Here is a 56,846-nt window from a genome sequence, read left to right on the forward strand (position 1 = left end):
CAAGATCGCCACGTACACCGCGCATGTACGGGCCATCGCCGACCGCTACGACTGCCCGGTGCTCGACCTCTGGTCGCTCAAGTCCGTCCAGGACAGGCGGGCCTGGGACGGCGACCGGCTGCATCTGTCACCCGAGGGGCACACCCGCGTCGCACTGCGCGCCGCGCAGGTGCTCGGCCTCGATGTGCCCGCCGACCCGGACCAGCCGTGGCCGCCGCAGCCGCCGCGCGGGACGCTGGAGGTACGGCGCGACGACATCCACTGGGCGCGCGAATATCTCGTGCCGTGGATCGGACGACGGCTGCGCGGGGAGTCGTCCGGCGACCACGTCGAGGCGAAGCGACCCGACCTCCTGCCCCTCAAGCACTGACCACGGGGGCGGATCCGGCGCCGGTCATACCCCCGCCGGGACCCGTTCCAGGACCCCTCCGGCGAACACGTCGTACAACGGCAGCGTCTCCAGATGCACATAGCCGATATGGCAGTCGCACACCGCCAGCGGACACGCTCGCGGAGCGAGCGCCCGCCGGTAGGACCCGTCGTAGAGATTGCCCAGCTCGGCGCGGACGAAGTGGCAGCGCCGGACCGTACCCTCGCCGTCCACCGAGATCACCGACTCGCCCGTCCGGCAGGGCAGACCGGCCGAGCGGTGCGGGCTGCGGCTGTAGGGGAAGAGCGGATCGAGGGCCGTCCAGCCGTCGGCCTCCTCGTCCGTATAACTGTGTCCCTCGGCCGCGTTGATCCAGAGATACACCTGCTCGGGCAGGTCGGCGCGCAGCCGGCGGGCGTGCTCCAGATGGTCCGGCAGACCGACGACCCCCACACTGAACCGGATCGACCGGTCCGCCAGCTCATGGGTCTTCGCGAGGAAGCGGTCGTACGGCGTCTGGCCCGGGTGGTACGTGCACCACAGGGCGAGCTTCGCGGGATCGGCGTCCGCCAGCCAGTCGGTGCGGCAGCTGAGATTCGTCTGGATCGCCACGCGGCCGATATGCGGCAGCAGCGACAGCTCGGTGAGGGCGCGCCGGTACCAGGAACGCACCAGCCCTTCGCCCCACGGGGTGAACAGCACCGACAGCCTGTCCTCCCGCTGCTCCGACGCCCAAGCGGTGAAACGCTCCAGGGCGGCCCGGTCGGCGCGCAGTTGGTCCCGGCTGTCGCGGCGCTTGGCGAACGGGCAGTAGGGACAGTCGTAGTCGCAGGAGGCGAGCGGGCCACGGTAGAGGATCGTCAGGTCCACGGGGTCTCACTTCCTCTCGTACGCGGCCATCGAGGCCCGTACGGCGGGGGAGAAGAGCGCGGGACCCAGCGCGTCCGAGTACGCGAGCCCCTCGGGGGAGAGGCGCAGCAGGCCGGTCGGCGCGCTCTCGTCGAGCCAGCCGAGGGCCGCGAACCGGGCCAGCTCGGCAGGGAAGTCCTCGGCGGGGCCGGAGCCGAACCGCTCGCGGTAGTCCGCCTCCGCCATCCCCTCGGCCTGGAGAAGCGACTGGAGGAGATGGCGGCGGCGCGCCTCGTCACCGTCGATCCGGCGGCCGACCTCCGCGCGCGAGAAGTCCTCCGTCACCGTGTAGGTGTCGATGAGGGTGCGTATCTCACGCATGTCGACCGCGTAGTCGAAGGAGTAGTGGAGCGCGGACGTGTACGAGCGGGCGCCGCAGCCCAGACCGATCATCCCGTCGGTCTGGCACGCGTAGTCGTCGGGGCCGGCGTCCTCGAACGGGATGTCCGGGCGGCGGAACATGCGCATGGACAGCTGTTCGTAGCCCTGGGCCAGCAGATGGTCGCGACCCTGCCGGTAGAGCCGCAGCCGCTGGTCGTCCCAGGCGGCGTCACCGCCGGCGCCGAGCCGGCCGAGGCCCGTGAGCGGCCGTACGTACAGGGGGTAGAGATACAGCTCCTCGGGCCGCCAGGCGAGCGCGGCATCCAGGGAGTGGCGCCAGCTCGCCTCCGTCTGGCCGTCGATGCCGTAGATCAGATCGATGTTCAGGACGGGGATCCGGGCGTCCCGTATGCGGCCGAGCGCGGCCTCGACCTCGGCGCGGCGCTGTGGGCGTACGGCCGCCTTCGCCTCGGCGTCGACAAAGCTCTGGACGCCGATGCTCAGGCGCGTGGCACCCCGCTCGGCGAGCACCGCCAGCCGGTCGGCGGTGGCCGTCGCCGGGGAGGTCTCCACGGAGAGCGGGACGGCCCGCAGATCGGCCCCCATCCGCTTCTCGGCGATATCGCACAGCCGGTCCAGCTCGTCGGCGTCCAGATAGGTGGGCGTCCCGCCGCCGAAGGCCGCCGCGGCGAACCGTACGGTGTCCGCGGCGGCTTCCGCGTCTGCCAGGGCGTCGCGCACGGCGGTCGCCTGCCGGTCGAGCGCGTCGAGATAGCGCGTCGTCAGTTCGTCGGGGGCGCCGATCCGGGTGAAGAGGTTGCAGAAGCCGCAGCGGACCTCGCAGAACGGTATGTGCAGATAGAGGGAGAGCGCGTCCTTGCGTTCACCGGCCCACAGCCCACGCAGGGCCGGGCGGTCCTCCAGCGGGCGGTAGGCGGTCTTGTGCGGATAGGCGTAGACATAACTCTCGTACGGACGAGGCGCGGGGGTGGTGCTCATCGGGCTGTCCCGTTCTCCAGGAAGAAGTGGGCGTACGGCACGGTCCAGACCACCTCGTGGCCCAGGCGGTGGCCGGTCCAGCCGTCGTCGCCGTAGGCGGTGCCATGGTCGGAGCAGACGATCGTGAAGCAGCGCCGGCGGCTGCTCGCGGCGGCGAAGAGCCGGCCGATATGGCGGTCGACATACTCCAGCGCGGCGGCGTGAGTGGCCCGCGAGTCGCCCGCGTCCCGGGTGGCGCCGGGCAGATGGAACCAGTTGGGCTGGTGCAGCGCCGCCACATTGACGAACAGGAACAGCCGCTGGTCGGGCTCCAGACCGGCGACGACCTTCTCCGCGCGCTCGACCTGCGCCTCGAAGGAGGTGGCGGAGGCCACGCCGAACTCCGGCTCCCAGTGGCTCTCCTGGAACAGTCCGGGCAGTACGGAGCCGAGCGCGCCCCGCCGGTTGAAGAAGCCGACCCCGCCCAGACACACCGTGCGATAGCCGGCCGCCGCGAGGCCCGAGACCAGATCCGGCGTGTCATAGACAAAGGTCCGGTCGGCCGTGGTCTCGCTGCCTCCGAAGCGCGCGGCGAACAGCCGTGGATGCGGACCCGGCACGGCGGGGGTGGGCAGGAACCCGGCGAAGATCGCCTGATGCGAGGCGTAGGTGAAGCTGCCCGGGGCGTGCCGCTTCTCCCAGCGGCCGTCCGGGAGATGCCGGGCGAGATGCGGGATACGGCCCGCGGCGGCCAGTTCCTCCGCGACATCGAAGCGCAGCGTGTCGAGCGTGACGAGCAGGAGATCGTCCCGCCCGACGACCTCGTTCATGTCAGGTGTCTGCACACCGGCTCCTCGGTCGTCCGGCGGGTGGCACGCCTCGGCAGGGCGGCGAGTTGCGCCGCGTACGTGTCCAGGCCCTCGGCGCCGCGGCCCGGCAGCCCTGTGAGACCGGGCAGCAGATCGCCGAAGGCGTTGACCTCTGCGATGGCGTACCGCCGCCAGCTCGGGGCGGGCAGCAGATCGACACCCACGCAGTGGGTTCCGGGGAAGCAGTCGGCCGCCCATTCACTGAGGGTGAGAGCCGTGGAGAAGCTGCCGCCGGACGCCTTGATCACGGCACGGGCCGCGTCGAGGTCCCCGCGCTTCCCGCCCAGATGGAGATTGGTCATGGGCGACCGGCTGGTCCGTACGACCACGTGCGTGGCGCGGCCCGCGACGACCACCACCCGCAGATCCGCCGACCTGCCGTCCAGGACCCCCTTCGGCACCCACTGCTCGATATGCAGTCCGTCGGGCGCGAGGGTGTCGATGATCGCGGCCACGTCGCGCTCGCTGGTGTAGTCGCGGATCCGCAGCGAGTTGAAGAGGCGGCCCGCGTCGTCCCGTTCGACGGAGGTGAGGGCGCGCACCCGGCCGGGGCCCGCTCTCTCGACGGCGAGGACACCGGAGGCCGACGAGCCGTGGGCGATCTTGACGAACGCGCGGCGGAGCCCGGCCCCGGCCATCAGGGCGCGTACGTCGTCCCAGCCGGACACCGCCGGCCGGTCGGCGCCCGAGGTGGGGGATACGGGAACGCGGACCCCCGCCGCGTCCAGCACGCCATGGCAGAGCCGCTTGTCGAAGAGGACCGCCAGCTCCCCGGGATCGTCGAGCAGTTCGGCTCCGGCTCCGGCGGCGGCCCGGCCGAGGCCCCGGGCTGCCGCCGTGAATCGTTCGTACCAGCGGCCCGTGCCCTCGACGCGGGTCGGATCGTCCATGTCGCGCAGCAGCCGGTCCACCTCCGGGTCCTCGCCCGGGGAGTCGATCCGTACCGTCTCACCGGCCGCGAACTCCGCCCGGCCGTCGAGCACATCGCGCCAGGACACCTCGCGGGCGGGGGACAGCCCGGCGGCCCGCACGGCGTCCTGGAACAGGGACACGCGGCGGTTGCCGGGGATCCCGACCACGACCAGCTTCGGATCCCTCGGGGTTGTCGTGCTCGGGGACGTGTCGCTCCGTGCCGGTGCGCTCGGGGGCGGGGCGCTCGGGTCCGGGGTCATCCGTTACTCCGCCACCGCGGTGTAGCGGTGCTCGACGCCGTCGTCCTCACGGTCCGGCTCCGTGCTCTCCGAGAGGTCGATCTCGACACCGGCCGCGCCCAGTGTGTCGAGGAGACGCTTCCGCATCGCCTCGCCGAGGTAGTTGTGGTGCAGATCGAGCTTCTTGAGATGGGTGAGCGGCTGGCCGCCGAGAAGAGCTTCCGCGCCTTCGTCGCCGAGCGTGCCCATCGAGAGATCGAGCGTCTCCAGCCCGGCCACGACCGGGGCGCCCGCCAGCGCCATGGCGATCTCGTCCTGCATCTCGCTGTTGCGCAGCGCCAGCGACCGCAGCCGGGGCAGCCGCGACCCGGCCAGGATCGGCGCCAGATCGGCCACTTGCGCGTTCGCGCCGTACCACGACGTACCGAGCCAGAGATCGAGATGCTCCAGCTCGGGGAAGTCGCTCGCCGCGACGGACCGCACCACTTCGGCGTCCAGGCCGCCCGTCTCGATGGTGAGCGAGCGCAGCCGCGCGTGCCGGACAGCGGGGAAACGCAGCTCCTGGCCGCCGCGGACCCCGAATGCGCGCAGCTCGGGGAAGGCGTCGAGCAGCGGGGTCACCAGCCCCTGGTTGATCCAGGAGATCTCGCACTCCATGAACGTGATGTCACCGAGGAACAGCGCACGCAGCGCGGGCAGCCGGTCGCGGGCGGCGACGAGCGCCGAGATCACCTCGTCGGGGCCGGAGTCGTAGGCATCGCTCCAGGCACCGACGATCAGCGCCCGGACCTCGGTGGTGTCCACGGACTCGGCGAAGCGCGCGAACGCCGCCTCCCACGCCTCCTCGGACTCGTACGAGTCGACCGAGATACGCCAGGCCACGGAGGCCGCGTCGGGGAGCTCCGCCTTCGCTTCCGCCGCGGGGAAGTCGAACGCGGGCAGGCCGTGGAACTCCCGCATTTTTTCCGAAATGGCCATGACGAACGCTCCAGACACCGGTGACATGTGATCGGCTGATGTGCAGCAGTTCTACCAGCGGCCACTGACACTGCCCCGCTCCGGGGCCGATTGTCAGACCCTCCCCCTAGCGTCGTTCACAGGTCGGCGCACTCGGCGCCGCCGGTCGAGGGGAGAGCCATGTTCCGGCAGGGAGACGTCCTTATCGTGCCCGTCGCGGAAGAGACGGTGCCAGCGCGTGTGGGGGACGCCGAGCGCGCCCCCGGCGAGCCGAGGGACGCGCGGGGGCGGCTGGTCCTGGCCCTCGGCGAGGTCACCGGCCACGCCCACGCGGTGACCGGACCCGGCCGGCTGGTCCGTGAGCCGGGTGACGAACTCGGACCGATGTTCCTCCATCTCCCGGAGGGCGGACGGGTGGTGCACGAGGAGCACGCGGCGATACCGCTGCCCAAGGGGTGGTTCCGGGTGGTGCGCCAGCGCGAGTACCTGCCGGGCGCGGTGCGCATGGTCGCGGACTGAGCGTGGCCGCGCGGGCCGGCCCGGGGGCGGGCCTCGGGGCGACAGCGGTACGGAAACGGCGGACAGGAATGGGGGACGGGCATGACAGGGGACGGGAATGACGTGGGATGGGGCTTCGGGAATGAGTGACGTGGACAGGTGGCGGGCGGTCGCGGCGGCGACGGGGGAGAAGGGGGAAAAGGGGGAGACGGACCGGGCCGCCGCCGAGCGCGGGGTGCGGCTCGCCTACCGCAGGGCGGGCCTCGCCGAGCCGGAGCGGATCATCTGGGCCGGCTCGCCGCTGGCCGGGGCACGGGCCGCGCGGTCGCTCGGCGACGCGGGACGGTCCGTGCGGGACGAGGTGCGTACGTACCCCTGGGCCGAGGAACGGCGCAGAATGCACGACGCGTTGGGGCCGGCGGGCTGGGCCGACCACTGGAACGCCACCGGCGCCCGGCTCTGGGACACCACCCGGGCGCTCGCCGAGCGGATACGCACCGGAATCGCGGACGCTCTGGCCGACCGGCCCGCCGAGGCGGCCGGGATCCGTGCGGTGCTGCTCGACGCGGTCCTCGGCCAGCACGACGCGGCCTGGCTCGCCGCGTTCGACGGCCGCAGCGAACGCCTCGAAGGGCTCGCCGAGGTGGCGCGGCACGCCGGCTGGTGGTGGCCGTACGAACGCGCCGTGGTGATCTGCGAGCGTCCCGTCGCGCTGTACCGCGACGAGGCGGGGCGGCTGGACCGCGGGGACGGCCCCGCGCTCGCCTATCCGGACGGCTTCGCCCTGTACGCGTGGCGCGGGATGCCCGTCCCCGCCGAGTTCCTCGCCGGGCTGCCGACGCTGACCCCCGAGCGCATCCGCACCGAGGCCAATGCGGAGCTGCGGCGCGTGATGCTGGAGTACTACGGCTACGACCGCTATCTGAACGAGTCGGGAGCGCGGCCCGTCCACCGCGACGAGACCGGTGTGCTGTGGCGGATCGCGCTGGACGGCGACGAGGATGTCGCGATGGTCGAGGTCGTCAACTCGACACCGGAGCCGGACGGTACGCACCGGACGTACTGGCTGCGTGTGCCGCCGACGGTGTCTACGGCCAAGGCGGGGGTCGCGTGGACGTTCGGAGTGGAGGAGGAGGTGTACGCGCCGGTGCGGCAGACGTGACGGGGGGCGTTGTCCGGGTGCGTTTCGGCCGGGGGCGGTGGTCCGGTGCGGGTTGTCGCCGGGTGGCGCTCCGGGGCTCGCGCCCGGGACGGCATACTGTGTTTTCCCGGGGGACACCCCCGGACCCCTGTACGGCGCACAGTTGCCTAACGTCCGGACCTGGATTTCGCGCGCCACAAATCACGCTTTGGTGTCCCGGACACGACCCCTGCGCGCCCCCTTCGCTGCCCGTCACCCACCACGCGTCCGGGCGCACCGTTTAGGCCGCGAGCAGTTCGTCCGGGCCGATCAGCGCTTCGTTGCCCTTGCCCGTACAGGCGTGGGCGCCCGCCACGGCGCCCAGCCGGGCGCACTCCTCCAAGTCCCGTCCGGCCAGCCGCCCGTACAGGAAGCCGCAGACGTACGCGTCACCCGCACCGTTGGAGTCCACCACCGGCGCGGGCGGGACGGTCGCCCTGACCGGGCGCGGCGTACGGCTTCCCTCGCGGCTCATCACGTACGAGCCGCCCGCGCCCGCCGTCGCGACGACCGCCTCGGCCCGGCCCTCGCGCAGGATCTCCCGCATCACCGAGGCGATCCGCTCGCTCGCCCCGGCGGCGCTGAGGAACACCAGGTCGGAGCGGAGGGCGAAGTCCTTGTGGTAGTCGGCGAGACCGTCCCAGTCGTGCAGGTCGGTCGAGACCGGGACGCCCAGCGCCTCGATGTCGTCATAGAGGAACCGGGCGAAGTTGGTGATCGACAGATGGACATGGCGGGTGCGTTCGAGATGGGGGAGATAGAAGTCGCGCGGCATTCGCAGATCGGCCGGGTCCCTGCCGTCGTGGAAGGACATCCGGCGGCCGGTCTTCTCCACGAGATTGACCGCGCGCCGGGTGCCCGCCGGGGAGATCAGGGCCTCGAAGTCCACACCGCCCCGCGCGAGCCGCTCGCGGACGCGTTCGCCGGTCCAGTCGTCTCCCAGGTAGTCGAGGAACTTGACGTTCAGGCCGAGATTCCGGCAGCCGAGCGCCACATTGCCGCCGGTGTGCCCCGGCCATTCGAGGATCGGTCCCACCGAGACCGAGTCGGCGAGTGGCACCGGCAGCGAGTCGACCCGGACGACGGTATCCACCCCGCTGCCCCCGACGACCAGCACATCATGATGGAGCTGGTCGGTCTGCTGCTGCGCCACGATCTCCCTTTCCGCTGTCTGAGGTCTGTCCGTGTTTCCGTACGAAGGCCGTGCTGTCCAGGCCCAGTTCGCGGGCAAGGGCCTCGTCGGCCCACTCCAGCATGGTGGCGCGGGGCAGTGAACCCTCGTACGACGTCATCTGAACCGCGAGGCCGTCCAGCATGGCGGTCAGCCGCCAGGCCGCCGACACCGGGTCCGCGCAGTGGAATTCGCCGGCCGCCGAGCCCTCCGCGATGACCTCGGCGAGCGCCGCCTTCCACTGCTGGTCGAGAGCGCCCGCCACCTCGCGCAGGGCGGGGTCGCGCAGCGCCGCCGCCCAGCTCTCGATCCACAGCCGCCACCCCTTGGCCTCCCCGGTAGGCGCGTACCAGCGGACCGCGCCGTGCAGCCGGGCCAGCGCGCTGTCGCGCCGGCCGAGCAGCGCGCGCAACTGGTCGAGATCGTCCCGTGCGGCATGGGCGAAGGCGGCGGCGACCAGCTTCTCCTTCGTGGAGAAGTGGTAGAGGACCAGCGCGTTGCTGACGCCGAGCACGGCGGCGACATCGGAGATCCGCACGGCGACCACGCCCCGCGCCTCGATCTGCCCGACGGCGGCGCGCAGCAGGTCCTCGCGTCGTTCCGCCACATTCAGCCGCACTCTCACCACGACGCCACCCTACCGAGACTGACAGGCCTCACCGGTACCAGCCGTACCGCTGTGCGATGACGGGCAGGCGGTCGGCGGCCATGGCGTGGGCGGCGGCGCGTGGAGTCGTACCGTCGGCCTCGGCGCGTTCCAGCATGCTGCCCACCAGGGCGCGCATCGCCCGGCGGGTATGGGCGAACGCCTCGTCCGCGTCGGGGCCGATGTCACCGAAGAGGGTCCACCACCACCAGGCGTTCGTACCGGAGTTGACCACGACGTCGGGCAGTACCGCGATGCCGCGCGACGACAGCAGTTCCTCGGCCTCGGGCAGCACCGGCATGTTCGCCGCCTCGACGATCCAGCGCGCCGTGATCCCGGCCTGGTTGGCGGCGGTCACGGAGTACGAGACGGCCGCGGGCACCAGCACGTCCGCGTCGGCGGAGAGCCAGGCGTCGCCCGGCAGTTCCCGGTCGCCGGGCCGGAGCGCGGCGCGGTCGACGGTGCCGTACGCGTCGCGGGCGGCGAGCAGCGCCTCGACGTCCAGGCCGTCCGGGTGGGCGATGGTCCCCTTGATGTCGGCCACGGCGACGATCCTCAGTCCGGCCCGGGAGAGGAAACGCGCCGTCGCGCCGCCCATCGTGCCGAGGCCCTGGAGGGAGACGCGGGTCCCCTCGTACCCCACGCCCGCCCGGTCGAGCGCGGTGAGCACCGACTCGGCGACCCCGCAGCCACCGGCCAGCGCGTCCAGGCCGATGCCGTCGACCTCGACGGCGAACGCGTCGGCGAGGCGCTGCCTGGCCTCCCGCTCGTCGTCCAGCAGCGGGTGGACCGCCTGGACGGTCGAGACGAGACCGGCCTCGGCGGCGGCCCGGTCCACCGTGTCCTGGGTCAGGCCCAGGTCCTCGCCGGTGGTCCAGCACTGCTCGATGTACGGGCGCATGGCGCGCAGATAGCGGACCAGCACTCCGTACGCCGAGGGGTCGCGCGGATCGCAGTCGATACCGCCCTTGGCGCCGCCGAGGGGGACATAACGGGCCGTCGCATCGTCCGCGTCGAAGTGCAGGGCCTCCTTCATGGTCATTCCGCGCGCCAGACCGGTCACTTCGTCGAGGGTGCAGCCGGGACGCATCCGCAGACCGCCGCTGGCGACCCCGCGGACCAGCCGGTCCACGACCAGGAAGCCCTGCCGGCCGGTGACATGGTCCGTCCACGTGAGCGAGATCAGCGGGTTGGACGGACGTGATGGGGTCATCGGGCGGGCTCCTCGGGAACGGTGATGACGGTGGGTACGGGGGCGGCCAGCGCCCGTGTGAGAGCGTCCGCGAGCGCCGCGGGGGTGTCCGCGCGTTCGCCCCGGCCGCCATAGGCGCGGGCGAGCGCGGGCAGATCGACGGGGGAGAGACCGACGGCCGTCGGGGTGTCCCCGCGCGCCGTCATCTCGTCGCGGATCTCGCCGTACCCGCCGTTGTCGAACACCACGACCGGCAGCGTGAGCCGCTCCTGCACGGCGGTGGCCAACTCCTGGACGGAGAACTGGAATCCGCCGTCCCCGCTCAGCGCGACCACTTCGCGGCCCGGCGCCGCGGTCTTCGCGCCGATGGCCGCGGGCAGGGCGTAGCCGAGCGTGCCGAAGCCGGTGGGGTGCAGATAGCGGCCTTCCGGACCGAGCGGAAGATGCGGGAGGGCGCCGTAGTAGCAGCACTGCGCGCTGTCGGAGGTGAGGATCGCGTCCGGGGCGAGTACGGACCGTACGGCACGCAGGAACGGCAGCCAGCGGGCGTCCCGTTCGGCCGTCTCCGCGTCCCGCAGCCCACGCAGCCGTACGACCTCGGCTCGGGCCGCGTCGGCGCGCGTCGTCCGGGGCGTGGTGTCCGGACCCGGGTGACGGCAGGAGCCGAGCAGCGCGCGCACAGCGAGCGCGGCGTCCCCGAGCAGCGGATGCGCGGTCCTGAGCCCTCCGTACAACTGCGCCGGATCGAGATCGACCCGCAGCAGCGTGCCGTTCAGCGCCGGCGGGCCGGCCGACCACAGGTCGGATTCGGCGAGTTCGGTGCCGACGGCGAGGACGGCGTCGCGATCCGCCAGCCATTCCTGTACGGCCGGACTGTGCAGGGAGACGCCGAGCGCGAGCGGATGGGTCTCGGCGACGATGCCCTTGCCGTTCGCCGTGGTGACCACGGGCGCGGCCAACTCCTCGGCGAGCGCCAGACATTCGGCCGCCGCTCCGCGCGCGCCGCCGCCCAGGACCAGCGCGGGCCGCCGCGCCGCGCGCAGGACGTCGGCGGCGTCCCGCACCGAGGCTTCGTGCGGCGCCGTGGGCACGGCCGGCGGTGCGAGCCGTACGTCGCCCACCGGCTCCGCCGTCTCCATCAGATCGACCGGGATCTCGATATGCGCGGGCCGGGGCCGCTCGGTACCGAAGAGCGTGAACGCACGTGCCACCGCGACGCCGACCTCTTCGACCGAGGAGACCCGGTGGCTGAACGCGGCGACGCCCCGCATGGCCTCGGTCTGGCTGCGCATCTCGTGCAGCAGACCGGTCGGCAGCCGTGGATGGCGCAGTGGCACCCCGGGGGAGACCACGAGCAGCGGCACGCTGTCCGAGTACGCCTGGCCCACGGCGGCGGCGATGTTCAGCAGGGCCGGGCCCGTCGTGGTGAGCGCGATGCCGGGGCGGCCGCTGACCCGGGCGTAGGCGTCGGCGGCGTATCCGGCCCCCTGCTCATGGCGTGGCGTCACATGAGCGATTCCGTGGCGGTCGAGATGGCGGTAGATCGCCAGATTGTGCGTCCCCGGTATGCCGAACGCGGTGCGTACGCCGTGGAGGGCGAGAGCGCGGACGAGTGCCTCACCGCCGGTCATCTCGGACATGGGAGCCTCCAGGGAGCCGTTCGGGAGCATGTACTGAACCGTCGGTCAGTATCGCAGCCGGTGGCGCGAGCGGCTTCGGGAGGGGGCCGCCCACTTGTTGAGGAGATCCCTGGACTCGGGGGCGTACGCGGGAATCCCGGGGGCAGTGACGACGTTGGACGTGCGTACGCCGGCCCGGCTGGAGCCCCGATCGATTCCGATCGACTCGACCCGCACCGATGTACGCACCCGGACATAATGGGACGACACCGAACCTCCAGGAGGTGCTGTGACAGGCGCTGGTTCCCCCCTTTCGTTGCGCTCCCGGCTGCGCTCGCTGCGACCCGCGGCCTTCGGGGCCGATTCGGCGGGCGAGCGGCTGGAGCGGATCCACCGCTCGCCGAACTTCGTCGACGGGGTGTTCCAGAACCCGGTGGGTGCCAGGACCAGACCGTCCGGCGCCTCGGGGCTGGAGTTCGCGAAGATCTACTTCCAGAAGGAGGCGCGCGCCCGGCGGTCGCCGATCGGCACCATTCCCGTGCACCCGACCACCCTCGCGGATCTCGCCGCGCCCCCGGCCTCCGGCCTCCGCCTCACCTGGATGGGGCATTCGAGTGTGCTCGCCGAGATCGACGGCCGGCGCGTGCTCTTCGACCCCGTCTGGGGCGAGCGATGTTCACCGTTCGCCTTCGCGGGGCCGAAGCGGCTGCACCCCGTACCCGTCCCGCTCGCCTCCCTCGGGCCGGTCGATGTCGTCGTGATCTCCCACGACCACTACGACCACCTGGATCTGCCCACGATCCGGGCCCTCGCCTCCACGGACACGGTCTTCGCCGTACCGCTCGGTGTCGGCGCCCATCTGGAGAGGTGGGGCGTGCCCGCGTCCCGGCTGCGTGAACTGGACTGGAACGAGTCCACCGAGGTCGCCGGAATCCGGCTGACCGCCACCCCCGCGCGGCACTTCTGCGGTCGCGGTCTGCGCAACCAGCAGCACACCCTCTGGGCGTCCTGGGCCGTGGCCGGTCCCGAGCACCGGATCTACCACAGCGGGGACACCGGCTACTTCCCCGGATTCCGTGACATCGGCGCCGAGCACGGCCCGTTCGACGCCACCATGATCCAGATCGGGGCGTACAGCGAGTACTGGCCCGACATCCATATGACCCCAGCCGAGGGCATGCGCGCCCATCTCGATCTCCAGGGCGGCCGTCCGTCCGGCGTGATGCTGCCGATCCACTGGGGTACGTTCAACCTCGCCCCGCACCCGTGGGCCGAGCCCGGCGAGTGGACCAAGGATGCCGCCGAGGAAGCCGAGCAGCCAGCCGCAGTTCCCCGGCCGGGCGAGCCCTTCGAACCCGCGGGAACGCTTCCCCTCGATCCCTGGTGGCGGGCGGTGGCTGCCCCGATTGCACACCCCTGGCGCCGCAGCGAGGCAACGGACGTTGCTCAGGGTCGGGACAATCGCGATCTTGATCTCGCAGGTGAGCGGTGACTCGGGGCAGGGATGAAAGCCTGAACGCAATGACGCAGGCGTTCGCCAAGTTGACGGAGGCCGCATAAAAGCAGGCGATCCAGGCGCTCGGCGGTCCCCCTCGACGGGGGAGCTGATGCGGCACCTGTTACCCGGGCCGAAGACCTCGGTGCCCAATCCGTGCAGTGTCACTCTGCTCATCGTGGTCAGTGATCCTTGGCCAGCACCGGAGACTCGTCACGACCGTCGCCGGCCGCCGAAGGCGTGCGCTCGCTCAGCTCGGCGAGCCCTTCGGTCGCGGGCAGCGGGTTATAGATGAGACTGAGGTGGAGTCCGTACACCCAGTGCCAGACGAACACGGTGAGGATGTACGTCCCGCCGAGTTCGAGGCTGAGGAAGCCCGGGTCGGTGCCCCGTGCGGGACCGTAGACCTGGGGGGTCATGAACGCGACGCTGATGACGGCGAGCAGGGTGCCGAAGACCAGCCCCTTGGTCAGGTTGCCGGCCGGCGAGTTCCGCCATGGCAGCACGGGGTGAAGGGCACATGCGTAGACGACGGCGAACAGGATGCCGTCGAGATAGTGGAACACGCCGCCGGTGACGAACTTGGCGAGGGGGGAGGCGAAGGGCACGTAGACCCAGCCGTTCGCGGTGTTCCAGTCGAGCCTCGTCAGCCCGACACCGGGGAACCAGTAACCGAATATGGTCGCCACGTGCGTCGCGACGACGCCGGCGAGTACAGCCGCGGCGACCCGGTGCCCGGTGGCCCAGGTGCGCCACCAGCGGATGCTCTCGTTGTTCGTGCGTGGTGTGCGGCTCTGCGACATTGAAGTGCCGATCCGTGAGAGGTGAGTCCCTCATTCCGCGCAGGTGAAGAACGAGGGCGTGGGCGTCAAGGCTGCCGTGGCGATGCGCAGGGTGACCGGAGCTGACGGCGCCTGGGCAGTGCTGAGGTCTCGTCAAGAGGTGGCGGTGAACAAGGCCCCAGCGCTGTTGTTCCGATTATCGGTACTGCTGTATTGTTTATCGGTGATGACAGTGTGGAGTGGTGAGCCGACCGCGTCAACAGCTTCGGGCCATTCCTCATCGACACGGCAGCGAGGAGGTCGCGGTCGCGGCCTTCGACTGCCACCGCCGTGCCGCGGCACGGCGAACCGAGGAGTCGCATTGCCCGAGATCTCCAAAACTGCTGATCAAGCACTCATGCTGCTGCTGAACATCGGTGAGGAGGGGCGTGGTACCGCCGCGGCCCTCGCCGACCGGCTGGGCATGCACCGCACCGTCGCCCACCGGCTCCTGGCCACGCTGGAACAGCGCGGCTTCGTACGGCGGCAGCCCGGCGGATACGAACTGGGCATGGTTCTTCGGCATCTTGCGGCGAGCGTGGAACCGGAACTGCTGCACATCTCGCGGCCCATCATGGAAGAACTGAGCGCGGCCACCGGGGAGGCCACCGTCCTCAGCATGCGCGAGGGCGATGACCTCGTCACGGCCGACATCGTGCATGGCTCCCGCCACTTGGTCCGCGTGGCGCTGGACCCGGGCTTCAGGCATCCCCTGCACGTGGGTGCGGCCGGCCGTGCGATTCTCGCCTTCCTTCCGGACCGTGCCCGGCGGCCGGTCGTCGGCTCCAGTCACAGGCCGGACGCACTGGAAGCGCGGTTGGACGAGATCCGCAAGGCCGGATATGCGTACTCGCGGGATGAGTTGCAGCAGGGCGTCAGCGGCATCGCGGTCCCGGTCTTCTCCGCGGGCGCCGTCACCGCGAGCCTGAGCGTGGTCGTCCCGGTCAGCCGACACGCCGTTTTGCAGGACTGGCTCGCCGATACGCTGGCGGCGGCCGCGCGGATGAGCCGCGAGCTGGACGCGGCACACCAGCAGGCGGAACAAGACCGCTGACGACGATTTTGGAACGGGCTCCACCACCCGGTCGACACCCGGAGCGGTCGGCGGCCGCCCCGGGTCCACCTGCGCGGCACCGGTCGGACCGACGTGGTTCCGTACCCTCTGACGATCGAGCGGTCGGCTGTCATGCGCGCCGCCACGAGGGCGGCGGGGTGTCACCGCGGAGCACCCGCGTTCCCGCCGACCGGAATCCGATGCCTTCCGGGACGCTTTGAGGTCTCGCTCGCCATTATTCGGCTACAGGTCTCGGCGTTCCCGGAGTACCGGACCGCGTTCTCGTCCCACTCGGAGTGGTTGAGCAGACGTTGTACACCGTCCGGGCGGAGCTGGCCGAGCTGCTCGGCCAGCGTCCAACCGTTCTTCTTCTCCAGCGGCGCAAGCAGGCCCGTCATGTAGTCCAGAGCCCGATCGCGTGGCTCCGACCTGCCAAAACGATGCCCGAACCGGGCATAACTCCGCTGTGCCATCGGACGACGACTCGATCTGCTCAACCTCCAGCGATTCATTGCACAGCCCGGCCAACGAGCAACCTCACCGACCGTCACACCACATGCGGCCGCAGTGCAAAGCCGCTCGGTCGGCGTGCTCTTGAGACGGGCTCCGCCTCGCTCCCCGTACCCCATACCGCAGTTGGTGGCGGGTGCTTCCGGCTGGTCATCGGGACAAGACCCCGCAGCCGTGCGATCCGGTGAGCGGGAGAACGGGGCGGCGACCCGCTCCGGGGGTGCCGCGGCCGCGCATGCGCACCGCCGGCCCGGACCGGCCGGACCGGGATGTGCCCGTCGGCAGGCGCGTGTTGTGCCTCGGCATCGCGTAACCCGATTATCGGTACGAGTTGTTCTATAAACGGGATGCGTTTAGTGTCTTGGCAGGTCAGGGGCCGCACGGCCTCCTCGGCGGCGCCCCGGCCCTGGCCTCTTCTTGCCCAAAGGAGTCAGACATGGCGTTCTGCCGCCGCACCGGCGACATCCCGCCCAAGCGGCACACCCTTCATCCGCGTCCGGGTGGGGGTACGTACAACGAGGAGCTGGCCGGAGAAGAGGGATTCTCCACCGCCCGCGCACCACGCACACCGCGGCTTCTGCGCGGTGACGGCAACCATCGCGCCGGCCTCCTTCTGAGCTGACCTCGGCCCGTCCGGTGTCACCATCGGGCCCGGCCGGGCCCGACCCCTGCCGGCCACTCGGCCAGCGCCGTTCCCACCATCACGCCCGTGCCATCCGCCGTGGCTCGCCCTGATCAACGCCGCCGCGACCACCTTCGGCGCCCACCAGCCGATCAGTCTCCACCAGGCCGCACGCACAGCCGTACATGGCCTTCCCGCATGACACGGAACCCGTCCGCGGCCTTCCCCCACCCCCGACCGGTTCTTCACCAGCCGGGGGACAGCGCACTACAGCAAGGAGCACCATGAAAGCCATACGAGTCGCCGCAATCGCCGTCTCACTCAGTCTGGGCACCCTGGCCACCACCGTCAGCGCGTCCGCCGTGACGGCCAACGAGCAGGTGAAGGCGCTTGAAACGTCACTGACCGAGCTGCAGGACTCCCTGACCTGGCAGGGGTCGGCGGGCGCCACCTACCCGGCCGTCGACACCGCCGTCGACCAGACCCTGGAAGACCTCGGCCGCGTCCAGCGGGAGCACCCCGCCGCGGTGCCCCGGGCCGACACCTTCCAGAGCCAGCTGGCACGACTCGCCTCGGAGGCCGACTACTGGGTGCGGGTGACCGCGGAGAGCGGCTACGCACCGGGTGTCCTCGACACCGTGTCCAATGTGCAGGCGGGGCTCAAGGAGTGGTGGACCGAGACGGGAGAGATCCGGGAGAACCTGCGCAAGCCCGTTACCCTCCGGCCCGCTCGCCCTGCCGCACCCAGCCTCACCACCGTCGACGAGACCACCCGACCGGGAACCGTCTTCAGCGATGTCCGGGAGAAGAACGCCCTGAAGATGGTCGTCGTGCCGCCCGGCGGCTACACCGCGGGCGCCACCGAGGAGGAGCAGGAGGTCTTCGGCGTGCCGGCGGCGCGCCGCCACTTCGAACGCCCCCAGAAGCAGGTGACCGTCGGCAAGCCGGTCGCCGTCGGGCGTACCGAGGTCACCGTCGGCCAGTTCAAGCGGTTCGTCAAGGAGACCGGTTACCAGCCCGCCCGGGGAATGCGCACCTGGGTGGCCAACGAGGACTCGCTGCTGCAGTTCCGGCCGGACCTGAACTACCTGAACCCGGGGTTCCCGCAGACCGACGACGACCCGGTGGTCGGCATCACGAAGAACGATGCCGAGGCCTTCGCCGCCTGGATGTCCAAGCGCACCGGCGAGAAGTACCGGCTGCCCACCGAGGGCGAGTGGGAGTACGCCGCGCGTGGTGGCACCCAGACGCCGTTCTTCTGGGGAGAAGACGTCGAAGACGCCGGTCGTTACGCCAACACCTACGACGAGGACGCGTACGCGGCGAACCGCTTCTCCGTCCTCGGCAGCGGCGAATGGGACCACATGGAGAACGTCCACGACGGCTTCGAGTACACCGCCCCGGTCGGCTCTTTCAAGCCCAACGCCTTCGGCCTGTACGACATGACCGGCAACGCCCGCGAGTTCGTGGCCGACACCTGGATCGACAGCCAGGCCGGAGCCACGCCCGACGCATCCGTACGACACGGCGAGGCGCCGTTCGTCGTACTGCGCGGCGGCGCCTGGGCCTACCAGCCGCAGAACCTGCGCATCGCCTACCGCAGCGGCTACCTCTCCTCCGAGACCCGGACCAACATGTTCGGATTCCGGCTCGTCCGCAGCCTCTGAGCCGGCCGCTCCCGGCAGCGCCGGGTGATGCCGCGGGGCGGCGCCCTGCCCATCACCGCCCCCGCCAGGCCGGGCGGTCCGCCCGGCCTGGCGGCGATGCCTCCCGGTGCGGGCCTTGCCCGCACGGCGACCACGCAGCGACCCCGGCAGGCGCTGCGGTGCGGAGGCGGACGCGGCCCGGTACGGATCAGTCTGTCGGCTGCATACAGGGCTGCCTGAACGGCTCGGGTCACATCATTGGGCACCGATTATCGGTTCTATTTGTCCTATAAACGGGATGTGGCTACGCTCTATACACCCGGAGATCCACCGCGTCCCGCGAGCTGCGGTCCGCAAGCCACACCAAGGCTCCATGGGTGCCCGTAAGGGCATTTGTTCCTGGCGCGCCGCAGAACCGACGCGGCCACGCTGAGCGGCGCCGGTCGCAGAGCCCGAGAGCCGCTTGCGCGCGGGCCGTTCCTGTCCCGCTGCCATCGTCACGAAGGAACCAGTTATGGCGTTCTACCGTCGAGTGGGCGATGTCCCGCCCAAACGGCACACCCAGCACCGCCGCCCGGACGGCGGCCTGTATTACGAGGAACTGGTGGGAGAGGAAGGCTTTGCCGCCGACTCCTCGCTGCTCTACCACAGCCAAATCCCGTCGGCCATCACCGACAGCCGGCCCTGGGAGCCGCCGGATGCGGCCACGGTCCCCAACCATCCCCTCAAGCCGCGCCACCTGCGCCTGCACGATCTCTTCCCGGGCCAGGAGTGGAAGGCGTCGGATGTGGTGACCGCCCGGCGGTTGCTGTTGGCAAACGGGGATGTGCGCATCTCCTACGTGGTGGCCGGCAGCCCTTCGCCGCTGTACCGCAACGCCATCGGCGACGAGTGCGTCTATGTGGAGAGCGGCAGCGCCCAGGTGGAGACGATTTTCGGAACCCTGGAAGTCGGCCGTGGTGATTACGTGATCCTCCCGCGCGTCACCACGCATCGCTGGGTGCCGAAGGGTGCCGAGCCACTGCGGGCCTACTGCATCGAGGCCTTCAGCCATATCGCTCCCCCCAAGCGGTACCTGTCGCGGTATGGGCAGCTGCTGGAGCACGCCCCGTACTGCGAGCGCGATCTGCGTGGCCCGGACGGGCCGCTCCTGGCGACGGATGACGGCGAAGCGGAAGTCTTCGTAAAGCACCGTGGTCCTGGCGCGAACGGGATCAGCGGCACCGTCCTCACCAGTCCTCACCACCCGTTCGACGTGGTGGGCTGGGACGGGTGCCTATACCCCTACGCCTTCAACATCGACGACTTCGAACCGCTCACCGGCCGGGTCCACCAGCCCCCGCCCGCACACCAGGTCTTCGAAGGACATAACTTCGTGATCTGCAACTTCGTGCCGCGCAAGGTGGACTACCACCCGCTGGCCATCCCGGTGCCCTATCACCACTCGAACGTGGACTCCGACGAGGTGATGTTCTACTGCGGCGGGGAGTACGAGGCCCGCGAAGGCTCCGGAATCGGCCAGGGCTCGGTCTCCCTTCATCCGGGCGGCATTTCCCACGGGCCGCAGCCCGGCGCCCAGGAGCGGAGCATCGGCGTGGAGTTCTTCGACGAGCTGGCCGTCATGGTCGACACCTTCCGGCCGCTGGAGCTCGGCGCGGAAGGGCTCGCCTGCGAAGACCCCGCCTACGCCTGGACCTGGAGCGTGCGCGGTTCCGAAGGGCGACAGTCATGACCCGGGTCTCAGTCGGTTCTCCGCTGTTCGCTCACCTGGTGGACGACGCCGGGCTTTTCCCGCCCGAGGCTCTCACCATGACCGAGGCAACGGCCAGGCACCGCCACGACAGCGCGGCAGGGCACCCCGTACTGAGCGACCGGTTCCTGTGCACCACCGGCGATCTGCCCGCGCTCCTGGAGTCCCTGCACCCCGAGGACCGCTTCAGCGTCGGGCTCATCTCCCACCTCGACCCCTCCACGGTCCGCAGCGCGCTGGCCCGCACAGCCGACGACCCCCGCGTCGAACTCGTGGGCGTCGAGGGACCGTTGCCCTCCGGGTCGGACTCCCCGGCTGCGGTGATGCGGGCACTGACCGCGCTGGACGAACTACCGCAGCACGCATCGGGGTATGTCGAGGTACCGCTTGCTGGTGACCGCGCCCCCGTGGCCGTGCTTCGGCTGCTGGCCCAAGGGCACAGGGCGGCCAAGGTGCGCTGCGGTGGCCTGCGCGCCGAACTGTTCCCCAGCTGCCAGAGCCTGGGAGCCTTCGTCCACGCCTGCGTGACCGAAGACGTCCCCTTCAAGGCGACCGCCGGCCTCCACCACGCCGTCCGCCACCGCGACGAGCGAACTGGATTCATCCACCACGGATTTCTCAACCTGCTCCTGGCGGTATGCCGGGTGGCGGACGGCGGCACCGTCGAAGCGGCCGTCGCGGTGCTCGGATCCACTGACACCGAGGCGCTGACCGCGGAGGCACGCCAGGTCTCCACGGCCACCGCGGCCAAGGCCCGTGCGCTCTTCGTCGCCTACGGCTCCTGCAGTACCAGCGAGCCCATCGATGACCTGCGGGCCCTCGGCCTGGTGGCGAAGGAGGACACCGCATGAACCGCTCCTGGGTACCCGTACCGGACGGCAGCGACTTCCCCATACACAACCTCCCCTACGGCGTGTTCTCCCGCCCAGGAGAAGCCCCCCGGGTAGGGGTGGCCATAGGCGATGCTGTGCTCGACCTGTCGCGTCTGGACCTGCCCGCAGCCGGCGACTTCGCCGCAGACGCCCTCAACCCCTTCATGTCCAAAGGGCCCGCGGCGTGGCGCGCGGCGCGCACCCGGATCACCGAACTCCTGACAGACGTCACCCACCGGCCCGCCCTTGCCCCCCACCTCATCCCGCAAACCGAGGTGCGCATGCACCTTCCCTTCCAGGTGGCCGACTACGTCGACTTCTACGCCTCGGAGAACCACGCGACCAACCTCGGCCGGATCTTCCGGCCCGGACAGGAGCCGCTCACCGCCAACTGGAAGCACCTGCCCATCGGTTACCACGGCCGGGCCGGCACCGTCGTGGTCTCCGGCACACCGGTGGTACGCCCCAGCGGGCAGTACAAGCAGCCGGACTCCGCGGCCCCGGTTTTCGGGCCGTCACGGCGACTGGACATCGAGGCCGAGATCGGTTTCGTGGTGGGAACCCCGTCCCGGTTGGGCCACGCAGTCTCCGCGGCGGACTTCGCCGACCACGTCTTCGGCGTGGTTCTGGTCAACGACTGGAGTGCCCGTGACATTCAGGCGTGGGAATACGTGCCCCTGGGGCCTTTCCTCGGCAAGTCGTTCGCCACCTCCGTCTCCCCCTGGGTAGTGCCCTTGGAAGCGCTCGCCCAGGCACGGGTCACCCCACGCCAGCACCCATCCCCCCTTCCCTACCTGGTCGACGGTCGCCGGTGGGGCCTGGACCTCACAATGGAGGTTCGGCTCAACGGGCACCTGATCTCCCGGCCTCCGTTCGGTACCGCGTACTGGACCCCCGACCAGCAACTGGCCCACATGACCGTCAACGGCGCATCCCTGCGCACGGGCGACCTCTACGCATCCGGCACCATTTCCGGACCGCGCCGCGACGAGCGCGGCTCGCTGATCGAACTCACTTGGAACGGCAGTGAGCCATTGGAGCTGTCCGACGGCTCCCGCCGGACCTTCCTGCGTGACGGCGACACGGTCACCATCAGCGCCGCCACCCACCTCGCAAACGGCACCAGCCTCGGCTTCGGAGAGGTCACCGGAACCATCGAGCGGACCCTCGCACACCCGAGGGGGAACCCATGGACAAAGTAGTCTCGTCCGCGGAGGAGGCCGTCGCTGACATCCCAGCGGGGTATCGATGGCGGTCGGCGGCTTCGGACTGTGCGGCATCCCCCCGACCGGCCCTATGCGAATCTCGGCACATGTCCACACGCCAGGTGTCCGGCATAGAGGGCTACATCGGGTGTGTTTCTGGCCCGACATCCATATGACCCCGGCCGAGGGCAACGCGCGCCCATCTCGATCTCCAGGGCGACCGTCCGTCCGGCGTGATGCCGCCGATCCACGGGGGTACGTCGGCACGGGCGGCGGCAGCGGGAAGACGGAGGAGACGGCCGAGAGCGCGTCCTCCGCGTAAGCGCGAACGTCCGGGGGCGCGGGGACGTGGGCCCCGCGTCGCCCGGACCGTTCAGGTGTGTCAGGGAGTCCGTTCAGACCTGGAGGACGCGTACCCCGCGCTCCTCGAACCGGCGCGCCCACTCCGGCGCGCCGGAGTCCGTGATGAGCGTCCCGATGTCCTCCACCGGACAGATCCGCGCGAACGCGCGGGCGCCCAGCTTGGAGCTGTCCGCCACCACGACCAGCGTCCGCGCCCGCTCGGCGAGCAGCGCGTTGATGCTCGCCTCGTGCTCGCTGTGGGCACCGGCGCCCGACTCCGTGTCGACGGAGTCCGCACCGATGAACGCGATGTCGAGGCTGACCTCGCCGATGATGTGCCGGGCCAGCGGCCCGACGAGCTCGTACGACTGGGGCATCGCGACCCCGCCCGTCGTCACCACCTTGATGTGCGGCCGCACCGCCAGCTCATGGGCGATGTTCAGCGCGTTGGTGACGATCGTGAGCGCCGGCTCCTCGGCCATCCGCTCCTCGGCCGTTCCCCGCAGCTCACCGCGGGTGGCGAGGGCCCTGGCCACCTCCGAGGTGGTCGTGCCGCCGTTCAGTCCGACCACCATGCCGCGTTCGGTCATCGCCGCCGCGGCGCGCGCGATGCGCTCCTTCGCCCCGGCGTGCCGTACCGCCTTGTACCGCAGCGGCAGTTCGTACGCGACGGAGTGTGCCACCGCCCCGCCCCGGGTACGGGTCACCAGCTGCTGCTCGGCGAGGTGATCGAGGTCGCGGCGGATGGTCGCCACGGACACCCCCAGCTCCGCGGCGACGGACTCGACCTCCAGCTGATGCCGCTCGGTCAGCAGCTCAAGCAAGGTCGTATGCCGCTCATGGCGATTCACCGTAACCCCCTCGATCCCGTGGACCCTTGATCCTATGTGCTCGTGACCTCAGCCGGATTGCTTGTTAGTGATCGAAACTGTCGTCTAGCATGCAGAAACAATCATACGGTTCGGAGTCATACGGCTCAGGGGAGTGGAGACGCACATGACGTATGTGGAGACGGAACTGGCCAGTCAGCCCGAGTGCTGGCGCCGGGCGGCGGCCCTGGCCGAGGGGGTGCGCGACAAGCTGCCCGAGCCCGGTGAACGCGTGGCCGTCGTCGGCTGCGGCACCTCGCTGTTCATGGCCCGCGCCTACGCCGGGCTGCGGGAGGGGGCGGGGCTGGGCGAGACGGACGCGTTCGCCGCCTCCGAGTTCCCCGCAGGCCGCCGCTACGACCGGATCGTGGCGCTGACCCGGTCGGGGACGACCACCGAGGTGCTGTCCCTGCTCGCGGACGTCCGCGGCACCGCCCGTACGACCGCGATCACGGCGGACCCCGAGACTCCGGTGCGTACGGCCGCCGATGATCTGGTCGTACTGGACTTCGCCGACGAGCGGTCCGTCGTCCAGACGCGCTTCGCCACCACCGCGCTCACGCTGCTCCGCGCGCACCTCGGTCTGCACTCGGACGCGGCCGTCACGGACGCGGAGACGGCCCTCGCGGAGCCGCTGCCCGCAGGGGTGACCGAGTGCACGCAGTTCACATTCCTCGGCCGGGGCTGGACGGTGGGGCTCGCGGAGGAGGGCGCGCTCAAGATGCGGGAGGCGGCGCTGGCCTGGACCGAGGCGTATCCGGCGATGGAGTACCGCCATGGTCCGATCAGCATCACGACCCAGGGGACGGCCACGTGGGCGCTCGGGCCGGCCCCCGAGGGGCTGGGGGAGCAGGTGCGGGCCACCGGTGGGCTGTGGGTGCCGGGGACGCTGGACCCGCTGGCCGAGCTGGTGCGGATCCAGCGGCTCGCCCTCGCGCTGGCGGACCGGCGCGGTCTCGACCCGGACAACCCGCGCCATCTCAGCCGCTCCGTGATTCTGTCGCCGTCCTCCTGAGCATCCCTTCCCCTCCCGTCTCTTCTGTCCCTTTTCTGTCCCTCCCGTCCTCGTAGGGGAGTTCGGCCCGGTGCCCCGCACCGGGCCGAACGCGTATTTCGCGCTGATGTGCGATGCCTCATACCAGAGCAGGATGCTCTGTGGGGAACTTCGTCAACTGCCCACCGCGAAGGAACGTTCGGCGACTACCGTGTGTGCTCGGTGATCAACGGAGGGCGTTGCGGTATGCGCAGGTCCTGCCGCTGCCGCCGGAACCGGAACACCCGCACGACGCCGCTTCCTGGGGCCCCACGTACCGAGGACACTGATGTCTCAACTTCGCGCACCCGTCGCGCGGCCGGAGCGCCGCGAGGGCGGGCGGCACGGCAGGCCGGGCTCCCGCTCGTTCTCGTCCCCGGCGAGGGCGGAGACGCCGACGCCGACGCCGCCCGACGCCCGCATACGGCCTCAACTCCTGCGCACCGCCGTCCTTCCGGCGATAGTCGCCGCGCTCTGCGGCGCCGCCGCCGTCGTGCTCATCCTGCGGTCCACGGCGGCGGAACCGACCGCCGCGCTCTGGACGGCCCTGTTCGGCATGGCGCTGCTCGCCTTCGCCGCCATCGCGGCGGCCGCCCTCGGCGCGGAACGTACCGCGAAGTCCGTCCTGGACCGCTGCAACGCGATGCGCCGCTCCAGCGCGCGCGGGCAGGCCGAGCTCCGTGCGGTCGTCGAGCAGCTCCGACGGGGCGAGCGGGTGCCCGTACGCCCCGCACCGGCCCCGCCCGCCGTTCCCGGCGGTGACGAATTCGATCTGCTGGCACAGGAATTGGGCCGCTCCCGGGATGCCGCCGTCGCCGCTGTGGTGCAGGCTTCCCGGCTCTCCAGCAGCGTCGGGGACGAACAGAAGGTGGAGGTCTTCGTCAATCTGGCCCGTCGGCTCCAGTCCCTCGTCCACCGGGAGATCCAGCTGCTGGATGAGCTGGAGAACGAGGTCGAGGACCCGGAGCTGCTGAAGGGCCTCTTCCACGTCGATCATCTGGCGACCCGTATCCGCAGGCACGCCGAGAACCTCGCCGTCCTCGGCGGGGCGATCTCCCGGCGCCAGTGGAGCAGGCCGGTCACCATGACGGAGGTCCTGCGCTCGGCCATCGCCGAGGTCGAGCAGTACCCGCGGATCAAGCTCGTACCGCCGATCGACGGCACACTGCGCGGACACGCCGTGGCCGATGTCATCCATCTGCTGGCCGAACTGGTCGAGAACGCCACGCTCTTCTCCTCCCCGCACACCCAAGTGCTGCTGCGGGCCCAGCATGTGACGGCGGGTCTGGCCATCGAGGTGGAGGACCGGGGCCTCGGGATGCCGTTCAACGAGCAGAAGAAGATGAACGGTCTGCTCACCGACCCCGACCAGGTCAATGTCGCGCATCTGCTCCAGGACGGGCGGATCGGGCTCTTCGTGGTGTCGGCCCTGGCGCGCAGGCACGGCATCGCCGTACGTCTCCAGTCCAATATCTACGGTGGGATCCAGGCCGTACTGGTCCTGCCGCAGGCGCTGCTCGGCTCGGACCAGGCGGACGAGCGGAACGGCGAGCACCAGACGTACGGGACCCAGCCCCAGCCCCAAACACAGCCGCAACCTCAGCCGAGGATGTACGAGGCGCAGCTCCCGTCCCAGCAGCCACCGCCACCGCCACCGTCCCAGTCTCAGCCCCAGTCACCGCCCCAGACTCCGTCCGGGCCGACGCCACCCCAGGGCGCCCCCGCACCGCTCCCCGTCCGTGACACGGGCGCCGATCGCCCCACCCCCGCCGCCGCGCGCCCCGGCGCCGTCCATCCCGACCGGCGGCGACCGGTCGCCGCACCGGATCCGGCCCGTCCGCGGGTCGAGCCCCTCGGTGACGGCACGATCCACGCCACCGCGAGCCGGCCCCAACTGCCCCGGCGCCGTGGCCAGGAGCATATGGTCCCGCAACTGCGCGAGGCCCCGCCCGCGCCGCCTCATGCCCAGGAGGCCGTGCTCCACGACCCCGGGCTGATGGCCGCCTTCCAGCGGGGCATCGGCCTCGCCGAATCCCAGCCCGCCCGCCCATCGGCTCCCCCGCACGACCCGCTGACCGACCCTCTGCCGGATCCCCTGCCCGACCCGTTGACCGACTCACTGTCCGAGCCCCTCGCGGAACCGCCGGAACCGCAGCGCCACGACACCACCCCCAAGGAGTAGATGCACCATGGCGAGCGATGTGCCGACCGGCCATGTCTCCGACCTCGACTGGCTGTTGAGCGGTCTGGTCCAGCGAGTCCCGTACACCCGCAGCGCGGTGCTGCTCTCCTCCGACGGCCTGGTGAGGTCCGTGCACGGCCTGGACCCCGACAGCGCCGACCACATGGCGGCGCTCGCCTCCGGCCTCTACTCCCTGGGCCGCAGCGCCGGGGTGCGGTTCGGTGACGGCGGGGAGGTCCGTCAGGTCGTCGTGGAGCTCGACTCGACCCTGCTCTTCGTCTCCACCGCGGGCTCGGGCACCTGTCTCGCCGTGCTGGCGGGCCGCGAGGCGGACGCCGCCGTCCTCGGCTACGAGATGGCGATGCTGGTCAAGAGCGTACGGCCGTATCTGGTCACCCCGCTCAGGCATGGGGCCGGCTTCTCCCCGAGCGCCGCGGGGCACTGACGGTGCCGCTTCCGACGGAGGGGCCCTGGCTCGACGACGCGGCCGGCCGGCTCATCCGCCCGTACGCCGTGAGCGGGGGCCGGACCCGGCCCACGACGGCCCTGGACCTGCTCACGCTGGTCATGTCCACGGGATCGGGGCCCCAGGCGCATCTCGGGCCGGAGCACTCCCATGCCATGGACCTCTGCCAGGGGCCGACCTCGGTCGCGGAGGTCGCGGCGCATCTGCGGCTCCCCGTGACGGTCACCAAGGTGCTGCTCTCCGATCTCGTGGACTGCGGGGCGATCACCGCGCGGCCGCCCCACAGCTTCGACCACCCCACCGATCGATTCCTGCTGGAGGCAGTCCTCGATGGTCTACGACGACAGCTCTGATGTCCCCGCCGCCGCCCTTGCCGCCCCCGTCGTCCCCGAGCCCTTTCCCACCGCGCTGAAGGTCCTGGTCGCGGGTGGTTTCGGGGTCGGCAAGACGACGTTCGTGGGAGCCGTCAGCGAGATCGCGCCGCTGAGTACGGAGGAGCTGCTGACCCAGGTCAGCGCCGCGACCGACGATCTGACGGGCGTCGAGGCCAAGACATCGACGACGGTCGCCATGGACTTCGGCAGACTGACGCTGGACGAGCGCCATGTGCTGTATCTGTTCGGGACGCCGGGGCAGGAGCGCTTCTGGTTCATGTGGGACGAGCTGTCCCGTGGCGCGCTCGGCGCGATCGTGCTGGCCGACACCCGGCGGCTGGACTACTCCTTCTCCGCGGTGGACTTCTTCGAGCAGCGCGGGATCGGATTCGTCGTCGCCGTCAATGAGTTCGACGGCTCGTACCGCTATGACCCGGAGGAGGTGCGGGCGGCGATCGATCTCAGGCCGGAGGTGCCGATCGTGCTCTGCGACGCGCGCATCGCCAGTTCCGGTATCCAGACGCTGGTCACGCTCGTACAGCATCTGATCACCGCGGCCCCGGCCTCGCCCACGGCCCTCTCAGAGTGACGGAGCTACGCGCATGATGTACGACCCGATCGGCCGTCTGCTGCTCACTCCCGTCGACAGGGAGGCGCCCGACCGTGTGGTCCGGCTGCGCGGGCTCGGGCTGGGGGAGCGCGCCGAACCCGCCTTCGACGCCGTCGCCCAGCAGCTGGCCCAGCTGACGGGCGCTCCGTACGCGATGGTCAACTTCATCGACGAGGAGCGGCAGTTCTTCGCCGGACTGCACGCTCCGCCCGGTGTGGGCAGGGAGCGGTTCATGGCCCGTGACCACGGCTACTGCCCCTATGTGGTGGTACGGCACAAGGCGCTGGTCCTGGAGGACGTGCGGGACTTCCCCCGGTTCGCCGGGAACGCGCTGGTCGACGAGACCGGCATCCGCTCCTATCTCGGGGCGCCGCTCATCGACCGTACGGGGATGGCGCTCGGCACCGTCTGCGTGGCCGACACCGAGCCGAGGCGTTGGGGGCGGACCGGTCTCGACACCATCAAGTCCTTCGCCACCGAACTGATGGCGCAGATCCACCGCAGGGAGGACGGCCTCATCTGAGCTCCTGCTGACGCAGCGTCAGCACGAGTCCCAGAGAGGGGTGGTGGCGGGAGACGGCCGTCCGGTGCTGGCGCGCAGTACGACCTCGCCGCCGACCCGCAGCACCCGCGAGCGCGCACCGCGCGGCTCACGCAGCGCGAGTGAGATCACGCTCTCTCCCATGGCGGTCAGCGGCAGGGCGACGGTCGTGAGCGGGGGAGTCAGCTCCCGTACGAGCGGGATGTCGTCGAAGCCGGCCAGCGACAGGTCCTCCGGGACCCGTACGCCCGCCTCACGGAAGGCGGCGAGCGCGCCCACCGCCATCACGTCCGTCACCGCGAAGACGCAGGTGGGGCGGGGGCGAGCGGGCCCGTCGAGCAGGTCGCGGGCCGCCGCGTAGCCGCCGTCGCGGGTGAACGCGCCGTGTACGACGGACCCGGGCCGGAGAGTGACCCCGGCCTCGCCGAGCCCTTCCCGGAACCCGGCCAGCCGGTCGGAGACCGTGGTGAGTTCGCGCGGCCCGCTGAGCACCCCGAACTCCCGGTGTCCCAAGGCCAGTAGGGCGCGGGCGAGCGCCGCGGCCCCGGCGCGGTTCTCGGGAAGTACGGCGTCGGCGCGCAGATTTCGGTGCCGGCTCACCACGGCGACGCGCCCGCCCGCGCGGATGTACGGCGTCACCTCGGCGGCCAACTTCCGTTCCCAGGACGGGTCCTGGAAGCCCGAGCCGATCAGCAGAATGGCCCGGGCGCGCTGGGCCCGGAGCATCGAGACATAGGCGATCTCCCTGGCCGGCTCCCGGAACGTACTGGCGAGCATGACCAGGACGTCCTGTTCGGCCGCCGCCCGCATCACCCCGCCCGCGATCGCGGCGAAGTACGGGTCGCCCACATCGTGGCAGATGAGCCCCACCGTATTGCTGGAGGCGCTGGCCAGTGCCTGGGCATGGGCGTTGGGGATATAGCCGAGCAGATCGGCCGCCGCGCGCACCCGCTGGCGCAGCTCCTCACGGACTCTCGTCGTGCCGTTCAGCGCTCTGGAGGCCGTCGCCAGGGAGACACCCGCGCGGCGGGCGACGGCGTCCAGCGTCACATGGGCCTGTGCTTCCCGTTCACTCAACTCGACCCCCGGGTCGCGGTGGCGGCGGAGCCCGTGGCGGACCCCGAAACTTCGGGACGACCTATTGACCGTACGGACGGGCAGTCATTAGCGTGGCGATCACCTTATCAGAAAGCGCTTTCTGAAAGCGCTTGTAGGCGAACAGCGCACTTATAACTGCCCGGTTTTCCCGAGGAGTTCACAGTGAGCCAGAGCGTCGCACCGGCATCAGCGCCGCCGCCGGAACCCGCACCCGCGCCCGCACGGGACAGGGAAGTGTCCGGGGTCGCCGAACGGAACGGTCCCGGGGCGGGGGAGCGGCTGGCCCGTGCCGTCGAGGCCGGCTGGCGGCCCGTCGCCCTGCTGGCCGGATGTTTCGCCGTCTGGTGGATCATCGCGGCGGCCGAACTGGTGGAGCCGTATCTCGTCCCCTCGCCCGGCGCGACCCTCGATGTCCTCACGGGCAAGGCCGACTACCTGTGGCAGCACACGTGGGTCACGACCTATGAGACGCTGCTCGGCTTTGTGATCGCGGTGGTGGTCGGGGTGCTCGCGGCGGTCGTCATGGTCTACTCCTCGACCGTCGAGAAGACGCTCTACCCCATCCTGCTCTTCGCCCAGGTCGTGCCCAAGATAGCCATCGCACCGCTGTTCGTGGTCTGGCTCGGCTTCGGCATCACACCGAAGATCCTGATCGCCGTCCTCATCGCCTTCTTCCCGGTGGTGATCTCCATGGTCACCGGCTTGAAGGCGGTCGATCCGGAAATGCTCCAACTCTCCGCCACCATGGGCGCGAAGCCCTGGCAGACCTTCGCCAAGATCCGCTTCCCGGCCTCGCTGCCTCATCTCTTCTCCGGGCTGAAGGTCGCCGTGACCCTCGCGGTGACCGGCGCGGTCGTCGGTGAGTTCGTCGGCGCCAATGAGGGGCTCGGCTATGTGATCCTCCAGGCGAACGGCAACCTCGACACCCCGATGCTCTTCGCGGGACTGCTCGTCATGTCACTGATCGGCGTCGTCCTCTTCGTCCTGGTCGAGATCGCCGAGAAGCTGCTGCTGCCCTGGCACGCCAGCCGCCGGGACACCAACGTCACCACCTCGTACTGACCGACTCGATACAACTCGACTCGACTCGATCCCGTTCAGGGAAGGGCCAGCCATGCATGCGCGCAGACTCCTGATCGGCCTCGTACCGCTGCTCCTGGTCGCCACGGCCTGTGGCGAGGACGGCTCGGGGACCACCACCAGCGACTCCGGCAAGAAGCTCGACAAGGTGACGCTGACCCTCAACTGGTATCCGTACGGCGAACACGCGCCGTTCTACTACGGCAAGCAGCAGAAGATCTTCGAGAAGCACGGCATCGATCTGACGATCCGGGCGGGCCAGGGCTCGCAGAAGACCGTGCAGGCGACCGCCGCGGGCCAGACCGACTTCGGCTGGGCGGACACACCCGCCGTGCTCAGTGGGGTGGACCAGGGCGTCAACGTGAAGAGCCTCGGGGTCTTCCTCCAGACCACGCCCTCCTCGGTGCAGTTCTTCGCGAGCGAGAACGTCTCCACCCCCGCCGACCTCAAGGGAAAGACCATCGCGGGCACGGCCGGTGACGCGCTCACCAAGACGTTCCCGATCTTCCTCAAGAAGAACGATCTCAAGGAGTCGGACGTCCGGATCCAGAACACCGACCCGGCGGGCAAGATCGCCGCGGTGATCTCCGGCAAGACGGACGCGCTGCTCGGCTACGCCAGTGACCAGGGTCCGACCATGCAGGACAAGGCCAAGAAGGACGTGTCGTATCTGCGCTTCTCGGAGCACGGACTCAACTTCTACTCCAACGGACTGATCGCGGGGCAGAAGGTCCTCTCCGGCAGGAGCGAGCTGGCCGGCCGCATGGTGCGGGCCGTCAGTGAGGCATGGGCGGCGGCGGAGAAGGCGCCGGAGGCGGCCGTCGCGGAGATGGACGGCGCCTCGGAGCAACTGCCGCCCACGAACGTCCTGTTGGAGCAGTTCAAGACGACCGTCACACTGCTGCACACCGACGCGACGCGCGGCAAGGCCCCGGGCGTCAACACCGAGGGCGACTGGCAGCAGACCATCGACGTCTTCGCCGAAGCCGGTCTGGTGAAGAGCCCGAAGGCCGTCGCGGAGTACTGGGACAGCGGCACGGCGCTGAAGGGATGACGATGGCCAGGGATACGACGCTCCGGAAGCCGGCCGCCAAGAAGGGCGGCGCCCCCACGGAAGGGCAGAAGGAAGGGCGAGCGGCGGCGGTCGGTCTTGAGGACGTGGCTGTCCGCTTCCGTACGAAGAAGCGCGATGTCACGGCCCTCCACGAAGTCTCGCTCGATGTCGCGATGGGGGAGTTCGTCGCCATCGTCGGCCCCTCGGGGTGCGGCAAGTCGACCCTCCTCAAGCTGGTCGCGGGCCTCCTCAAGGCGTCCTCGGGCGCCGTACGGCTCCAGGGCGAACGGGTCGAAGGACCGCGGCACGACATCGGATACGTCTTCCAGCGGGCGGCTCTGCTGGAGTGGCGTACCGCCCGGCGCAATATCCTCCTCCAGGCGGAGATGCGCCGGATGCCCGCCGAACCGGCGCGCCGGCGCGTGGACGAGCTGATCGAGATGACCGGTCTCGGCGGATTCGAGGACGCGTATCCGCATGAGCTGTCCGGCGGGATGCAGCAACGGGTCGCGCTGTGCCGGGCGTTGCTGCACGAGCCGCCCGTGCTGCTGATGGACGAGCCGTTCGGCGCGCTCGACGCTCTCACCCGCGAGCAGATGAACATGGAGCTGAACCGCATCTGGCGGGAGACGGGGACGACCGTGCTGCTGGTCACCCACTCGATCTCGGAGGCGGTCTATCTGGCCGACCGCGTGGTGGTGATGAGCCCGCGCCCCGGCACGATCACCGAGATCATCGACGTGGGACTGGAGGCCGAGCGGGACTATACGGAGACGCTCGGCCGGCCCGAGTTCCAGCAGGCGACCGGGCATATCCGGGGGCTGCTGGGGGCGGCCTCGGCACAGGACTGACCGGGCCGGCCGATCCCCGGGCCGTGGCAGTGCGTTTCGTGTGTCTCAGATATGGGATAGCGTTCCATATGTGAGAGAGAACAACCCTGGCCCCGGGCCCGATCCCGTCGACGAACTGCTCGCCGCTCGCCTCGCGGAACTGCGGGGCGAGCGCGGCTGGTCCCTGGAGGAGCTGGCAGGACGCAGCGGAGTGAGCCGCTCGACGCTGTCACGCGCCGAGCGGGGCGAGATCAGCCCCACGGCCTCGCTGCTCGGCCGGCTGTGCGCGGTGTACGGACGGACCATGTCGCAGCTGCTCAGCGAGGTGGAGGCGGAACCGGCACAACTGGTCAGAGCGGCCGACCAGACCGAATGGAAGGACACCGCCTCCGGCTTCCTCCGCCGCTCGGTCTCCCCGCCCCAGCCCGGGCTGCGCGCGGAAGTGGTCGAGGGCACGTTGCTCGCGGGCGCGGACATCGCGTACGAGCGGCCTCCGGTGCCGGGTCTGGAGCAGCACATCTGGGTGCTCGAAGGCTCGGTCGAGTTCACGATGGGGCGCGAGCGGCACACACTGGACGCGGGCGACTGCCTGCGGATGCGCTTGTGGGGGCCCACGCGATTCCACTGCCCGGGGCCCGCGCCCGTACGGTACGCGATCGTGGTGGTCCACTCATGAACCCCGACGTGGTGCCGCTCTCCGCCGACGAACTGCTGTGCGCTGTAGGGGATTTGGCGGAGCTGCTGATCGACACCGTCGCCGGGGGCGCCTCGATCGGCTTTCTCGACCCCCTCGACCCGGCGACCGCGACGGCCTGGTGGCGGGCGCGGATCCCGGCCGTCCGGGCGGGACGGCTCTCCGTACGGGTCTCCAGGGACGACGGCGGGCGTATCACGGGCACGGTAGGCGTGGCCTTCGCGGACAAGCCCAACGCCCGCCATCGTGCCGAGATCGTGAAACTGATGGTCCACCGCGACGCCCGGGGCAAGGGCCTCGGCCGGACGCTGCTCAGCGCGGGGGAGCGGGCGGCGGCCGAGTCCGGTGTGACACTGCTGCTGCTCGACACCGAGACCGGCAGCCCCGCCGACACGCTGTACCGCTCGGCGGGCTGGACCGCGATCGGAGTGGTTCCCGGGCACGCGGCGGACCCGGGAGGAACGCTCCGCCCGACCACCTTCTTCTACAAGGAGCTGAAGAAATAAGGGGGTTCAAGCGGCTCCCGGCCGCCGATGACAGCGGCCGGGAGCCCCTACGGATGAACGCCCGCGCTCAGTACCGCAGCGCCGACAGATAGCGGTAGCTGTTCAACGCGCTCGCGAACGGATCGGCCGGTGCGTCGTGCTCCACCAGCCACTGCCGTACGCCCCCGCTGCGCGCCGTGTCGAACATCGCCGGGAAGTCCAGGACACCCGAACCGACGTCCTCGAAGCCGCCGTTCGGGGCCATGTCCTTCACATGCAGCGCGGGGAACCGCCTGCGGTCCGTCACGAACAGCCGGCGCGGGTCGTCCCCGCCCTTCGCCGCCCAGTACACATCCAGCTCGAAGCCCACCAGCTCCGGGTCGGTCTCCTTGAGCAGGATGCCGTACAGGCTCTCGCCGTCGACCACCTCGTGGTCACCGTCGTGATTGTGGAAGAGCACCTTGAGCCCGGACTCCCTGGCGATCCGGCCCGCCGTGTTGAACTGCCGTGCCGCTTCCCGGTATCCGGCCGGTGAGTGCATTCCCGCAGGCAGGCTCGGCACGACCACCCACGAGCCGCCCAGCGTACGGACGTCCTCGATCGCCTGCGGCAGACCACTGCCGGTGACCGTGGTGTAGGCGACATGTTCCAGGACCGCCTTGAGCCGGGTGGCGTCCAGCATCCGCCGGATCTCGGCGGCGCTGTGCCCGTGCCGGCCGCTGACACCGACCGTCGCGTAACCGATCTCCGCCAGGCGCTCCAGCGTCCCCCGGAAATCCGTCGCGAGCGGGGTGCGCATCGTATAGAGGTGCATACCGATCCCGGACGGCGGGATGCGCCGCCGCCGGCGACCGGTGTCGGTGTGGTGGGCGACCGCTGCCGCGGGAGAGCTCACGCCCAGCGCCGCCAGACCGACTGCCGCGCCCGCCGTGCCCAGGAACGCTCTTCGGGTGCCGTTCATCGTCACTCTCTGTCTCCTCTCAGCGTACGTGGATCGGGACCGCGCCGGTCGTCGTGTCGCCCTTGTCGTCGGTGACGGTCAGATGCGCCGTGTACGCGCCCGGCCGTGCGTAGGTGTGCGCCGCGCTCGGCCCTTCCGTACCGGTGGCCTTGGTGTTGTCGCCGAAGTCCCAGTGGTACGAGACGATGGTGCGTCCGGCCACCGGCTTCACGGTGCTGGTGAGCTGCACGGCCAGCGGCGCGTTTCCGTCGGCGGGCGTCGCCTTGACCGACACCTTCGTGGCCGGTTTCTTCTCCACCCCGGGACCGTTGAAGTGCAGCCAGTCGACCGCGAACAGATCCGGCTTCTCCGCCGACCAGTCGGGGTTGGTGAAGACCGCGTACAGCTTCACGGGGCCCGAGCCCGAACCGCTGGGGCTCATCAGCGTGACCGTGGGGGAGATCAGATTCCCGAAGCCGCCGGTGTTGGGGATGGTCGCCTTGCCCAGCAGCGGTCCGGTCGGTGAGCCACTACGGAACTCGATGTCCCCGCCGAGACCGCCGGAGGCGGCGCCCACCGTCACCGATGTGATGCCCTTGAGATGCACCGGATCGAAGGAGATCCAGTCGCCGTCCTCGATCTCGGTCACCCGCTTGCCGCCCGAGGCGTCGGCGCGGTCGGCGATCACAGTGCCGTCGTGCGCGCCGCCGGTCGCGGTACGGTGCTCCGCCTCCCGGAAGGTCGTACGCAGCGTCAGCGATGTCGAGCCCGTCAGCGCGGGTACGCCTTCGGCGCCCTTGTCCTCGTACTGTGCGGTGATGCCGTAGTACAGGTTCTGCCCGGGGCCGTGACTGTCCCCGGCATCGGTGACGATCTCCCCTGTACAGCCGGTGTAGTTGTCCAGCGGATGCAGATGGCTGTCATGGCCGAGCTGGGACTGCACGACCACCCGCGAGCAGTCGATGCGACCGCCCGGTCCGGTCTTCCCGTCCTCCCGGTCCGTCACCTTCACGGTGAACGGGATGGTGTCGCCGAAGCTGAACATCCCGCCGTTCGGGGGCTGTTGGATGGTGACGACCGGTCTGGTGTTGCCGACGGTGATCTCCTGGACGGAGAGCGCGGTGAGCCCGTCGGGCCCGGTGACGGTCAGCCGGGCCGTGAACCGGCCCTCGTCCCGGTAGACATGGGACGGGTTCGGCTCGGTGGAGTCGGTGGTCCCGTCGCCGTCGAAGTCCCACGCGTAGGTCACCGGCTTGCCGCCGGGCAGCCCCGATCCCTCGCTGGAGAATGTCACCGTCAGCGGCGCCGGGCCGCTCTCCGGGGTCGCCGTGGCCTTGGCGTCGGGCAGCCGGCCGTCCGCTACATAGTCGATACGGTAGATGCCCGAGCCCTCGTTGCTGCCGCCCCGGCCCGTTCCGCTGCCGAGCCCGAAGTCGATGACGTACAGCGCTCCGTCGGGCCCGAAGTCGGCGTCGAAGGGCTGGTTCCACTTCAGATCGCCGAAGACGCCGTTGATGGAGTGGAGATCGCCCGCCTTCACCGGATCGAACCGCGGATCCGTGAAGGTCTGGTCCTCCCGCTGGAACGAGAATGCCTTGAACCAGGTCCTGGTCAGCTCATACGTGAGCCATTTGCCCTCGAAGTACTCGGGGAACTTCGACGGATAGGTGTTCGCAGGGTCGTAGTCGTAGACGGGACCGCTCATCGGCCCGCCGCCGCCCGTGCCGAGTTCGGGGAATTCGGCCGAGGCGGAGTACGCGTACCAGATCGTCGCCGGCTTGGCGGCGGGAAGATCCCGCAGACCGGTGTTGTTCGGCGAGTCATTTACCAGCTTGGCGCAGTCGAATTTCTCCCCCGAGGTCCCGGTCGCGAAATCGTAGTCATTGAACGGGGTGTTGTTGCCGGTGCAGTACGGCCAGCCGTAATTCCCCGCCTCGGTGATCCTGTTGTACTCGACCGTCCCTTCCGGTCCCCGGTCGGCCACGGCCTTTCGCGCGTCCGGCCCGTAGTCGCCCATGAGTACGGCGCCGCTCAGCGGATCGGTGGTGATACGGAACGGATTGCGCATGCCCATCGCGTAGACCTCGGGACGGGTCTTCTCCGTACCGGGCGCGAAGAGATTCCCCGCCGGGATGGAATAGGTGCCGTCGTCCTTCGGGGTGATCCGCAGAATCTTGCCGCGCAGATCGTTCGTATTCCCGGCGGTCATCTGGGCGTCCCAGGCGCGACGCCCCTCGCGTTCGTCGATCGGGGTGAAGCCGTCGGAAGCGAAGGGATCGGTGTTGTCGCCGGTCGCGACATACAGATCGCCGTTCTTGTCGAAGGCGATCGAACCGGCCATATGGGAATTGGCCCGGCCCTCACCGCGCAGCGTCGGGACGGTCAGCAGCCGCTTCTCGGAGGCCGGATCGACGGTGTTTCCGGTGACCGTGAAGCGTGAGAGATTGAGCCGTTTCTCGGTCTTGTCGGAGTGCAGCAGATAAAGCCAGTTGTTCGCCGCGAAATCCGGGTCGAGCGCGAGCCCGAGCAGCCCGTCGGACTGGCTCGTCATCTCCGGGGTGTACGCGAAGTCCAGCGCGGTCGAGACCTTGAGCGTCGTCTGGTCGATCACCTTGAGCTTGCCGGTGCGCTGGATGAAGAAGACCCTGCGGTCCGGGGCGACGGCCAGTTCGAAGGGGTCGGCGAGATCGCTGGTGGCCAGCGCGGTGCGCTGGAAGGCGCCCGTCTTGGTGGCGGTGCAGTCGCCGGGCTTGTTGCCCGCGGCCCACTGGATCCCGCCCAGCAGATGCTTACGGAACGCGTCCTCCTGGAAGGTGGACGAGTCATGCCCGCCGGCGGTGAACCAGGAGCGTCCGCCGTCGTAGTTCTGGCACCACGACCACGGGTGGTCGACGCCCTCGTCCAGCCCGTCGACGCCGTCGTTCACCTTGATCTGGGCGAGCGTGTGCACCTTGCCGGTGGGGTTGGTGCGCCAGTTGTACCACTCCTCCGTGTGCTCCCAGAGCTGGGGAAGGCCCTGGGTGGAGGGGTGGGTCTGGTCGAGTACCTTCACCCGGCCGGTCTGGATGGCCGGGTGCTTGTCGAAGATCGCCCCGACCAGTCCCTCGTACCAGCCCCAGTCGCGCTCACTGGCGGACGCGGAGTGCAGACCGACCCAGCCGCCGCCCGCTCGTACGAAGCCCTGGAGGGCGGAGCGCTGGTCGGCGTCGAGCAGATCGCCGCTCTCCGGGGTGGAGTTGGTGTTGTTGAAGACGATCGCCTGGAAGCGGGCGAGATTGTCCGCGGTGAAGGCCGCGGCGTCGTCGGTGGCCTCCACCTCGAACCCGTTCTCGCTGCCGAGTTGCTCAACCGTCCTGATTCCGGCGGGGATCGAGTCATGCACGGAGTTGGTGGTCTTGGAGAAGACCAGAACGCGGAACGGAGCCGCGTCGGCGCGGGGCGGCGCGGCCATCCCGAGACCGAGGATGAGTGCCAGTAAGGCGATGAGGACGAGGAAGGGGGAGGAGGAGGACGGGGACAGAGCCCTGACGGACGACGTTCTCGTGGGCGTTCTCACAGGTGTTCTCATGGGCGCTCCCGGTGCTGGTGAGCCGAGCTGCGGGTTAGAAAGCGCTTTCTGGAGTACGTCGCACAGCGTAGGTTCAGCTGTTACAGGGGGTCAATGGGTCGGAAGGGCTCTCTGTGATAAAGGAGTTGGCGCCGGGGCGCATGAACCGGCGCCGGGGAACGGGCGAACTGGCTCCGGTGGGCGGGTGAACGGGCTCCGGGTGGGGCCGATTCGGTCCGTCCGGACATACGGCTGACCCGCCCCGGGGCATCGTGCCGGGGCGGGTCGGTGGTGCGTATTGCTCCGTGTGTGCGGCTGCCGTCAGGCCGCGTCCAGCTCCGCCACCTCGGCGAGGGTCAGTACGAGGTCGGCCGCGGCGACCGAGTCGATGATGGTCTCCGGACGACTGGAGCCCGGGATCGGCAGCACGGTCGGCGACTTGGCCAGCATCCACGCCAGGCACACCCGCTGCGGGCTCACGCCATGAGCCTCCGCGATCCGGGCGAACGGCGCGTACGAGGAGCCGAGTTCACCCGCGTGCTTGATACCGCCGAACGGACTCCACGGCAGGAACGCGATACCCAGCTCCGCGCAGAGTTCGAGCTCCGGCTCGCTGGAGCGGAAGGCCGGCGAGAACTGGTTCTGCACCGAGGCCAGCCGGCCGCCGAGGATCTCATTGGCCGACCGGATCTGCTCCGGGTCGGCGTTGGAGATACCGGCCCGCAGGATCTTGCCCTCGTCGAGCAGATCACGCAGCGCGCCGATGGACTCCTCGTAGGGAACCTCCGGGTCGGGACGGTGGAACTGGTAGAGCCCGATCGCCTCCACACCGAGCCGCCCGAGCGACGCCTCACAGGCGCGCCTGAGATGCTCGGGGGAGCCGTCCAGCGCCCAGGAGCCGTCGCCGGGACGCACATGGCCGCCCTTGGTGGCCACCAGCACCTCGGAACCCCGGCTGTGCGAGGCCAGCGCCTTGGCGATCAGGGCCTCGTTGTGGCCGGCGTCGTTGGCGTCGCGGTGGTAGGCGTCCGCCGTGTCGATCAGTGTCACCCCGGCGTCCAGCGCCGCGTGGATGGTGGCGATGGACCGGGCCTCGTCGGGCCGTCCCTCGATCGACATCGGCATACCGCCCAGACCGATCTCGCTGACCTCGACGGTTCCGATGCGGCGAGTCTTCATGGTGTGGCGCACCCTTCCTGCTGCGATGCCCGCCGGATCCGGCGGACGCCCTCCAGCTTCGCCGCCGGCCCGTGAGACGTCCAATAGAAGAAAACGAACGCATTGAGCGACGGGGCTTCTCAATCAGGACCTCCCGCCGGGTCGGCTCGATGAGACTCGTGCGTCTAGGCTCGTACGTCGTGGAACTCCGACATCTCGAATACTTCGTCGCCGTCGCGGAAGAGCGCCACTTCACCAGGGCCGCCCAGCGGCTGATGGTCTCGCAGTCGGGACTCTCGGCCTCCGTCCGCGCCCTCGAACGCGAGCTGGGCGCCCGGCTCTTCGTACGCTCCACCCGCAGGGTCGAGCTGACCGGCGCCGGCCACGCGCTGCTCGTGGAGGCATCGCGCGCGCTGGCGAGCGTACGGGCGGGCCGGGAGGCGGTCGCGGCGGTCCAGGGGCTGCTGCGCGGCACCCTGTCCGTCGGCACCGAGCAGTGTGTCACGGGCGTGCATGTCCCGGGCCTGCTCGCGCGGTTCCGGTCGGAGCACCCCGAGGTCGAGGTGCGGCTGCGGCAGGCCGGCTCCGCCTCGCTCGTGGAGGATGTCGCGGACGGACGGCTCGACCTGGCCTTCGTCGCCGTGTCCGGGGCCGTGCCCGAGGGGGTACGACTGGTGCCGCTGGCCAGCGAGCCGATGGTGCTGCTCTGCCACCCCGGTCATCCGCTGGCCGGGTCGGAGAAGGCCGAGTGGGCCGAGCTGGGCGGCGAGGTCTTCGTCGACTTCCACGAGGACTGGGGCGCCCGCGGCCTCACCGACCGGGCCTTCGCCGCCGCCCGCATCGAGCGGCGGGTCGCCCTGGAGGTCAATGATGTGCACAGTCTGATCGAGCTGGTCGGGCACCGTCTCGGCATCGCGGTGGTGCCCCGCCCGATCGCCCGCAAGGAGCAGGCCGCGGCGCTGACGACCGTACCGCTGGCCGGTGCGGAGGACCATCTCTGGGAGGTCTCTGCGGCCGTTCCCGAGGACCAGCGCACGGGCCCGGCCGCCCGGGAGCTGCTGTCGTACCTGACGCGCGCCGGGGCGCGGAGTTCCGTACCGGACCTCTCCTGAAGGGTGGTCGTCGGCAGGACTCAGGGCCGCTCCAGCCACCCCCGGACGAACGCGGCCTGCCCGACATGCTGGAGATCGTCGGCGATGACGCTGACCAGCCGTACGCCGAGAGTGACGGACGGGGTCCACGCGTCGTCGACGACCCGGCCGAGGTCCGCGTCCTTGAGCGTGCCGAGGTACTTCACCGTCCGCTCGTGAACGGCGTCGTGGTACTCGACGAGCAGCTCGCCGGAGATTCCGCCGAGCGAGGCCACGTCCTTGGGGGAGTGGCCGTACCCGGTGGAGCGGCGCGAGAACGGCAGTTCGAACCTCTCCGACCACTCCTGAGCGATCCACACCTCTTCCGTACCGGCCACGTCGGCGATGTGATCGTCCTGGATCCGGGTGAGATGCCAGATAAGCCAGGCGATCGAATTCGCCCCGTCGTCCAGCCGTACGGCCAGCTCATCGGGGGAGAGACCGTCCACCGCCTCATGGACGGCCTCGCGGATACGGCCGAAGGCGTCGATGAGCAGATCACCGCTTGCGGTCATGGCAGGCTCCACTTCTGTACGTCTTCCGCGGGACCTTCGACGCCGACCGTTTCCGAATCGAGGGTCCGATCCCATCCAAGGTTGCCTCGTGTCGCCCGGCGATGCGCTCCGAGGAACCGATCCACACAGGGATGGCCCCGGCAACGCCTCACGTACGCGTGAGGAACCCCGAGATCCGCTCCCGCAGCGACCGCGCGTCGAGGCCCTGCCCCGCCAGGTGCTCTTCCAGCTGTCCGTACCGGCGCAGCTCGCGGCGGGCCACCCCGAGCCCCAGCACCCGGTGCGGGGTCTCGGCCAGCGCGTCGTTGGCCGCGGCCGTGGAGGTGCCGGCGAGATACGGCTCGACGAGCACGACATCCGCCGTGCCACCGCCCGCGACGGCACGGCGCAGCGCCGCCCCGTCGAAGGGCCGCACGGTCGTCGCGTACAGCACCGTCGTATCCAGCCCCTCCGTCGCCGCCAGCACGTTGTCCAGCATCGGCCCGACGGCGACCACGACCCCGGCGCGCCCCTCGCGTACGGTGCTGAACCCGGCGCCGGTCACCGGCCGTGCCCGCTCGTTGCTCTGCATCGACAGCCGTACGTAATCCCGTCCGTCCCCGGCGGCGGCGCGCCGCAGCAGCGCCTCGGCCTCGTCGGGATGCCCGGGTACGTGCACCGCCCAGCCGTCGAGCGTGTCCATCAGCGCGACATCACCGGGCGCCATATGGGTGAAACCGCCCGCGGGCCAGTCGTACGAGGCCCCCGCGCTGACCAGTACGCCGCCCACGCCCTGATGCCCGAAGTCCAGCTTGACCTGCTCGAAGGGCCGCTCGACCAGGAAGCTGGCGAAGGTGTGCACGATCGGCCGCAGCCCGGTGAGGGCGAGGCCGCCGCCCACGCCGACCAGCAACTGTTCACGGATCCCGACATTGATCACGCGGTCCGGATGACGCCGCTCCGCCGCGTCGAAGCCGTCCCGGCTGATCTCGGCGAGGACGACCGCGAGCCGCGGGTCGTCGTCCAGCAGCTGGGAGGTGGTGGAGATGAAGCGGTCGCGCATGGTGTCCATGGGAAGTACCCCTCTTGATGGGTGCGGTCGGCGGGTGCTTTTGGCGGTCGAACGTGACGCGGCGGTCAGGACTTGGGCTCGACACGCGCCACGACCGCCCGGGGCCGGCCCGCGTGCGGCGCGGTGAAGGCCGCGTACAGCGCCTCGTGGTCCCTGCCGTCGACGGTCTCGGCCGACCAGCCGGCCGCCTCGAACCGCGACGCGATGCCGCCCGGCCAGCCGTAGGTCGCGGACGCGTTGTCGATCACCAGCGTGTGGAGCTGATCGAGCCCCGCCGGACCCGCGTAGGCGAGCGCCTCGTGATTGCTGCCCTCGTCCAGCTCGGCATCCCCGATCAGCACCCACACCCGCGGGTCGGTGAGCCCCTGCGCCCGGAGCCCCAGCACACTGCCCACGGCGAGCGGCAGTCCGTGCCCGAGCGAACCGCTGCCGATCTCCACCCCTGGAATCAGCGTCCGGTCGGGGTGGTGCCCGAGCGGCGAGTCGTACGAGCCGAAGCCGGGCAGCGTCTCCTCGGCGAGGAACCCCTTGGCGGCGAGGACCGCGTAGTACGCCATCGGCCCGTGCCCCTTCGAGAGCAGGAACCGGTCCCGTCCCGGCGCGTCGACGGTCCCGGGCGACACGCGCAGGACCCGGTCGTACAGCACCCACAGGGCATCCAGCGTGGAGGTCGCCGCCGGTCCGTGCTTCTCGTCACCCGTCATCAGGGCCAGCAGCCGGTCCAGATCCTCGTAACCCGCTACGGAAGTCATCTCTGTCGTCGTCATGGGACCCACGGTGCAACTTCAACCACGCTTGAGGTCAAGCGCCCGATCCGCCCGGAAAGCGATTCGTGACCACCGCTCCGAGTGCGGTATTGTTCTCATGCGCGTTCGGGCCAGGGAAACCCCAGGTCAGACGGGCATCGGGACGTGGCGCAGCTTGGTAGCGCACTTGACTGGGGGTCAAGGGGTCGCAGGTTCAAATCCTGTCGTCCCGACAGTGATGTCGGATATTTTCGCAGCTCAGGGGCCATCTTTGGATGGCCCCTGACGGGTTTTCCGGGAGCGCTTTGGGAGCGAGTGGGAGCCGGGCCGCTCCCACTCGCTCCCAAGCCGCCGGAAGCTGGGAGCGACGTCAATCTACGGTTGATCGTGGGTTGCCCGATGGTGTCGCTCCCGGTGAAGATCTCTGCCGTTCGGCACCGCTGTGCTGGTCAAGTGCTCGGCTTTTCGACCCCTTGTCCGGGTTTTCGTCAAGGGGTCGTGCTCCCGCTCGACCCCTTGACTGTTTCCGGCGACCCCTTGACCACGAGTGCTCCCTGTCTCGGTGCACACTCCCTCCAGATCTTGAACGCGCCGAGTGGCGTAGGGGCAGGTGGCGGGCGGCCCTGGCGGGGGAGAGGGGCGTCGTATGGGTTGACTTGGCCAGTGGGAGGCCGCTGTTGGTGGCAGTAGGGCGCTCCTCGCGGCCATCCCGGACACGGATTTCGGGCCTGCTCGTCGACGGCGTCGCGGCGGGGGCCAAGCATCGGCCGTGCCCTTGCTGATAACCTCGCGTGATCGTCCGGCGGCTATCGTCTCCGGACTCGCCAGACATGTTGATGCCGTTGGCTACGACCCGGACTGGGGTCGGCCCACCGTGTACCCGGACACGATGGCCTGGATGACGAATGTCCGCCTGGAACAGGTCCGGGCTATCGAGGCCGCCAGCACCCTGCCGCTCTCTGCTTCCGCAGTGCCCGCGCCGGACATGCCGTAGGCAGTCCTGGCCGAGCTCAAGGGTCTGGCGAGGACCAGGGGACGGCATCGGCGGTCGGTACCTTCACAACATGTTCGTCACGTTCGCGGCCGTGGGCGGCGGCGCGGACCATGGGACTGGGAATGGCGGGCAATGCCTTGTACCTGGCGAGAGGCCGTACGGACTCCAGGGAGCGCCGTGCTCTAGGACCTGATGGCCGTCCGGGCCTGGTATGTCCCGGTCGCCCGAGACCAATCGAGCGCCCGCCCCCGACACCCAGAACACCTCTCACGTCCCCCGCCGTCAGGGCGGATGAGGTTTTCGGCAAGGGCAGGGTTCCTCCCCGGGAGGCGGCGCAAGCGCCGCCGCCGCTAGGGCGGGTATTGAGTCGTGATCAACCCGCGGTTCGCGTGAGGTCCTTGCTCCAGATCATGGAGGCGCGGAGGTGGAGGCCGGCGAGGTAGCTGGCGGGGGTTTTGTCGTAGCGGGTGCCGATGCCTCGCCAGGCTTTCAGCTTGTTGATCAGCCGCTCGACGGTGTTCCTCTCCTTGTAGAGGGCGGCGGCGTGGCTGGTGGGTCGGCCGCCCCTGCTGCCCTTCTTCTTCCGGTTGGCGGCCTGGTCCTTCTTCTCCGGGATGACCGCCTTGATCTGGCGTTTGCGCAGGTAGGCGCGTTTGGCCCGGGACGAGTACGCCTTGTCGCCGGCGACCGCGCCCGGCCGGGTGCGAGGACGCCCGACTGGGCCGCGGACCCGGACCTTCTTGAGCACGGGGATGAACCGCGGGCTGTCGGCGGCCTGTCCGGCGGTCAGGATGAGCGCGAGCGGGCGGCACTTGCGGTCGGCGGCGAGGTGGACCTTGCTGGTCTGCCCGCCGCGCGATCGCCCGAGCAGGGCGGCCTTCAGCCGGATTCTGTGCCGGCGCCGGATGCGGCGTCGCTCTTCCCGGGCGGGGTCGCTGTCACCGTTGTGCCCGTCTTGTCCCTCCGGGCCGCCCCCTTTGACCGGGCTTTTTCCTCCTCGGCCGCAGCCTTCTCCAGGGCGGCGAGAACCTCGGGTGCCAGGTGCATCCCGGCGGCGTCGTGGTGGGCGCGGGCAGTGGTGGAGTCCACGCTGACCAGTGACAAGTCCACCTCGCCCCGCTCCGCCGCCTCCGCGATCAGACCCTCCAGCAGGGCCTCGAAGACGCCCGCATCACGCCACTGGCGGAAGCGGTTGTGGACGGTCGACCAGGCGCCGAACTCCGCCGGCATCTCCCGCCACTGCCCGCCCGTCCTGAACCGCCAGATCACACCCGCGAACTGCAGCCGCAGCCGCTCGGGATACGGGCCGTACTCGCCGACCGGCAGGTACGGACCGATGAACTCCCACTCGGCATCACTCAGTTGCACTCGCGTCACTCGAGACGGTCTACCGGTCCAGGCTCCACCGCAAGGGCAAATCCCGCAGATTGATCACGACCCGATACGCGGCCTAGTACTGCAACGGTGCTTGCCGTGACTGCTGGCCAGCTCGTTCGTTGGTGTGGTTATGGGTGGGGACCTTGCTGAAGTCAGGTTGTGGGCCGGAGAGCTGGACGTACTGCATGAGCGGTTCGTGCACCGGTTCAACAGAGAGGAGCCGCGTCAGTCGGCGCTGGCTTATATGCGGGGGCTGGTTGCGCCGCTGGAGCGGAAGAACGGCTGGACGCTCGCGGAGGAGGCCGGTCACGCGGGCCCCGATCGCATCCACAGGCTGCTGAACCGGATCGAGTGGGATGCCGACGAGGTCCTGGACGACGTGCGCGACTACGTGGTGGAACACCTCGGAGACCGGGACGCCGTCCTGATCGTCGATGACACCGGGTTTCTGAAGAAGGGCATCCGTTTGGCCGGCGTGCAAAGGCAGTACTCCGGAACCGCCGGGGCCCGTATTTCATTAACTGTCAGCGACGGGTTCCGCGGGGGTTGTTCGGGCCTGTAGCTGTTCCAATGTGCGGGCGGGCGATCCGGGTATGGGCGTGACGAGGATCCGGTGCAGGTCCAGGAGCCGTTTTGCGTCTTGGTACTGGATGGACAGGTTGGTGCGGTTGACACCCAGTAGTTGGGCCAGGAACGTCATGGTCACCGCTCTGCGCCGGCGCAGGATGGCTGCCAGGAGCCGGTGGGTGTGGTCCACGCTGCTGGTCTGTGGGTGGCGGTAGCTGCGCGGGCGGTGGAAGCGTCGCTGGAATGCTGCCTCGGCCAAGGCGTCCCAGAAAGGCTCCGAGACCGCCACCAGATGCTCGAAGGCGGTTCGTGACATGCCGGTCAGGGCCGGGTCGGTGAGCATCGCGGTCAGGGCCGGGTCGGTCCGGTGTGTCGTTGCCGGCGCGTCTGGCGCTCGCGGTGGAACGGGAGACAGTGTGTAGTTCCAGTCACCGTGGAAGGCGTTGGGTGTGATCGGAAGGGCGTGGAACTCGGCGGGTGTGACGCTGATGCCGAGGTCGTAGCTGCCTGTGTCCAGTTCGGCCCCGATGGTCAGGCCGGTCCTGGTGGTTGTGGCGGCGATGGTCTCGAGGACGACCTGGTAGCTGGTCAGCGGCCGCCCCCGCCAGTTCGCGGTGATGTGACAGAACATCCGGTGCTCTGTCTTGTTCCACTTCGACGTCCCCGGCGGTAGGTGACAGACCGTGATCTCCAGGCCGCTCTCACGTGCGAAGGTGGCAAGGTTGCTTTTCCAGGTCCAGCGGCGGGGGTCGTTGGAGCCGCCGGAGTCCGCGGTGATCAGGAGCTGGGTGGCATTCGGGTGGTCCGCCCGTCCGCGGTGCTGCCACCAGCGTCGGATGGACTCCACCGCGAACTGCGCGGTGTCGTGGTCGGTGCCGACGTTGACCCATCCGCTGTTGTTGGCAATGTCGTAGATCCCGTAGGGGATCGCCATCGGCTGGTCGTTGGTGGTGAACGTGTGGCAGTCCACCTTGATCGCGTTCTTCCCCGGCCGCCAGGTGCGACCGGGCCGGTCCCGGTTGCCGAGCCATTCCTTGGCCTTGGTGTCGACGCTGATCACCGGCTGGGCATCGTCGAGGAACGCGGCGGCGGCATTCAGGTGGGTGAACTGGGCATCGCGGTCCGGATGGCTGATGCCCTCTGTTGTCTTCGCGGTTCCCTGCAGGCTGTAGCCCAGGGTGTGCAGCAGGTGTCCGACGGTCGAAGCGCTGACCGGGTGGCCCTGTGCGGTGAGGGTCATGGCCAGTGCCCGTAACGACAGCGTGGTCCACCGCAACGGGGAGACGGGGTCGCCTCGGGTGTGCGGCTCGATCAGCGACTCCAGCGCGGGCAGCAGACCAGGGTCGGTGTCAGTCAGCCGCTTGCGGCCCGCACCTGGAGCCCGGACCCGCAGGGTCGGCGAGGAGCAGCCGGCCAACTCGGCCATACCTCGCGCGATGGTTGCAGTGCTGGTGCCGGAGGCGGCGGCGACCCGGACGATCCCGCCGCGGCCGAGGGCCGTCGCCTCACTGGCCAGGTACAACCGACGGCGGCGCTCATCGAAGTGCGGCAGGATCTGATCGAACTTGGCCCGCAGAACACGAGCAGCAACGCGGCCTGACAGACACGGGGTCATATCTCAGACTCCCACCAACACCCCTCTGTCGAGCACTTATTGAAATACGGGCCCCCGGCCGCACCGAGAACAGCCAGATCGGTGTGTTCCTCGCCTACGCCACTGGCCGTGGACGCACGCTGATCGACCGCCGTCTGTATCTGCCCACCTCCTGGACGGATGACCGGGAGCGCTGCCGCCGGGCCGGCATCGACGACAGCGTCGCCTTCGAGACGAAGGTGGCCATGGCCAAGGCGATGGTCCGCCGGGCCATCACCGACAAGGTCCCGTTCAGCTGGGTAACGGCGGACGCCGCTTACGGCTACAGCAAGGGCTGGCGGTTCGAGCTGGAGCAGGCGGACGTCTTCCACGTCATGGCCACCACCCGGCACGACACCGTCGTCACGCGCTGGTCCATCGATCATCCCGTCCACGACCTGTTTCCCGGCCTGCCGCGGCAGAAATGGAAGCGCCGTTCCTGCGGTGAAGGAGCCCATGGCCGGCGGATCTTCGACTGGGCACGCGTCGAAGTGAGGCCCTGGCACCGCGAGGACCGCCGGCACTGGGTCCTCGCCCGCCGCAGCGTCAGCAGGCCCGAGGAGATCTCCTACTACATCGCCTACTGTCCCGCCGACACGACGCTGGACGAGCTGATCCACATCGCGGGCAGCCGATGGGCAGTCGAGGAATGCTTCCAGACCGCCAAGCAGGAATGCGGCCTGAACGACTACCAGGTCCGCCGCTACCCCGGCTGGCACCGCCACATGACCTTGGCCATGGCCGCCCACGCCTGCCTGACCGTCCTGCGGGCCCGACAGCTGGACACGGACAAAGCAGAAACGGATCCTCCCAGCTCATCCACCTCAGCCTCGCCGAAATCCGACGCCTGATCCACCGCCTCACCGACCGCCGGCCAGCACCGATCGAGCACATTCTCCAATGGTCAACGTGGCGTCGACGACGCCAATATCAGGCCCGCCTGAGTCACTACAAACGACGCGGACACAGCCCCTGAAAACTGCCCAGCACTCAGAACAAGCACCGTTGCAGTACTAGGGGACCTGTTCGTAGGTGACGGTGGCGGCCGAGCAGGCTTCGGCCAGGCGTGCGAGCGCGTCGCGCTCGGCAGCGTCGGCGGTCAGCCTCCAGCGGAGTTTGCCCGCCACCCAGTCGACCGTGTACTTGCACCGGTCGGCCGGCACCGGCAGCCAGTCGGCCGGGTCCTTGTCCGACTTGAAACGGCTGGAAGCGCGCGGGTTCGCTGATTCCTGAACGTGATGGCGTTCGAACTCGCGTGAGGTGCGGTGGTCGGCGAGGAAGCCTCGCGCGGGTTCGTGCCCTGGTCGTCGCCTGTCACCCGGAAATGGACATCAACTCACGAACCGCCCCCTGAGGTGGAGTTGCGCCGCGCGGCCCGGGCGCATGGCCTCCCCCATGCCAGGCACTCGTGGAGGAGCAGTGCAGAACAGCCAAGGTCCAGGACACGACGAGGGTCCCCGCCCTGAATGCCGAGGAGGAGACGGCAGGCGCGCGCTCCCCCGCACCCAGCATGCGAGCCATCATCTGAGGCCATCGGGAAGCTGACGTCCCCGCGCCAGTGGCCTCGGCGCGGACCGTCGTGGACACGTCGTCGTCGGTCATCGACAGCGGCGTGTTCGACTTCGCGGCCGACTCGACGAGCTTGTGGGCGTGGCGCGTCTCCGAGCACAGCGACCGGAACGCGTAGTTGTACAGGTCGTCCGCCATCTGCTGCCACAACCGACTCTGGAAGCCGGCCGCGACTGTCTCGGCTACACGGTCCGCGTCGTGCGAGGCAGAACCGCCTTCCGGGCGAACGCCTCCGAGCGCTCCAGCCCGGAGCGCGCCCAGTACCCGCCCACGCCACCCGGCAGGCCGGCCCTGTTCCAACGTCCTGCCCCAGCGCATGCCGACCGCGGATAGCTGCTTCGCTCGCGCTCCGGTATGAGAGCCGAGGCGCGGGAGCGTTGGTAGCCGATCCAGGCTCCGAGACGGATCTCCCGTTGCTCCTGGTCCTCGCCGTCCCGGCCGGCCGACGATGATGGTCCCGACGTGCTTCCTGGGCACCTGTAGGTGTCCTTCGCGTTCGTAGTACTGGGTGGCGGCGAGGTTGAGCACCCATTTGTCGGCCTGACTGGTCCGCGGCTTGGGCTTTTCATCCTCGGCCGCGGCCTTTGCTCTCCGGAGTCTGGATCGGCGTTACGGGCGCCCGCTTCGGCGACTCACTACGCGGTGGCGTAGATCGGGTCGGAAACCTGGGCGTCACAGCCGTTCCCGACGGAGTGGCCGCAGATTTCCCGTGCGTAAAAGGCGAATGAAAGCTACTCGGATCAATGTGAGGAGCGAACATCGATGTGTATCGTCACGAACACTTTAGATCGAATACCAAACATGCTGGACAAGGACGGCTATGCACCAGAACGACGTTGCCACCGGTCACCGTCAGGCGGTACTCCAGGCGGTCGACCATGGTTTCGAGGAGGCCGTCGCCTTTCTGCGGCAGTTGATCCGGACGCCCAGCGTGAACCCGTGGTTCGGTGACAAACCCGACGTCACGGGTGAGGGCCGCGTGCAGAGGGTCTTCCGCGAGCGGCTCGAAGGCCTGGGTGCGGAGGTCGATGAGTGGGAGCCCTCGGCCGAGGCGTTGGCTCACCACGAGGGGGAGCCCGGTTACTTCGCCGACAGGGATTTCACTGGTCGGCCCAATGTGGTGGGGCGTATCCCCGGGACGGATCCCGCGGCACCTGCTCTGATGTTCCTCGGGCACTGCGACGTCGTGGCGGTCGGCAAGGGCTGGACCGTGGAGCCGTTCGCGGGCCTGCGCAAGGACGGCAATGTCTACGGACGCGGTGCGGCCGACATGAAAGGCGGTATGGCCGCGGCGCTGGGTGCGATCGCCGCGGTGCGCGAGGCCGGGATCGCTCTCCGCGGCGATGTGCTGTTCGCCTCTGTGACCGAGGAGGAGACGGGCGGGATGGGAACCCTCGCCCTCATCGACCGGGGATACCGGCCGACGGCCGGCGTCATCATCCCCGAGCCCACGAACCTCAACGTTGCGCCGTTGTGCCGCGGCATCATCTGGGGCGAGATAACGATCCCCGGACGCGCCGGGCACATCGAGATCACCCAGCCCGCGTGGCAGGAGGGCGGGGCCGTCGACGCGATCGCGTACGGCAAGCGCCTGCTCGCCGCGATCGACGAGACGAACGCGCGGTGGCGTGAACTTCCGGAGAAGAACCACAAGTACATGGCGGCGCCCTGCCAGATCAATGTCGCCGAGGTCCACGCCGGAACGTACCCCAGCACCTATGCCCACGACTTCACGATCCGGTTCGACATCCAGTATCTGCCGGCCGAACTCGACGAGAAGGGGGGCGGGGGCCGCGTGCGTGAGCAGGTCGAACAGCTTGTGCGCGACTTCTCGACCGGCGACGCCTGGCTGGCCGAACACCCCGTCGAAGTGACCTGGCTCGTCGACGCCGACTGCGGTGAGACTCAGGACCAGGAGCCGATCGTCACGTCGACGTACCGCAACGCCCGGGAACTCGGGCTGCCGACCCGGATCGAGGGCGTTCCCAGCCACACCGACATGGGTCTGCCGATCAAGGCGGGAATCCCGACCGTCACATTCGGTCCCGGCAGTCTCAGCATCGCCCACCAGCCCGATGAGTTCGTCGGTGAGGACGAACTGCGCGAGGCCATGAAGGTCATGGCGCTGACGGTCCTCGACCTCTGCGGCGTGGCGTGAACCGCGCCACGCACGGGGCGGACCGGCTCGCCGCCGTGCTGGAGCGCGAGTTCGGGCTGAGTGGCGCCGCCGACGTGACGCACGTCTACTCCGAGGCGGATGCCACGTACATCGTCTCCGGGCCGTCAGGGCCCACGCATGTACTCAAGGTCGCCGCTCCCGGCCGGATCGCGGACGTGACCCTCCAGGTGTCACTGCTGGCGCACGTCGAACGCAGCGATCCGGGTATACCTGTGCCCCGGGTCGTCCCCACACGCCGGGGCGAACCGTTCTGCCGGACGGTCGTGGGCGGCGAGTCCCGGCTGGTCCACCTGTCGACGTTCCTCGCGGGACGTCCGCTGGAGCTGGCCGCTCTCAATTCCCGCCTGGTGACGGACATCGCGACGACCCAGCACCGCCTGCAGGCCGTGCTGGAAAGCTTCCCGGACGCGGGCGCCGTGGTTCCCGTCCGGCATCCCTGGGCTCTCGACGCGGTACTCGACTACCCGCCGCTCGTCGAGGAGCACCTCGACGCCGGGCAGCGCGCGTATGCCGAGTCCGTGACCGCTCGCTACGCCGCGCTCGCGGCGGGGCCGGCGGCCCGGCTGCCCAGGCAAGTGATCCACGGAGACTTCAACCTCTCGAATCTGCTCACCGCGGGGCGACGTGTCAGCGGGGTCATCGACTTCGGGGACTGCGTCATCGGACCGCGTGTGCACGACGTGGCGATCGCGCTGGCTTACCTGGCCATGCGGGACATCGGGGCCAGGGCGCGTTTCAGTGCCGAGTACTGCGACCGGCTGGCCGCGCTGGGCGGTCTCGACGAGGACGAACGCGCCATGCTGCCGCTGCTGATAGCGGCACGTGTGGTGATGGTGCTGGCGCTCGGGCGCGACACGGCGCGGCGTTCGCCGGACCGTGCGGAGTACGCCCTGCGCTACGACGCTCCGGCGGCGGACCTGCTGCGGGCGCTTCGGGACGAGGAAGCGGACAAGTGATGAATGGCAGTCGACTCGCGCCGCGGCGTGAGCGGATCGGGGATGTGGTGACGCGGAACATTGGCGGCGTGCGGCTTGATGGCGCGATGGTGAATCAGTTCAAACCGTCTCGGGCCGGCCTGCTGGACGAGACGGACCGGGTGTTGCTGGAAAAGCGGCGGAAGGTCCTCGGGGACCTCTATCCGTTGTTCTACGACCATCCCGTGCACATCGTGCGGGCCGAGGGCTCCCGGATCTACGACGCGCAGGGGCGCGAGTACCTCGATGTGTACAACAACGTGCCGAGCGTCGGCCACGCGAACAGGCGTGTCGCCGAAGCCGTGTTCGCGCAGATGACCACGATGAACACGCACACGCGGTACTTGCAGGACGGAATCGTCCAGTACTCGCAGCGTTTCCTCGGGACCTTCCCCGGCCACCTCGACCACGTGATCTACACGAACTCGGGTTCCGAGGCCAACGATCTGGGGATCCGGATCGCTCAGGGGGCTGCCCGGCGGACCGGCGTGATCGTCACCCGTAACGCCTACCACGGAACAACTCAGCTCATGTCCGGTCTGTCGCCCGAGAACGGGTCGAAGATGCCGCTGAGTCCCTTCGTACGGCTCGTCGATCCGCCGGACGCATACCGGCTCGGCGCGGAGAACGCGGCCGCGGCCTTCGCGGCCGAAGTCGAGCGCGCCATCTGGGACCTGAAGCGCTACGGCATGGGGACCGCGGCACTGCTGATCGACTCGATCATGTCGACCGACGGCATCTTCACCGACCCCGCGGGCCTGCTCGACCCCGCGTTTCGCGCTGTCAGGGAGGCCGGCGGATTCGTGATCGCCGATGAGGTCCAGCCCGGTATGGGACGTACTGGCGAACACATGTGGGGCTTCCAGCGTCATACGGCCGAGGTCGACATGGTCACGGGCGGCAAGCCCCTGGCGAACGGGATGCCGATGGGGTGCCTGGTACTCGGTAGTCACCTTTCCAACGCGTTTGCCTCGGAGAATCGTTACTTCAATACATTCGGTGGCAACCCCGCGACAATCGCCGCGGCCGACGCGGTGCTTTCGGAGATCGAGGACCGGGACCTCGTCGCCAACGCCGCACGCGTCGGCGGGCAGTTGCTCGACGGCCTCCGCGCCCTCGCGCAGAAGTTCCCTGTCATCGGAGACGTGCGCGGGGCCGGGCTGTTCGTGGGCGTGGAGATCGTCGCGGACTCCGTGACGAAGGAGCCGGACGGTGAGCTTGCTCACCTCCTCGTCAACTCGCTGCGCGAGGAGGGAGTGCTCATCTCCGCGGTGGGTCCGTGGGGACAGGTACTCAAAGTCCGCCCTCCCCTCGTCTTCACCGATACCGACGCCGCCGCCTTCCTTCGGGTCTTCGAGGACGTACTTCAGTCAGTGAGCGAGTGAGGTGAAGACATGACAGAGGTTCTCTTGATAAGGGACCTGGGCAAGAGGTTCGGCGGCGTCACGGCGCTCCACAACGTGAATCTCAGCGTCGGCGAGGGCGAAATCGTCTCCCTGCTCGGCGACAACGGAGCGGGAAAGTCCACGCTCATGAACGTCATCTGTGGGGCCGTCCGCGCCGACGAGGGGTCGGTGACGGTCGACGGCGAGGAGCTGACGAGCCTCACCGACGCCAAGCGGCTCGGCGTCGGAGTCGTCTATCAGGACCTGGCGCTGGCGCCGCATCTGTCCGTGACCGAGAACCTGTTCCTCGGCAATGAACACACACACGGCTGGGGGATACGGCGGCTCAACCGCAAGCGCATGGCCAAGGAGGCGCGTGACGCCATCGAGGCGCTCGGGATCAGCACCCTGCGCGATGTCCGGCTCCCGGTGGGGCGGCTCTCGGGTGGACAGCGGCAGGTTCTCGCGGTGGCCCGGGCCATGAACTGGGCCAAGAGGGTCATCCTCCTCGATGAGCCCACGGCGGCGCTCGGGCCGAAACAGGTCGGCATCGTCCTCGACTCGATCCGGAAGGCCGCGGATCAGGGAATCGGCGTGATCCTCGTGTCGCACGACATCCCGAACGTGCTCAAGCTCTCCCACCGCATCGTGATTTTGCGGCACGGAACGGTCATCGAGGACGTCCGCCCGGACGGACGAACCGTCGCGGAAGTGGTCACGAAGATGGTCGGCGATGAGTGAGACAGGGAGGACCGGCATGGAGACGACGCAGACGAAGCCAGTGGTAACAGCGGGGCCCAAGGAGACAGGAAAAGCGTCAGGTGCGGGGAAGCCGGCTGCCGCGCGGGGGCGCCGGCTGTCCGTTACTTCGCTGCTCGGCAACCGGGTGGCGCAGGTCCTGACCGTTGAGATCGCCCTCATCATCATGTTCGGTTTCCTCAGCGGCGGTACGGCCTTCTTCAGTGACACGAACGTGCGGAACATGATCCTCACGGCGGCTCAGGTCGTGCTTCTCGGTGTGGCGCAGGCGATCTTGATGTCGGCCGGGCAGATCGACATCTCGCAGGGCGCCGTGGTGATCCTCTCGTCCGTCTTCGGCGGGAAGGTCATGATCGCGATGTCCGGGTCCGCCCCGGAAGCCGTCGCGATCACCGTCGGCCTGCTGGTCTGTGTCGTCACCGGGATCACCGTCGGCCTCATAAACGGATTCCTGGTGGGAAGGATGGGCATCAATTCGCTCGTCGCCACCCTCGGCATGCTCTCCGTCGCCAGTGGCGTCGCCGCGGTGGTCACCAAGGGAACCAACATCTTCGGCCTCCCTTCCGGACTCCAGTCGGGATTCGGGTTCGCGCAGATCGCCGGCATCCCCGCGCCGACCCTGCTCATGGCGGTCGTCGTGGGTGTCATCTGGTACTTCTACCGGCGTACTTCGTGGGGCACCCATGTGCTGGCGGTCGGATCCAACCGGCTCGCAGCCTCGCGGGTCGGCATCCCTACCGCGAGGAAGATCGCCGGGGTCTTCGTCCTCTCGGCTTTCGTGTGCGGGATCAGCGGCTTCATCGACCTCGCCCGATACTCCACGACGGACATATCGGGCCACACCAACGACGCCATGGCGTCCATCGCCGGAGCGCTGATCGGCGGAACGAGCCTGACCGGAGGAGGCATCAGCTTCGTGGGGACCATCGCGGGTTCCCTGCTGGCGATCATCCTGCAGTCCGGCTTGGTGATCATCAACCTATCCCCCTTCTACCAGACCATCGCCGTCGGTGTGCTGCTCATCATCGCGGTGAGTCTGGACAAGCTCCGGCGAAGGTAATTCGTCCACATTCTGCTGACATCACATGAATCAAGGAGTGAATGATGTTCGGAAGACGCAATTCCGGTATGGCCATAGGGGCCCTCGCGGCAGTCGGGCTGCTTGTCTCAGGATGTTCGAGCTCGGGCACGGCGGACTCCTCGTCCACTTCGGGCGGCAAGAAGACCATCGCGTTCGTTACCCCGCAGAACACGAACCCGTACTACGGGACCATGAAATGCGGCGCCCAGGACGCGGCGAAGAAGAACGACGTCAACCTGCTCTGGCAGGGCACCGCCAGCACGGAGACCGCTGACGAGATGAACGTCCTGAACTCCGTCATGGCGAAGAAGCCCGACGGCATGTCCATGACCGTGTGGGACAACACCGCGTTCAACGCCGTCGCGCACCAGTACATGGCCGGCGGCGCTCCGCTCGTCACAGCGGATTCGCTGCTCTCGGACAACAGCATGCTGCAGAGCATCCGTACCGACAGCTTCGGCTCTTCGCGCGACGCGGCCAAGGACCTGACGAAGAACATCACCGGTGGAAGTGTCCTGATCCTGACGGACAAGCCCGGCAACCAGATCCAGATGGCTCGCGCCAACGGCTTCAAGGAGGGCCTGAAGTCCAACGGTTCCCTGAAGACGCTGGACATCCAGTACGTCGGCTCCGACTCGGCGAAGGCGTCGTCCACCGTGTCGTCGGCGCTGGCGGCGAACCCGGGCATCAAGCTCGTCTTCACCACGAACGACGCGGCGGGCACCGGCGCGTCCAACGCGCTTCGCGCCGCGAAGCAGACGGGTAAGACCACGCTCGTCGGCTACGACACCGAGCCGGCCCAGGTGGATCAGCTGCGCAAGGGCGAATACCAGGCCCTGATAGCGCAGAGCCCGTACCAGATGGGCTACGACGCGGTGAGCCTCCTCGCCGACGTGCTGAGCGGGAAGACGAAGAAGTCCGACGTCACCGAGAAGACGAAGTACACCCCGTGGTACATCGTCACGAAGGCCAATGTCGACACTGCGAAGGCGCAGTCGTTCGTCTACAAGAATCAGTGCAACTAGTGCGGGTGCGGGGCACTTCACGTGCCCCGCACGCTCGGCCGAAAGGCCCCACCGATCTCGGTGGAAGGAGGAGATGTGTCCGGGAACAGCCAGGGTCACGGGCAGTGGACGATCGGCGGTCTGCGTCATGAACTCGACAGCGGGGAGCTGACCGTCATGGCGATCGCGACGGTCTGCGTCGAGCGGATCGCCGAGCTGGACCGGCGCGGGCCCGCGCTGAACTCCGTTCCCGTGCTCAATCCGCGCCTCTTCGAGGAGGCCCTCGTACTGGATCGCGAGCTCGCGCGCGGAGAGCCGAGGGGTCCGTTGCACGGTATTCCGTTCACGGTCAAGGACAGCTTCGTTGTCGAGGGAATGCCGATGGCGGCGGGGTCGCCCGCCTTCGCCGGGCTGACGGCTTCACGCGACGCGTTCGTCGTGGAGACGCTGCGACGCGCGGGTGCCCTGCTCATCGGTAAGACGAACATGCCGCCGATGGCGATCGGCGGCGGGCAGGCAGGGGTGTACGGCAGGACGGTGAGTCCGTTCAACCCCGAGTACCTGGCGGCCGCCTGGCACTCGGGATCATCGATCGGCTCCGCAGTGTCCGTCGCGGCAGGGCTGTGCGCGTTCGGTATCGGCGAGGAGACCGTCTCCTCCGGACGGTCGCCGGCGTCGAACAACGGCCTGGTGGCGTTCACCCCCTCCTGGGGGCTGGTGTCGAGCCGGGGCAACTGGCCCCT

Annotated in this window: 49 protein-coding genes, 1 tRNA gene and 5 pseudogenes (2 of these 55 cut by a window edge); 33 read left to right on the forward strand and 22 right to left on the reverse strand. The window is 69.5% G+C overall.

All coding sequences use genetic code 11. From position 1 onward, the window contains the following. Positions 1-370, forward strand: partial view of an SGNH/GDSL hydrolase family protein gene (locus tag IF11_RS0131625; protein WP_030355219.1) — the 3' end only. The gene continues 455 nt to the left of window position 1, outside the view; 370 of the gene's 825 nt are visible here — the last part of the coding sequence; its start codon lies off the left edge, out of view; its stop codon occupies positions 368-370. Between the two features lie 24 nt (positions 371-394). Here the strand turns inward: IF11_RS0131625 and IF11_RS0131630 are convergent, their stop codons facing one another. Genes IF11_RS0131630 through IF11_RS0131650 form a run of 5 tightly spaced genes read right to left on the reverse strand, consistent with a single transcriptional unit; the run spans position 395 to position 5,576 of the window. After that, positions 395-1,240, reverse strand: coding sequence for an STM4011 family radical SAM protein (locus IF11_RS0131630; protein WP_030355220.1), 846 nt, complete (start codon positions 1,238-1,240; stop codon positions 395-397). Positions 1,241-1,246: 6 nt separating this feature from the next. Next, positions 1,247-2,599: an STM4012 family radical SAM protein gene (locus tag IF11_RS0131635; RefSeq protein ID WP_030355221.1), complete on the reverse strand. Its 1,353-nt coding sequence runs from the start codon at positions 2,597-2,599 to the stop codon at positions 1,247-1,249. Beyond that, positions 2,596-3,408, reverse strand: coding sequence for an STM4013/SEN3800 family hydrolase (locus tag IF11_RS0131640; protein ID WP_030355222.1), 813 nt, complete (start codon positions 3,406-3,408; stop codon positions 2,596-2,598). Before IF11_RS0131640 ends, IF11_RS0131635 begins: the two co-directional genes overlap by 4 nt. Next, entirely contained in the window at positions 3,405-4,619 is a 1,215-nt protein-coding gene (locus tag IF11_RS0131645; protein ID WP_169746444.1) for an STM4014 family protein, read from the reverse strand. Before IF11_RS0131645 ends, IF11_RS0131640 begins: the two co-directional genes overlap by 4 nt. A 3-nt stretch (positions 4,620-4,622) precedes the next feature. Continuing rightward, positions 4,623-5,576, reverse strand: coding sequence for an STM4015 family protein (locus tag IF11_RS0131650; protein WP_030355224.1), 954 nt, complete (start codon positions 5,574-5,576; stop codon positions 4,623-4,625). 159 nt (positions 5,577-5,735) lie between these two features. On the opposite strand from IF11_RS0131650, the gene IF11_RS0131655 reads away from it, so the two are divergent. Continuing rightward, positions 5,736-6,074, forward strand: coding sequence for a hypothetical protein (locus tag IF11_RS0131655; protein ID WP_030355225.1), 339 nt, complete (start codon positions 5,736-5,738; stop codon positions 6,072-6,074). Between the two features lie 121 nt (positions 6,075-6,195). Continuing rightward, entirely contained in the window at positions 6,196-7,215 is a 1,020-nt protein-coding gene (locus IF11_RS0131660) for a DUF6745 domain-containing protein (protein WP_030355226.1), read from the forward strand. Between the two features lie 259 nt (positions 7,216-7,474). Here IF11_RS0131660 and IF11_RS0131665 read toward each other — a convergent pair whose 3' ends face one another. The 4 genes from IF11_RS0131665 to IF11_RS0131680 are packed head-to-tail and all read right to left on the reverse strand — an operon-like array spanning position 7,475 to position 11,882. After that, complete coding sequence (locus IF11_RS0131665; protein WP_030355227.1) at positions 7,475-8,386, reverse strand: carbohydrate kinase family protein; 912 nt, start codon at positions 8,384-8,386, stop codon at positions 7,475-7,477. Further along, entirely contained in the window at positions 8,352-9,032 is a 681-nt protein-coding gene (locus tag IF11_RS0131670) for a TetR/AcrR family transcriptional regulator (protein ID WP_030355228.1), read from the reverse strand. The genes IF11_RS0131665 and IF11_RS0131670 overlap by 35 nt, the downstream gene beginning before the upstream one ends. Positions 9,033-9,060: 28 nt before the next feature. Further along, positions 9,061-10,263: a Glu/Leu/Phe/Val dehydrogenase dimerization domain-containing protein gene (locus IF11_RS0131675; protein WP_030355229.1), complete on the reverse strand. Its 1,203-nt coding sequence runs from the start codon at positions 10,261-10,263 to the stop codon at positions 9,061-9,063. Beyond that, on the reverse strand, positions 10,260-11,882 hold the full coding sequence (locus tag IF11_RS0131680; protein WP_030355230.1) for a 5-guanidino-2-oxopentanoate decarboxylase: 1,623 nt from the start codon (positions 11,880-11,882) through the stop codon (positions 10,260-10,262). Before IF11_RS0131680 ends, IF11_RS0131675 begins: the two co-directional genes overlap by 4 nt. Positions 11,883-12,150: 268 nt before the next feature. Here IF11_RS0131680 and IF11_RS0131685 point away from each other — a divergent pair, with 268 nt between their 5' ends. Then, positions 12,151-13,353: an MBL fold metallo-hydrolase gene (locus tag IF11_RS0131685; RefSeq protein ID WP_030355231.1), complete on the forward strand. Its 1,203-nt coding sequence runs from the start codon at positions 12,151-12,153 to the stop codon at positions 13,351-13,353. Between the two features lie 185 nt (positions 13,354-13,538). On the opposite strand, the gene IF11_RS0131690 is transcribed toward IF11_RS0131685, so the two are convergent. After that, entirely contained in the window at positions 13,539-14,159 is a 621-nt protein-coding gene (locus IF11_RS0131690; RefSeq protein WP_030355232.1) for a hypothetical protein, read from the reverse strand. Between the two features lie 205 nt (positions 14,160-14,364). On the opposite strand from IF11_RS0131690, the gene IF11_RS0131695 reads away from it, so the two are divergent. Further along, positions 14,365-15,231 carry an IclR family transcriptional regulator gene (locus tag IF11_RS0131695; protein WP_280521094.1) on the forward strand — a complete coding sequence of 289 codons (867 nt, stop codon included), beginning with the start codon at positions 14,365-14,367 and terminating at the stop codon, positions 15,229-15,231. 272 nt (positions 15,232-15,503) lie between these two features. Here the strand turns inward: IF11_RS0131695 and IF11_RS42475 are convergent. Beyond that, positions 15,504-15,743 (reverse strand): annotated as a pseudogene (locus IF11_RS42475) (IS701 family transposase); the annotation flags it as partial. A gap of 434 nt (positions 15,744-16,177) precedes the next feature. Between IF11_RS42475 and IF11_RS0131705 the strand changes: the two are divergent. The 5 genes from IF11_RS0131705 (at position 16,178) to fahA (ending at position 21,833) form a co-directional block, all read left to right on the forward strand. Further along, complete coding sequence (locus IF11_RS0131705; protein WP_030355235.1) at positions 16,178-16,363, forward strand: hypothetical protein; 186 nt, start codon at positions 16,178-16,180, stop codon at positions 16,361-16,363. A gap of 284 nt (positions 16,364-16,647) precedes the next feature. Then, entirely contained in the window at positions 16,648-18,030 is a 1,383-nt protein-coding gene (locus tag IF11_RS0131710) for a formylglycine-generating enzyme family protein (RefSeq protein WP_051746392.1), read from the forward strand. 493 nt (positions 18,031-18,523) lie between these two features. Further along, positions 18,524-19,741, forward strand: coding sequence for a homogentisate 1,2-dioxygenase (locus tag IF11_RS0131715; RefSeq protein ID WP_030355237.1), 1,218 nt, complete (start codon positions 18,524-18,526; stop codon positions 19,739-19,741). A 77-nt stretch (positions 19,742-19,818) separates the two neighbouring features. Continuing rightward, positions 19,819-20,610 carry a hypothetical protein gene (locus IF11_RS0131720; RefSeq protein WP_206300629.1) on the forward strand — a complete coding sequence of 264 codons (792 nt, stop codon included), beginning with the start codon at positions 19,819-19,821 and terminating at the stop codon, positions 20,608-20,610. Continuing rightward, the gene (gene fahA / locus IF11_RS0131725) at positions 20,607-21,833 is read left to right on the forward strand and encodes a fumarylacetoacetase (protein WP_037729087.1); all 1,227 of its coding nucleotides are present in this window, start codon (positions 20,607-20,609) and stop codon (positions 21,831-21,833) included. The genes IF11_RS0131720 and fahA overlap by 4 nt, the downstream gene beginning before the upstream one ends. 398 nt (positions 21,834-22,231) lie before the next feature. Here fahA and IF11_RS0131730 read toward each other — a convergent pair whose 3' ends face one another. Then, the gene (locus tag IF11_RS0131730; protein WP_030355240.1) at positions 22,232-23,029 is read right to left on the reverse strand and encodes a DeoR/GlpR family DNA-binding transcription regulator; all 798 of its coding nucleotides are present in this window, start codon (positions 23,027-23,029) and stop codon (positions 22,232-22,234) included. Positions 23,030-23,174: 145 nt separating this feature from the next. Here IF11_RS0131730 and IF11_RS0131735 point away from each other — a divergent pair, with 145 nt between their 5' ends. From IF11_RS0131735 to IF11_RS0131760, 6 genes are all read left to right on the forward strand, one after another. Continuing rightward, positions 23,175-24,062: an SIS domain-containing protein gene (locus IF11_RS0131735; protein WP_030355241.1), complete on the forward strand. Its 888-nt coding sequence runs from the start codon at positions 23,175-23,177 to the stop codon at positions 24,060-24,062. A gap of 307 nt (positions 24,063-24,369) precedes the next feature. Continuing rightward, a complete protein-coding gene (locus tag IF11_RS0131740; RefSeq protein ID WP_063759270.1) occupies positions 24,370-26,262 on the forward strand; it encodes a sensor histidine kinase in 1,893 nt (630 codons plus the stop codon). Positions 26,263-26,269: 7 nt separating this feature from the next. Beyond that, positions 26,270-26,707 (forward strand): roadblock/LC7 domain-containing protein, encoded by a 438-nt coding sequence (locus IF11_RS0131745; RefSeq protein ID WP_030355243.1) that lies wholly within the window; start codon positions 26,270-26,272, stop codon positions 26,705-26,707. 2 nt (positions 26,708-26,709) lie between these two features. Beyond that, entirely contained in the window at positions 26,710-27,081 is a 372-nt protein-coding gene (locus IF11_RS0131750; RefSeq protein WP_030355244.1) for a DUF742 domain-containing protein, read from the forward strand. After that, the gene (locus IF11_RS0131755) at positions 27,059-27,691 is read left to right on the forward strand and encodes a GTP-binding protein (protein ID WP_030355245.1); all 633 of its coding nucleotides are present in this window, start codon (positions 27,059-27,061) and stop codon (positions 27,689-27,691) included. Before IF11_RS0131750 ends, IF11_RS0131755 begins: the two co-directional genes overlap by 23 nt. 13 nt (positions 27,692-27,704) lie before the next feature. After that, positions 27,705-28,235, forward strand: coding sequence for a GAF domain-containing protein (locus IF11_RS0131760; RefSeq protein WP_030355246.1), 531 nt, complete (start codon positions 27,705-27,707; stop codon positions 28,233-28,235). 18 nt (positions 28,236-28,253) lie between these two features. Here IF11_RS0131760 and IF11_RS0131765 read toward each other — a convergent pair whose 3' ends face one another. Then, positions 28,254-29,303 carry a LacI family DNA-binding transcriptional regulator gene (locus tag IF11_RS0131765; RefSeq protein ID WP_051746393.1) on the reverse strand — a complete coding sequence of 350 codons (1,050 nt, stop codon included), beginning with the start codon at positions 29,301-29,303 and terminating at the stop codon, positions 28,254-28,256. A gap of 210 nt (positions 29,304-29,513) precedes the next feature. Here IF11_RS0131765 and IF11_RS0131770 point away from each other — a divergent pair, with 210 nt between their 5' ends. The 5 genes from IF11_RS0131770 (at position 29,514) to IF11_RS0131790 (ending at position 33,515) form a co-directional block, all read left to right on the forward strand. Then, positions 29,514-30,413 carry an ABC transporter permease gene (locus IF11_RS0131770; protein ID WP_420894582.1) on the forward strand — a complete coding sequence of 300 codons (900 nt, stop codon included), beginning with the start codon at positions 29,514-29,516 and terminating at the stop codon, positions 30,411-30,413. Positions 30,414-30,465: 52 nt separating this feature from the next. Continuing rightward, complete coding sequence (locus IF11_RS0131775; protein ID WP_030355249.1) at positions 30,466-31,485, forward strand: ABC transporter substrate-binding protein; 1,020 nt, start codon at positions 30,466-30,468, stop codon at positions 31,483-31,485. Beyond that, positions 31,482-32,336, forward strand: coding sequence for an ABC transporter ATP-binding protein (locus IF11_RS0131780; RefSeq protein ID WP_030355250.1), 855 nt, complete (start codon positions 31,482-31,484; stop codon positions 32,334-32,336). The genes IF11_RS0131775 and IF11_RS0131780 overlap by 4 nt, the downstream gene beginning before the upstream one ends. Positions 32,337-32,406: 70 nt before the next feature. Continuing rightward, a complete protein-coding gene (locus IF11_RS0131785; protein ID WP_030355251.1) occupies positions 32,407-32,991 on the forward strand; it encodes a helix-turn-helix domain-containing protein in 585 nt (194 codons plus the stop codon). Then, positions 32,988-33,515 carry a GNAT family N-acetyltransferase gene (locus tag IF11_RS0131790; protein ID WP_030355252.1) on the forward strand — a complete coding sequence of 176 codons (528 nt, stop codon included), beginning with the start codon at positions 32,988-32,990 and terminating at the stop codon, positions 33,513-33,515. Before IF11_RS0131785 ends, IF11_RS0131790 begins: the two co-directional genes overlap by 4 nt. A gap of 67 nt (positions 33,516-33,582) precedes the next feature. On the opposite strand, the gene IF11_RS0131795 is transcribed toward IF11_RS0131790, so the two are convergent. The 3 genes from IF11_RS0131795 to IF11_RS0131805 form a co-directional block, all read right to left on the reverse strand. After that, on the reverse strand, positions 33,583-34,455 hold the full coding sequence (locus tag IF11_RS0131795) for a sugar phosphate isomerase/epimerase family protein (protein WP_030355253.1): 873 nt from the start codon (positions 34,453-34,455) through the stop codon (positions 33,583-33,585). Positions 34,456-34,474: 19 nt separating this feature from the next. Further along, a complete protein-coding gene (locus IF11_RS0131800) occupies positions 34,475-38,002 on the reverse strand; it encodes a ThuA domain-containing protein (protein WP_051746395.1) in 3,528 nt (1,175 codons plus the stop codon). Between the two features lie 300 nt (positions 38,003-38,302). Further along, complete coding sequence (locus IF11_RS0131805; protein ID WP_030355255.1) at positions 38,303-39,160, reverse strand: aldo/keto reductase; 858 nt, start codon at positions 39,158-39,160, stop codon at positions 38,303-38,305. Between the two features lie 179 nt (positions 39,161-39,339). On the opposite strand from IF11_RS0131805, the gene IF11_RS0131810 reads away from it, so the two are divergent. Next, positions 39,340-40,251: a LysR family transcriptional regulator gene (locus IF11_RS0131810; RefSeq protein ID WP_030355256.1), complete on the forward strand. Its 912-nt coding sequence runs from the start codon at positions 39,340-39,342 to the stop codon at positions 40,249-40,251. Positions 40,252-40,271: 20 nt separating this feature from the next. Here the strand turns inward: IF11_RS0131810 and IF11_RS0131815 are convergent, their stop codons facing one another. The 3 genes from IF11_RS0131815 to IF11_RS0131825 all read right to left on the reverse strand — a co-directional run bounded on the left by IF11_RS0131815 (position 40,272) and on the right by IF11_RS0131825 (position 42,602). Beyond that, positions 40,272-40,784, reverse strand: a complete 513-nt coding sequence (locus IF11_RS0131815; RefSeq protein ID WP_030355257.1) for a mycothiol transferase — start codon at positions 40,782-40,784, stop codon at positions 40,272-40,274. Positions 40,785-40,932: 148 nt separating this feature from the next. Beyond that, entirely contained in the window at positions 40,933-41,835 is a 903-nt protein-coding gene (locus IF11_RS0131820; RefSeq protein ID WP_030355258.1) for a transketolase family protein, read from the reverse strand. A 65-nt stretch (positions 41,836-41,900) separates the two neighbouring features. Next, positions 41,901-42,602: a thiamine pyrophosphate-dependent enzyme gene (locus IF11_RS0131825; RefSeq protein ID WP_030355259.1), complete on the reverse strand. Its 702-nt coding sequence runs from the start codon at positions 42,600-42,602 to the stop codon at positions 41,901-41,903. 138 nt (positions 42,603-42,740) lie between these two features. Between IF11_RS0131825 and IF11_RS0131830 the strand changes: the two genes are divergently transcribed. Continuing rightward, a tRNA-Pro gene (locus IF11_RS0131830) sits at positions 42,741-42,814 on the forward strand. A 1,134-nt stretch (positions 42,815-43,948) separates the two neighbouring features. On the opposite strand, the pseudogene IF11_RS39585 reads toward IF11_RS0131830, so the two are convergent. Continuing rightward, positions 43,949-44,952: pseudogene (locus IF11_RS39585) on the reverse strand (IS5 family transposase). Positions 44,953-45,082: 130 nt separating this feature from the next. Between IF11_RS39585 and IF11_RS0131850 the strand changes: the two are divergent. Continuing rightward, positions 45,083-45,457: pseudogene (locus tag IF11_RS0131850) on the forward strand (transposase); the annotation flags it as partial. Here the strand turns inward: IF11_RS0131850 and IF11_RS0131855 are convergent. Next, positions 45,340-47,134: pseudogene (locus IF11_RS0131855) on the reverse strand (ISAzo13 family transposase). The pseudogenes IF11_RS0131850 and IF11_RS0131855 overlap by 118 nt on opposite strands. A gap of 56 nt (positions 47,135-47,190) precedes the next feature. Between IF11_RS0131855 and IF11_RS0131860 the strand changes: the two are divergent. Continuing rightward, positions 47,191-48,003 (forward strand): annotated as a pseudogene (locus IF11_RS0131860) (IS701 family transposase); the annotation flags it as partial. Between the two features lie 162 nt (positions 48,004-48,165). Here IF11_RS0131860 and IF11_RS41090 read toward each other — a convergent pair. Next, positions 48,166-48,315, reverse strand: coding sequence for a hypothetical protein (locus IF11_RS41090; protein ID WP_157848466.1), 150 nt, complete (start codon positions 48,313-48,315; stop codon positions 48,166-48,168). 395 nt (positions 48,316-48,710) lie between these two features. Between IF11_RS41090 and IF11_RS42820 the strand changes: the two genes are divergently transcribed. The 8 genes from IF11_RS42820 to IF11_RS0131905 all read left to right on the forward strand — a co-directional run. Further along, on the forward strand, positions 48,711-48,839 hold the full coding sequence (locus IF11_RS42820) for a hypothetical protein (RefSeq protein WP_276311288.1): 129 nt from the start codon (positions 48,711-48,713) through the stop codon (positions 48,837-48,839). 702 nt (positions 48,840-49,541) lie between these two features. After that, positions 49,542-50,879: an ArgE/DapE family deacylase gene (locus IF11_RS0131875; protein ID WP_030355265.1), complete on the forward strand. Its 1,338-nt coding sequence runs from the start codon at positions 49,542-49,544 to the stop codon at positions 50,877-50,879. Next, the gene (locus IF11_RS0131880; protein WP_030355266.1) at positions 50,876-51,856 is read left to right on the forward strand and encodes a phosphotransferase enzyme family protein; all 981 of its coding nucleotides are present in this window, start codon (positions 50,876-50,878) and stop codon (positions 51,854-51,856) included. The genes IF11_RS0131875 and IF11_RS0131880 overlap by 4 nt, the downstream gene beginning before the upstream one ends. Positions 51,857-51,942: 86 nt before the next feature. Further along, a complete protein-coding gene (locus IF11_RS0131885; protein WP_030355267.1) occupies positions 51,943-53,259 on the forward strand; it encodes an aspartate aminotransferase family protein in 1,317 nt (438 codons plus the stop codon). Between the two features lie 9 nt (positions 53,260-53,268). After that, the gene (locus tag IF11_RS0131890; RefSeq protein ID WP_030355268.1) at positions 53,269-54,000 is read left to right on the forward strand and encodes an ATP-binding cassette domain-containing protein; all 732 of its coding nucleotides are present in this window, start codon (positions 53,269-53,271) and stop codon (positions 53,998-54,000) included. A gap of 16 nt (positions 54,001-54,016) precedes the next feature. After that, a complete protein-coding gene (locus IF11_RS0131895) occupies positions 54,017-55,078 on the forward strand; it encodes an ABC transporter permease (RefSeq protein WP_157848467.1) in 1,062 nt (353 codons plus the stop codon). A 41-nt stretch (positions 55,079-55,119) separates the two neighbouring features. After that, positions 55,120-56,124: a substrate-binding domain-containing protein gene (locus tag IF11_RS0131900; RefSeq protein WP_078491026.1), complete on the forward strand. Its 1,005-nt coding sequence runs from the start codon at positions 55,120-55,122 to the stop codon at positions 56,122-56,124. A 75-nt stretch (positions 56,125-56,199) separates the two neighbouring features. Further along, positions 56,200-56,846, forward strand: partial view of an amidase family protein gene (locus tag IF11_RS0131905; protein ID WP_051746397.1) — the 5' end (the start) only. The gene runs 1,474 nt beyond the window's last position; only the first 647 of its 2,121 coding nucleotides appear in the window; the start codon lies at positions 56,200-56,202; its stop codon lies off the right edge, out of view.

Source organism: Streptomyces scopuliridis RB72, from assembly GCF_000718095.1.
In the GTDB taxonomy this organism is placed as follows: domain Bacteria; phylum Actinomycetota; class Actinomycetes; order Streptomycetales; family Streptomycetaceae; genus Streptomyces; species Streptomyces scopuliridis.

Excerpts from the sequence above, each read along its gene's own strand:
- IF11_RS0131885 (WP_030355267.1), top strand. The coding sequence starts at position 51,943 with ATGGTGAATCAGTTCAAACCGTCTCGGGCCGGCCTGCTGGACGAGACG.
- IF11_RS0131815 (WP_030355257.1), bottom strand. The coding sequence starts at position 40,784 with ATGACCGCAAGCGGTGATCTGCTCATCGACGCCTTCGGCCGTATCCGC.
- IF11_RS0131640 (WP_030355222.1), bottom strand. The coding sequence starts at position 3,408 with ATGAACGAGGTCGTCGGGCGGGACGATCTCCTGCTCGTCACGCTCGAC.
- IF11_RS0131650 (WP_030355224.1), bottom strand. The coding sequence starts at position 5,576 with ATGGCCATTTCGGAAAAAATGCGGGAGTTCCACGGCCTGCCCGCGTTC.
- IF11_RS0131775 (WP_030355249.1), top strand. The coding sequence starts at position 30,466 with ATGCATGCGCGCAGACTCCTGATCGGCCTCGTACCGCTGCTCCTGGTC.
- IF11_RS0131710 (WP_051746392.1), top strand. The coding sequence starts at position 16,648 with ATGAAAGCCATACGAGTCGCCGCAATCGCCGTCTCACTCAGTCTGGGC.
- IF11_RS0131900 (WP_078491026.1), top strand. The coding sequence starts at position 55,120 with ATGATGTTCGGAAGACGCAATTCCGGTATGGCCATAGGGGCCCTCGCG.
- IF11_RS0131705 (WP_030355235.1), top strand. The coding sequence starts at position 16,178 with ATGGCGTTCTGCCGCCGCACCGGCGACATCCCGCCCAAGCGGCACACC.
- IF11_RS0131690 (WP_030355232.1), bottom strand. The coding sequence starts at position 14,159 with ATGTCGCAGAGCCGCACACCACGCACGAACAACGAGAGCATCCGCTGG.
- IF11_RS0131680 (WP_030355230.1), bottom strand. The coding sequence starts at position 11,882 with ATGTCCGAGATGACCGGCGGTGAGGCACTCGTCCGCGCTCTCGCCCTC.
- IF11_RS0131755 (WP_030355245.1), top strand. The coding sequence starts at position 27,059 with ATGGTCTACGACGACAGCTCTGATGTCCCCGCCGCCGCCCTTGCCGCC.
- IF11_RS0131695 (WP_280521094.1), top strand. The coding sequence starts at position 14,365 with ATGACAGTGTGGAGTGGTGAGCCGACCGCGTCAACAGCTTCGGGCCAT.
- IF11_RS0131715 (WP_030355237.1), top strand. The coding sequence starts at position 18,524 with ATGGCGTTCTACCGTCGAGTGGGCGATGTCCCGCCCAAACGGCACACC.
- IF11_RS0131800 (WP_051746395.1), bottom strand. The coding sequence starts at position 38,002 with ATGAGAACACCTGTGAGAACGCCCACGAGAACGTCGTCCGTCAGGGCT.
- IF11_RS0131675 (WP_030355229.1), bottom strand. The coding sequence starts at position 10,263 with ATGACCCCATCACGTCCGTCCAACCCGCTGATCTCGCTCACGTGGACG.
- IF11_RS0131795 (WP_030355253.1), bottom strand. The coding sequence starts at position 34,455 with ATGAACGGCACCCGAAGAGCGTTCCTGGGCACGGCGGGCGCGGCAGTC.
- IF11_RS0131720 (WP_206300629.1), top strand. The coding sequence starts at position 19,819 with ATGACCGAGGCAACGGCCAGGCACCGCCACGACAGCGCGGCAGGGCAC.
- IF11_RS0131645 (WP_169746444.1), bottom strand. The coding sequence starts at position 4,619 with ATGACCCCGGACCCGAGCGCCCCGCCCCCGAGCGCACCGGCACGGAGC.
- IF11_RS0131790 (WP_030355252.1), top strand. The coding sequence starts at position 32,988 with ATGAACCCCGACGTGGTGCCGCTCTCCGCCGACGAACTGCTGTGCGCT.
- fahA (WP_037729087.1), top strand. The coding sequence starts at position 20,607 with ATGAACCGCTCCTGGGTACCCGTACCGGACGGCAGCGACTTCCCCATA.
- IF11_RS0131780 (WP_030355250.1), top strand. The coding sequence starts at position 31,482 with ATGACGATGGCCAGGGATACGACGCTCCGGAAGCCGGCCGCCAAGAAG.
- IF11_RS0131760 (WP_030355246.1), top strand. The coding sequence starts at position 27,705 with ATGATGTACGACCCGATCGGCCGTCTGCTGCTCACTCCCGTCGACAGG.
- IF11_RS0131890 (WP_030355268.1), top strand. The coding sequence starts at position 53,269 with ATGACAGAGGTTCTCTTGATAAGGGACCTGGGCAAGAGGTTCGGCGGC.
- IF11_RS0131825 (WP_030355259.1), bottom strand. The coding sequence starts at position 42,602 with ATGACGACGACAGAGATGACTTCCGTAGCGGGTTACGAGGATCTGGAC.
- IF11_RS0131635 (WP_030355221.1), bottom strand. The coding sequence starts at position 2,599 with ATGAGCACCACCCCCGCGCCTCGTCCGTACGAGAGTTATGTCTACGCC.
- IF11_RS0131820 (WP_030355258.1), bottom strand. The coding sequence starts at position 41,835 with ATGGACACCATGCGCGACCGCTTCATCTCCACCACCTCCCAGCTGCTG.
- IF11_RS0131875 (WP_030355265.1), top strand. The coding sequence starts at position 49,542 with ATGCACCAGAACGACGTTGCCACCGGTCACCGTCAGGCGGTACTCCAG.
- IF11_RS0131660 (WP_030355226.1), top strand. The coding sequence starts at position 6,196 with ATGAGTGACGTGGACAGGTGGCGGGCGGTCGCGGCGGCGACGGGGGAG.
- IF11_RS0131895 (WP_157848467.1), top strand. The coding sequence starts at position 54,017 with ATGGAGACGACGCAGACGAAGCCAGTGGTAACAGCGGGGCCCAAGGAG.
- IF11_RS0131805 (WP_030355255.1), bottom strand. The coding sequence starts at position 39,160 with ATGAAGACTCGCCGCATCGGAACCGTCGAGGTCAGCGAGATCGGTCTG.
- IF11_RS0131735 (WP_030355241.1), top strand. The coding sequence starts at position 23,175 with ATGACGTATGTGGAGACGGAACTGGCCAGTCAGCCCGAGTGCTGGCGC.
- IF11_RS0131740 (WP_063759270.1), top strand. The coding sequence starts at position 24,370 with ATGTCTCAACTTCGCGCACCCGTCGCGCGGCCGGAGCGCCGCGAGGGC.
- IF11_RS0131655 (WP_030355225.1), top strand. The coding sequence starts at position 5,736 with ATGTTCCGGCAGGGAGACGTCCTTATCGTGCCCGTCGCGGAAGAGACG.
- IF11_RS0131745 (WP_030355243.1), top strand. The coding sequence starts at position 26,270 with ATGGCGAGCGATGTGCCGACCGGCCATGTCTCCGACCTCGACTGGCTG.